This is a genomic window from Serratia sp. J2, assembly GCF_046269175.1.
Taxonomy (GTDB): Bacteria; Pseudomonadota; Gammaproteobacteria; order Enterobacterales; family Enterobacteriaceae; genus Chania; species Chania fonticola_C.
Genome location: NZ_JBKABN010000007.1, coordinates 170,960 through 224,604, shown reverse-complemented (window position 1 = coordinate 224,604; position 53,645 = coordinate 170,960). Strand labels below are relative to the sequence as shown.

The window sequence follows — 53,645 nt, the reverse complement described above, 5'->3', positions numbered from 1 at the left end:
ACCCTACGGGAACCGATCGAGTTCGTTGATTGTCTTGAGTAAAACCGTGCCTTTCTTGTTTTTATTCCCTACTTTCCGAAGCAGCACAACCTCATCAAAAAAGCCGTGCAGCTCCCTCGCCCTACGGGAGAGGGTTGGGGTGAGGGGCAATCGAGGACGGATTAGCCTGCAATTGCCCCGGTTCTTCAAATCCCCCCTAACCCGATAAACAGCCCGGCAATGGTGGCGCTCATCAGGTTGGACAGCGTCGCCGCCAACAGCGCCCGGAACCCTAACTGGGCAATTTCCGAGGCCCTTTCCGGCACCACCGCACTGAATGCCCCCACTACCACGGCAATCGAGCCAAAATTGGCAAAACCGCACAGTGCGAACGAAATCACCGCGATGGTTTTCGGATCGAGTAACATCGCGCTTTCTTTCAGGTAAGGAGAGAAGCTGAGGTAGGCAACAAACTCGTTAATTGCCAGTTTCTGGCCAATCAGCCCCCCTGCCAGATCGGCATGTTCCCAGCTCACGCCCATGATGTAGGCTAACGGAGCAAACAGATAGCCCAGCAGGCTTTGCAGGCTGACGCTTTCAACACCAAACAGGCCACCCACGCCGCCGATAATGCCGTTGATCAACGCGATCAGCGCGACGAAGGCCATCACTACCGTGGCAACCCCCACCGCAATTTTCAGCCCCAACATCGCACCGTTAGCCGCCGCTTCGATAATGCTGGCGGGCCGTTTATCACTGAATGACATTTCGCTGAACTCAACGCGGGAAGGCTCCGTCGCCGGGCTGAGCAAACGGGCAAACAGGATCCCCCCTGGGATAGCCATCAGCGAGGCCGCCAGCAGATACTCAATGGGGACGCCCAAACCGGCATAACCGACCAGCATCGAACCGGCAATCGAGGCCATGCCGCTACAGATCACCGTGAACAGTTCATTGCGGTTCATGTTTTTAACAAACGGCTTCAACACCGCAGGTAACTCATTTTGCCCCAGGAAAATGGTGGTGGCAGCGGCAAAGGACTCCACCTTGCTGATATTCATAAGCCGCTGGAAGACATAGCCAAGGATATTGATCACCCATTTCATTACCCCAAGATAATATAAAATAGAAATCAACGAGGTGATAAAGATGATGGCGGGTAGCACGTGAAAAGCGAACACAAAACCTGCACCATCGAAAAGCTCATTCATTTTCGGCCCTACCAGTCCGCCAAAAATAAATGCGCTCCCCGCATCGCTGTACGAAATCACGCGATTGACACCGCTGGCAATGGCGTTGATTAACCATTTACCTGCGGGGACATACAGCATAATAGCGCCAAGTAATACCTGAAGTAACAATGCCGCACCGACCGTGCGCACACTTATTTTTCTTTTATTGACGGAAAACACAAAACCGATTAATAACAGGATCGACATACCTGCAAGACTGCGCAACAACTCCATAAGGCCCCCTTCTATTTTGTTTATTTCCTTCTTTACTCGGCAAACGGCAATAGCCTGCCGCCTGCCGAGGCAGAAGTGATTTATCAAGGACAAACGTAGAGTGCTAATTTAAGCGTTAAGCGCAATTTAGCTGATAATGACCCGCGATCTTGGCTGCCAACTCGGCATTATTAAACACCAGCTGAATATTGGCCTGCAGGCTATCGCCACCGGTCAATTCAGCGACTCTGGCCAGCAGGAATGGCGTACTCTCCTTGCCGGACACACCCTGCTCCACGGACTCCTGAACAGCCTGCTCAATGGCCTGGTTGATCTTCTCTTCAGACATGGCGTACTGCTCTGGAATAGGGTTGGCGATCACCATCCCGCCCTGCAAGCCAGCAGCCCATTTGGCGGCCATTGCCCGCGCGATTTCCTGCGGCGTATCCAGGCGCACGCTAACGGAATAAGGGCTGGTACGGCTGAAGAATGCGGGCAGACTATCGGTGCCATACCCCACCAGAGGCACGCCATGGGTTTCCAGGTATTCGGTGGTCAAACCGAGATCCAGGATCGATTTGGCACCGGCACAAATCACCGCCACGTTGGTTTGTGCCAATTCCTGTAAATCAGCCGAAATATCAAACGTCTGCTGTGCACCGCGGTGCACACCGCCAATCCCGCCGGTGGCGAATACGCTGATCCCGGCCAGTTCGGCAATGATCATGGTAGAAGCCACGGTGGTTGCGCCGTTTTTGCCACTGGCAATCACAAACGGCAAATCGCGACGACTCACTTTGGCGACCCGGTGCCCTTCGCGGCCCAACGTTTCTATCTCATCATGGGATAGCCCCGCCTTCATCCGCCCATTGATCACCGCAATGGTCGCTGGCACCGCCCCGTTGGCACGGATCTTTTCCTCTACCTGTAAGGCAGTTTCAACGTTCTGCGGGTAAGGCATGCCGTGGGAAATAATCGTCGACTCCAACGCCACCACCGGCCGATTTTCGGCCAGTGCAAGCGCCACTTCAGGCGCGATATCCAGATATTGATGAGTGATTAGGCTATTTTGCATGATTGTAATTCCAGAAGTTTTTGAACGCTGCCTTGCGACAGATTCGGGTTGTTGGTGAACTCAGAGGCCAGGGTCATTGCCGAACAGCCCTGGGCAAAACGGATACTGTGATCGAGTGGGAAATCCTCCAGCCAGCAACTCACCAGCCCCGCCATCATGGCATCCCCGGCTCCAGTGACATTGACGACCTGAGTCGGCAGCGGTGCCGACCAACCGTACTGGCCGTCCACTTCGCTGAAATACACGCCGTGGCTACCCATACTCAGCGCTAAACGCTGCACGCCTTGCTGGTGGAACCATTGGGCGACTGCCGGTGCATCGCTCGCCTGGGATATTTTCATCCCACTGAGAATTTCTGCCTCAATCCGATTTGGCTTCAACGTATGGATATGCGAGAGCCAGTTTTTGATTTTTGGCGCTTTAAAAGCGGAAACCGTATCGACAAATACCGGTACATTACCGGCATTGCTAAATAACCAGGCCAGCGCGTCTTCGGTCAGGTTGCAGTCCAGCACCAAGACACCACTGTGCTGAATTAAATCCTTGGAATGAGATAACAGCGCCGGGGTCAATTTTTCCAGGATGCGCATATCGTTGATGGCGACCAGCATTTCGCCATTGCCATCCAGCAGCGAAACGTAGGTCGAAGTATTTTCACCATGCAACCGATGGCAATTATCCACGTTGACGCCCGCCAGTTTTGCCTGTTCCAGCAGCGTAGTGCCATAGAAATCGTCACCAACCACGGAAACCAGATGGCATTCGGCACCTAATAACGCAATATTCTGCGATATATTTCGGCCAACGCCTCCCGGGGTACACTTTATTTTCCCTGGGTTGGAGTCTTCATAAACCAGCTGCGTATTGGCATAACCACAAACGTCCATATTTACCGAGCCAACGGTGACCACATAGCGGTGTTCGGAGAGAATATAGCCTTTACCTTTAATATAGCCTTTATTCATTAAATTCATGATGTGGCCTGCCACACCAGAACGGCTAATACCTAGAATATCGGCGATTTCGTGTTGTTGAATCAACGGGTCCCGCCGAAGGAGTTGCAGTATCTGTTTTTCCCGGTTGGTCATAATTAACACTTGTTTGTTTTTGAACAGGTGTTTGTTTTAAATTGGAACCCGACAACAGTAAAGCGGCAACTATCGGAGTTGAGATTATGATCGTAACTTGTCGTCACGCCGTTTTCAGCGGTTAATCTGTGACATTAATCATATTAACCCAGTCTGAAAACGGCATTTCTTATGGTTTTTATACGAGGGGGAAATTTTGTGCTGAAGATAAACTCATTAAAACAATGGGATGGATTTTGGGATTATTTACACCAACACGTGTTGGTAACCCTGTTAATTACAAGGATTAATCTCACCACGGCTAATTTCGGTTACATAGAAAAACGATCGGCCTCACACAATTCTCTTTCTTGGCATTGTTATAACCCTCCGAGAGCAGTTCCTGCTCTCGGAGGGTGCTAAACAATAGTTACTTATCCTTCAGCCCGCGGTTGATCAACATTGGTTCAATGCTCGGCTCCTGCCCACGCCATTTAACGTACAGCTTTTCCAGATCCTGGCTGTTGCCCTGTGACAACACCTGCTCGCGGAAACGCTGGCCATTCTCTGCCGTTAACCCGCCGTTATCGCTGAACCACTGGAAGGCGTCATCTGCCAACATCTCCGTCCACAGATAGGCGTAATAACCGGCGGCATAGCCGTTGCCCCAGATATGCTGGAAATAGCTGGAGCGATAGCGCGGTGGCACATAGCTGAGGTCGATCTTGTCCTGGCGCAGTGATGCGGCCTCAAACTTGTCCACGTCCTGCTGCGGCTGATCGGCACCGAGCATGTGCCAATGCATATCCAGCAGCGCGGCGGCCAACAGTTCGGTCATGGCGTAGCCCTTGTTGAACTTGTCGGCCTTGTTGATTTTATCGACCAACACCTGCGGCATCGCCTCACCCGTTTGATAATGCTTGGCAAAGTGGGCAAATACCTGCGGATCGCTGACCCAGTGCTCGTTAAACTGCGACGGGAACTCAACAAAATCGCGGGCAGTGTTGGTGCCCGACAGGCTTGGGTATTGCTGATCGGCAAACATGCCGTGCAGCGCATGGCCAAACTCGTGGAACAGGGTGATCACGTCGTCATAAGAGAGCAATGCAGGTTGGCCCGCTGCGGGTTTGGTGAAGTTGGAGACGTTGTAAATCACCGGTTTGGTGCCGTTGAGTTTGGACTGTTCAACGAAGTTGCTCATCCAAGCGCCACCGCCCTTGTTATCACGCTTAAAGAAATCGGTGTAGAACAGCGCCAGAGACTGGCCGTCTTTATCAAATACCTCGTATACCCGCACGTCTGGATGATAAACCGGGATATCTTTACGTTCTTTAAAGCTGATGCCGTACAGCAAATTGGCGGCATAGAATACGCCGTTATGCAGCACGTTGCTCATCTCAAAGTAAGGCCTAATCTGTGACTCATCCAGATCGTACTTCTCTTTACGCACCTGCTCGGCATAGAACTGCCAATCCCAGGCGGCCAGCTTGAAACCGCCGTTTTGCCGATCGATCACTGCCTGAATATCTTTGGCCTCGCGCTCTGCCCGGGCCGTGGCGGCAGGCACGATATCACGCATAAACGCCAACGCCGCATCCGGGGTTTTCGCCATCTGATTTTGCAACTTCCAGGCGGCATAGTTCGGGAAGCCCAGCAGTTTGGCCTGCTCGGCACGCACTTTAGCTAACCGCGCCAGAGTTTGGCGGGTATCGTTAGAGTCATTTTTTTCTGCACGATTGATCGACGCTTCGAACAACTTTTGGCGAGTATCGCGATCTTGCAGGCTTTGCAAATCAGGCTGTTGCGTGGTGTTTTGCAACACCAACAGCCATTGCTTATCCAGCTTACGTTCGCTGGCTGCCTGCGCTGCTGCCGCCAACTCGCCCTCTGAAAACCCGACCAGCAGGGTTTTATCACCGATCGCCAACGCGCCATTCTTGCTGGCGGCCAATAATTTATTGGTGAACTGGGTGCTCAGCGTCGCCGCTTCCTGGTTCAACGCTTTCAGTTGGGTTTTATCCGCGTCAGAAAGATTGGCCCCGGCCAGCACATAGTTCTTGTAGGTAACCTCTACCAGCCGCAGGGACTCGGTGTCCAAGTTGAGGCTGTCACGCCGATCGTAAATCGCCTTGATGCGCGCAAACAGTTTGCTGTTCAGCATGATGGCATCATTTAACGCCGCCAGCTTCGGTGAGGTTTCTTCATCCAGCTTTTGCAGCGCGTCGCTGGTGTTGGCGGAGGTCATCGCGCCGAACACGTTCATGGTGCGCGTCAACAGTGCGCCACTTTTTTCCAGCGCCACGAAGGTATTGTCGAACGTAGGCTCAGCCGGGTTATTGGCGATTTTTTCGACTTCTGTCAGTTTCTGCTGGATACCGGCGGCAATGGCCGGGGCATAATCGCTTTCGCTGATGACATCAAAACGCGGGGCCTGGAATGGTAACTGACTGGCGGTAAAGAACGGGTTTTGTCCCTGCTTATCCTGTTTAACTTCTCCGGCCACTTTCGCCTCCTTTGTCTGGGTATTGGTTTCTGCCAGCGCGGGCGTACTTAATGCAACGCCGATCGCCAGTACCAGGGTGGATAAACGCATCAAATCGAAACTCCTCCATGTCTTAATGTAGGGACGCTGCGTCCAATTGGATAGAAGCTGTAAATTCAGCAACATAGCCTAGCTTAGGCTCAGATGGTCGTTTGAGCAAAAATAACTGGAAATTTCTCAACAGGCTAGCGGCTGTATACTGCGGGGGAGAACAAAGAAAAAACGCGGCCAGAAGGCCGCGTTATCGTGAGCTGACTTATTTCTCTGTCATCAGAACTGATAAACCAGACCGACAGCAACCACGTCGTCAGTATTAATACCGGCCGATTTGGTGAAGTCGTTTTCATCCAACAGGTTGATTTTATAATCCACATAGGTGGACATGTTTTTGTTGAGGTAATAGGTCGCACCCAAGTCAACAAACTTGACCAAGTTTTCACTGCCGTAGGTATGACCGTTAGCAGCCTGCCCCAGGTTCTTGCCGTTGGTTTGGTTATAACCCACAAATGGGCGCAGGCCGAAATCAAACAGATAATGTGCATAGGCCTCAAAGCTTTGCGCTTTATTAGCGTAGCCATACGCGTCGCTGTTTGAACTGCCGAAGCGCGCTGCATTATAGGACTGGGTAAACATGACGGCCACATAGGTATTGCTGTCGTCATATTTCAGGCCGCCTGAATAGCCTTCCGCATTGTCACCACGCCCCATGATACCACTATATGCACCACCGCCATTTTGCTCGCTGGTACGTTTGGAATTAAAGAAGGCTCCCGCTGCGCTAATACCGTAGCCAATATCATAGTTCACCGACATACCATAACCATCACCGTTCTGACCCAGAACGTTGCGACCATTGTTAGTCTCTTCAGGACTGCCGTTTTTACCCTGATACTGCAGAGCAAAATGCAGACCATCAACCAGGCCAAAGAAGTTATTGTTTCGATAGGTCGCCAAACCGTTTGAACGTTGGAACATGAACTGGTCGGCACCATAGGTGGAACCGTCAAATTCTGGCTGCATGTCGGTATAAGCCGCTACGTCATACAGGACACCGTTGTTACGGCCATAGTCGAATGAGCCATAATCAACGACTTTCAACCCTGCGAAACCATAACGTGTGAAGGCATTGTTTTCGCTTTCCGGAGTGTTAACGTTGACCTGGTATTCCCACGTACCATAGCCGGTAAGTTGGTCGTTAATCTGCGTTTCACCACGGAGCCCCATACGTATGTATGACTGGTCGCCATCAACGCTATTGTTATCAGAGAAATAGTGAAGACCATCGACTAAACCGTACAAATCCAGTTTATTACCGTCTTTGTTGTAGATTTCAGCGGCCCCTGCGGTGCCAGCCATCAGCAAAGCAGGAACCATCAGAGAGAGTACTCGAAGTTTCATCTTGATTGTCCTCTATTATTATGTCGTGCTATAGCCACTGCTGTTACGAGCATGATTAGCTCGTGGGTGTATTACCGTTTTAATGGCGGTAATGATATTAATTTATACCGGGATTACTTTAATGCAAGCTGGAGCGGTTGTTTTTTAATCGCGAGGGAGTGTTTCAAGCTGACATACGGGATAAAGGCCCCCTCATGCGGATTATGTCAGGATAAAAAACATAATTGATGCAATAGGTTGGGGTTATAGCAATTCATTACCCAAGCGCTTATGATAAATAATCAACCATTCACATTGATTTTCTATGAACCTATGCTACCCATTAAATGGTCATAATGAAATAATTTCAAAATATTGCCAATCATTTCTTTTGTGAATATATAGAGCGAAGCCCAGTGGCTCCATACTGGCCTCAGCCCCGATACTTTCTTTTCTTCTGAGGGAGCGACCATGATAAAAAGCATCATGTTGTTTCACTTTTTTCCACTGCCTGACTGTTTTCTTATCCAAACCTTAACCATTTATTTTAACCGCGCTCTGCGGCTTCATGCGGCCCATCAATATCGCATTTTTTACATACCGGCTGTGATTTAAACAATCCATTGATTTCAGTCAACAATGCCTTGCCGCCACTCTGTTGTTATTGGGAAACCGAAGCTTTAAATCAAAGGGACTTATGAACGCTATCGCTTGCAAGGCAGTGCTGTTTGACCTGGACGGTACCTTGGTGGACTCAGGAGCCTGTATAGAGAAATTGTGGTCTGAATGGGCAACCCGGCATCATCTGGATGTGGACTACGTTCTGGCAAATATTCACGGGCGTACTATCGAGGAAACGCTGCGGATCGTCTCTCCTTACTTTGACAACCCACAGTGCGTTGATGAAGTCAAAACGCTCGCCATCGAGGCTCTCAGTCAGGTTAGTGCCATTAGCGGTGCCGTTGAGCTGGTGCGCCAGTTGCCGCCACAATGCTGGGCAATTGTCACCTCCGGCGCCAAGAAAGTGTCGATGCAAAGCATGATCAGCGCAGGCATCCCACGGCCCCACATGATGATCACTTCGGAAGATATCGTGCACGGCAAACCCCATCCAGAACCCTATCTGATGGCGGCAGCCGGATTTGGCCTGCCGGTGCAGAAATGCGTGATTTTTGAAGATGCGATTTCTGGCGTGAACTCCGCCCTTGCCGCCGGTGGGCAAGTGATCGTCATCGGTAACGGCGTGCCGATTTCTTCCCCGCAAATCAAGGCCACCGTGGCCGACTTGAGTAGCTTTAAAGCCGAGTTGATCGACGACATCATCCATTTATCCTGGTGACTACAACACGCTAGCGGGCACATTTGCTGTGCCCGCTAATAATCACTCCATTAACTTCTTTTTAACCTCCCCGTGATGCGTTATGCTCAAAAATCCGACGTAGTGATTTTTGAAACGGGATTTCTGTTATGTCTGCCTATTTACCGTACTCCAGCCGGAGCCGTCCATGAGTTGGTTCTCGCGCGCTAGCGCGCTTCCTCTGCTGGTTGCCGGGGCATTCTTTATGGAAAACCTGGACGCTACGGTGATCGTCACCGCGATGCCGCAAATGGCGACAGCCTTTGGCGTACAGCCGGTAGATATGAACATCGGGGTTTCGGCCTATATTCTTACCCTGACGGTGTTTATCCCCGCCAGCGGTTGGATCGCCAACCGCTTTGGTGCCCGCAATATTTTCACCGCCGCCATCGTTATCTTTACCCTGGCCTCGGTGCTATGCGCCCTCAGTACCACCTTGCCACAGTTTACTGCGGCTCGTATCCTGCAAGGCTTTGGCGGCGCTTTGATGGTGCCAGTGGGCCGCCTGGTGGTGCTGCGTAATACCGCCAAACCCGATCTGATCAACGCCATTGCCACTATCACCTGGCCAGGATTAGCCGCCCCGGTCCTGGGGCCACCGGTTGGCGGTTTTATCACCACCTACGCTTCCTGGCACTGGATTTTCATCCTCAACGTGCCGCTTGGCCTGTTGGCACTGTTCTTCGCCTGGCGCTTGATCCCTCATGAGCCCGCGCAGAAAGGCGTTTCCTTTGATGGATTGGGTTTTGTGCTCACCGGAGTCGCCTGCTTTGGGCTGATGTTTGGGCTGGATCTGATCAACAGTCCGCAACTCTCGTGGCTAGTGCCTCTGTCATGTCTGGCCGCTAGCCTGGCGCTGGGAAGCCTGGCGATACGTCACGCCAAACGCCACGCCTATCCCTTGATAGATCTCTGGGCGATGCGGGTAAAAAGTTACGCTGTCACTATTAAGGGCGGCACTCTGTTCCGCATTGCTATCGGTGCCGTGCCGTTTCTGCTGCCCCTACTGTTTCAAATCGGCTTTGGGCTGAATGCCTTCGATGCGGGGTTGTTGGTGCTGGCGGTGTTTGCCGGTAATCTGGTAATGAAGCCGTTCACCTCAGCAATCCTCTACCGGTTCCGTTTTCGTACCACGCTGGTAGTCAACGGCTTACTTAATGCCGCTACCATTTTTGCCTGCGCGCTGCTAACCCCGCAGACCCCTACCTGGTTGATCCTGACGCTGCTGTTTGTCAGTGGCTTGACACGTTCGATGCAGTTCACCGCGCTGAATACGCTGGCGTTTTCCGAAGTGCCGCAACCCCGCATGAGCGGAGCTAATACCCTGTTCAATATGGCCCAGCAGATGGGCAGCGGCCTGGGTATCGCCATCGGTGCGCTGGCGCTGCGGTTGGCGGAGATGCTGATGCCGCAGCAACAGGGGGTAGTGCCGCTGGTCGACTTCCAACTGGCCTTTATTGTGATTGGCGTGATCGCCCTGGTGGCGGTGCTAGATAGCTTTACGCTGGGCGCAGAGGCGGGCAATGAAATCCGCCAGAGGAAAAGCGCCTCTAAGTCTGAAAAATCTATGGCAACCAAAGTAAGGAGTTAAACGATGCAATACCGTCAACTTGGCCGGTCCGGCCTTAAAGTTTCGGCTCTAAGTTTAGGCACCATGACCTTTGGAGGACAAGGCAAGTTCGCCAAAACCGGCGCGACAGACGTTAACGAGGCGCGCAATCAAATCGCCATGTGTATTGATGCGGGGATCAACCTGTTCGATACCGCCGACGTCTATTCCGCAGGCCAATCGGAGGAGATCCTCGGCCAGGCATTGGGCAGTAAACGCCACGAAGTGCTGGTCGCCAGCAAGGCCCGTTTCCCTATGGGCAGTGGCCCGAACGATGCCGGGTTATCACGCCACCACCTGATCCGCGCCTGCGAAGCCAGCCTGAAACGCCTGAATACCGACTATCTCGATCTCTATCAGTTGCACGAGTGGGACGGCATCACCCCAGTGGACGAAACGCTGCGGGCGCTGGAGGATCTGGTGAGCAGCGGCAAGGTGCGTTACACCGGTTTGTCCAACTTCTCCGGTTGGCACCTGATGAAACACCTGGGCAGCGCGGAACGGTTGGGATTGGTGCGCCCGGTCAGCCAACAAATCCATTACAGCCTGCAGGCGCGCGAAGCGGAATATGAACTGCTACCTGTTGCTCAGGATCAGGGGCTTGGAGTGTTGGTCTGGAGCCCATTGGCCGGTGGCCTGCTCTCGGGCAAATACCGCCGTAATCAACCCACACCGGAAGGCACGCGCCATCTGGCCAACTGGGGTGAGCCGCCGGTGCGTGATCAAGACGCGCTGTTTGATATTGTTGAGGTGCTGGTGGATATCGCTCATTCCCGCGGTATCTCTGCGGCACAAATCGCGCTGGCCTGGCTGTTGGCTCGCCCAACGATCACTTCGGTGGTCATCGGTGCCCGCAACGCAGAGCAGCTCAAAGATAACCTGCACGCGGCCAACCTGATCCTCAACGAAGAAGAGCTGCAGCGCTTGGAAGAAGTGAGCCGTCCGCCGCTGATTTATCCCTACTGGCACCAAGCCTCAACCGCGCCGGATCGTCTCTCTGCGGCCGACCTTTTGCTCCTTGCCCCTCACCTGGTAAAAAAATAAGTCGCATCTGCCGCTAATCAACGTAATATCGATGATCCGCCCCGTTTTAACGGGAGCGGATTTTTGCCGTTTTAGGCCTGAAAAGCGAGGTAATAATAATGATGCACAGTGACCTTACTCAGTGCCGTGTGGATACCGATCGGTTGTTGATTGCCCCCTTTACCGCAGCAGACGCCGACGATGTTTACCAGGCGATCACCCCTACGCTAACGCGTTTTATGACCTTTGAACCAGAAGAGTCTCCCGAGGCATTTGCCAACGTCTGGGAAGGCTGGTTACCGTTGATCCGTGAAGGTGAAGAAGTCATCTTTGTGGCACGACTGCGTGACAGCAAGCAGTTCGTTGGCATGGGTGGCGTGCATAATCTGCACCAGCAAAAACCGGAACTCGGGATCTGGGTGAAAGAGAGCCTGCACGGTAACGGCTATGGCCGCGAAATCGTCCATGCCATGGCGAAGTGGGCCAGCGAGCGCTACCACCCACCGTACTTCATCTACCCCGTCGCCGAGCAGAACACGCCAAGCCGCCGCATTGCCGAATCACTGGGTGGCACCGTGCAAGGCCGCCGCGAGAATATCAAATACGACTGTGTGGTTTACCACGTGCCGGCCATCACCGGTTAAAATTGCAGGGTTAACGCAACCGCGTTAGAGTGGATGCAGGCTAAAAACAGTTAAGGAACAGCAGCATGATTATTTTTGTCACGGGCGCTACCTCCGGTTTTGGTGAAGCAATTGCCCGCAAGTTTATCGGTGAAGGCCATCAGGTGATTGCCACTGGCCGTCGTGTAGAGCGCCTGGAGGCGCTGCAGACAGAACTCGGTGAAGCACTGCATATCGTGCGTTTGGATGTCCGCAACCGTGCGGCGATCCAGCAGGCCATCGAAGAGTTACCCGCTGCGCTGCGCAACGTCGATGTACTGGTGAATAACGCAGGTCTGGCGTTGGGCCTGGAACCTGCGCACAAAGCCAATGCGGACGATTGGGAAACCATGATCGATACCAACACCAAAGGGTTGGTCAATATGACCCGCGCGCTACTGCCAGCCATGGTGGAACGTAACGTTGGCCATGTGATCAACATCGGCTCCACCGCCGCCAACTGGCCTTATGCCGGTGGTAACGTTTACGGCGCTACCAAGGCCTTCGTTAAACAGTTTAGCCTGGGTCTACGCGCCGATCTGCACGGCACTCATATTCGCGTTACCGATATTGAGCCTGGCATGGTTGGCGGCACCGAGTTCTCCAACGTGCGTTTCAAAGGGGATGACGGCAAGGTAGATAAAACCTATCAAGGGGTAGATGCCCTGACGCCGGATGATGTTGCCGAAGCGGTATTCTGGGTGGCAACGCTGCCTGCCCGCGTCAATATCAATACCTTGGAAATGATGCCGGTCAGCCAGTCCTTTGCCGGGCTGAGCATTCATCGCGGTTAACAGTTCTACTCTGTGGCAGGGCACCCGCCCTGCTATTTCAACTCACGCCGTGCGCCAACCGGAAACGATAATCAACATCCCCAGCAGTGCCACCCCGGCCCCCAACCAATCCATAGTCGACAACTTCACACCATCAACCACTCGCAGCCAAAGCAGGGCCGTTGCTACATAGACGCCTCCATAGGCAGCATAGACTCTCCCACTGGCCGCAGGATGCAGCGTCAACAACCAGACAAACAGCATCAGGCTGAGGGCCGCAGGCAGCAACAGCCAGACGCTGGCGTTTTTCTTTAGCCACAGATACGGCAAGAAACAGCCAATGATTTCGGCCAATGCCGTGGCAAAAAACAGTAAAGTGGTTTTTAACATTGCTGCTCTTTCTCTCAGTAAATTAAACGAACTTGGCTACAGGCTGGTGCAATATAACAGCACAGTGATATATTTAACCCATGCTACAGCCAGTGTTGCTGGTGGATGCAACACTCACTTATAAGGATGAAACGATGAAATTACCTTCCCTTCCGCGCCTGATGTTACCGGTTGCCCTGTTATTGCTGGCCGGTGCCTGGCAAGCTCCTGCATTGGCAGCCACTTGCACCCAGGGCAGCACCTGCGTCACGGTTGACGGCAGCGGCGGCGCGGCCATGAGCAATGAACAGGCTCGCCAAAGCAAAGAGCAGTGGAACGAAACCAAATCGCTGCGCAGCAAGGTCAACACCCGTGTCGAGAAAGAGTTTGACAAGGTTGACCGTGCTATTGATGACGAAGATCGTTGTGATAACAGCTACAACGTCAATGCCTATTGGGAACCGTCAACCCGTAAGTGTCTGGATCGCACCACTGGACGCCCAGTCACGCAGTAATAGCGAGTAAGGGTAAACTATTCAACCAGATGCTGCTATCCTGACAAAGAACATTCGTCTCAAATAAGGATCCAATGATGAAAAAAGCGCTCGTAGTAGGTGTACTGCTGTTAGCCACCGCGCCGCTGGCTGCTTTTGCCTCATGTGAGAGCATAAAGGCGGATATTGCCCAGAAGATTGTCAATAACGGCGTGCCGGAATCCGGCTTTAAGCTGGAGATCGTACCTAACGATCAGGCTAACCTTGCCGGTGGACTGGTGGTTGGCCATTGTGGCCAAGATACGCAGAAAATCGTCTATACCCGCCTGAATAACGGCGACGACAGCGGTGACGCGGCGCAAACTGGCACCAGCCAGGATACCAAAGCCTCGCAGTAACCGGCTCCAGGGCGCAGTTCGTTACTGCGCCCCTCTTCCTTGTTACGCCTGTTTAACCTCTTCACCTTCGCCCTGTGGCCGATGACGCGCCGGGATCAGCATAGCCGCGCCCAAGGCAAACAGCGATATCAACGCCGAGACCAGGAATACCCAATGCATTGAGGCTGCGACATGCCCGGTGAGATCCGCCAGCGCCTCTGGGCGCATGGTGTTGCGTACTTCTGGCTCCATCAACTGCTGTACTGGATCAACCGTTTGTGGCAGACGCAGATGCAGGTTGATATTCAACGTAGCCCCCAGAATCGCGGTGCCAATGGCCGATCCGACCATCCTGGTGAATACTGTGCAGGCGGTTGCGATGCCACGAATGCTGTAATGTGCCGCATTCTGTACCGAGACCAGAAAAGTGGTATTGCACAAACCCATACCAACCCCGATGATAAACGCAGCAACCCGCCCCCACAGCAAACCACCGGAAGGCTGTAACAGCAGCAGGATAAAGCCGCCGGCCGACAACAGCAACGCGCCAAGCAGTGCCGTGGTGCGATAAGAAGTCAGCAACATCAAACGCCCGCTCAGCATACTGGCCAGCGGCCAGCCAATCGACATCAAGGCCAACGTAGTACCGGCTTCCAGCGGAGTTCCGCCCTTCACGCCCTGAATGAAGGTCGGCAAGAAGGCGCTAATACCCATCATGGCAGCACCGATCACCACGCCGCCAATATTGCCCGCCACAATCACGCGGTTTTGCCACAGGGCCAGCGGGAACAGCGGTTCAGGAGTAAGACGCTCCTGACGAATTAACAACTTCAGCGCCACTAACGCCAACGCCAGCAACGGTATCACCCACCATCCCAGCATTTCCGCCTGCAAGAGTGACAGCAGTAAGGCGGCGACAAAGATCGTCAGCCAAGCCGTTCCCGCCAGATCCAACGCATGTTTGCGCCCCTGTTTAAGGTCTGGCAGGTAACGCCCCAGGAAATACATCGCCAGCAGGCCAATGGGCAGGTTAACCCAAAATACCAGTGCCCAAGACGTGTGTTGCACGATAAACGCCCCCAGTAACGGACCAAGAATGGCCGAAACACCCCAGACGCTAGAGATATACCCCATCACTTTTGGCCGTTCGGTGGCGCTGTAAATATCACCGATCACGGTGGTGGCAATCGGCATGATCGCCCCGGCCCCCAGCCCTTGCAACAGGCGGAAGGCAATCAGCCAATACATATTCGATGAGAAACCGCACAGGATCGACCCCAACAGGAACAGCGTGGCGCCAAAGAAAAAGACCGGTTTCCGGCCGTATAAATCCGCCAACCGTCCGTAGATCGGGATAGTAATGGCCTGTGCCAGCAAATAGACCGAAAACACCCAGCCTAGCAACGAAAAACCACCCAGGTCGCCAATAATCGTCGGCATCGCGGTGGCGACAATGGTCGCTTCGATGGCAGACATGAACATCGCCAGCATGCAGGCAAACAGGATCAATGGCCGATGAGCTACTTGGACTGTGCTCGAAGAAGTGTTAGTGGTCATCAGTTTATCATGTGTCCCTATATCTTTTATTTTCCCGCAGTATAACAGCCGGGGGACGCTGTAGTTTGTCAGGGGGATGTTGTGCACCAAAAAACCGCAACAACGCACCAATTGAACACATTGTGACGGTATCATCCATAAATAAACACCCTATTGAATAATAAGGTATTTCTTAGAAGCGACCTGAAAGTCAAGCCACGCCTGCTTTATCGTTAAAACCTATCCGAACGATAGTGCAAACCAATGATAGTGATTGATTTTAATCAAGTTGCCAACCGTCCCAGGTCGTGACAATCTGACTTGCCCATTTTATTACCTCTTTATATGTAGGGCTATTTGGAAATCAACTCATTGGAGCGAGAACATGATTAAAAAAATCATTCTGGGATGTGCCGTTACCGCCGTCGTCGGCTATTTGGGGACCGTCGGTTATGTCTACCATTACGATCAACAGCGAAACCCCGTGGTTGCTGGCAATCAAATCGATACCCTGTTAACCCGCAACGGCTGCGACTATTGCCACTCCAACTCGGCTCAACTTCCCTTCTATGCTGAGTTGCCGATCGCCAAACAAATTATGGCGCAGGATATCCTCCGTGGAAATCAGCATTTCAACCTCGATGCGACCCGCTCCGCTCTGCAACAAAAAACCGCGGTGCCTGAGGTCGATCTGGCCAAGCTGGAAGCCGTGCTGCAAAACCAGGAGATGCCACCTCCACTGTATAAGATGGTCCACTGGGCCGGAAACGTCAGCGACGGCGATCGCAATGAACTACTGAGCTGGGTCCGTCAACAGCGCGAGCAGTTCTACACTTTGCCGGATACGCCAGCTGAACTGCTTGGTGCCGCCTTACAGCCGGTGCCTGCCTCTCTACCTACCGATCCGCAGAAAGTGGCACTGGGCTTCCGCCTGTTCCACGATCCGCGCCTGTCGAAAGATAACAGCATCTCATGTGCCCACTGCCATAAGCTGGGCGAAGGTGGCGTGGATGGCCGCGTCTCATCTTTGGGGGTTGGCGATCAGGTGGGGCCAATCAACGCCCCGACGGTGTTTAATGCGGCCTTCAATATGGCGCAATTCTGGGATGGCCGAGCGGCAGATTTACAGGCTCAGGCCGGTGGCCCGCCAATGAACCCGATCGAGATGGCCTCTGAGTCCTGGGATGAAATCATCGCTAAACTGGATCAGGACGCCTTGCTGAAGGCCGATTTCCGGCGCGTCTATGCTAACGGCTTCACCGGCGAAAACATTACCGACGCCATTGCCGAGTTCGAAAAGACACTGATCACGCCAGATAGCCCGTTTGATCGCTATCTTAAGGGCGATAGCAATGCCCTGACGGCGCAACAAAAACACGGCTACCAGTTGTTCCAGCAAAACAAATGCGGCACCTGCCATACAGGAGTCAACCTTGGCGGCCAATCGTATGAGGTGATGGGGCTGAAAGCGGATTACTTTGCCGCTCGCGGTAACCTCACCGAGGCCGACCTTGGCCGTTACAACGTCACTAAAAATGATGGCGATCGTCACCGCTTCAAAACCCCGACGTTACGTAACATCGCCCAAACCGCCCCTTACTTCCATGACGGCAGCGTGACTTCGCTACATCAGGCGGTCAAGGATATGCTGACCTATCAGGTCGGCGTTACCCTGCCGGACAACGATATCAAGGATCTGGTCGCGCTGCTGGAAAGCATGAGCGGTAAATATCAGCCTGCCACGCCTCCGGCCGGTTAATACTTTAGCCACAACGCCAGGGTTCTGATAAAGATTCTCTGGTTTTCAGGTGGGTAGACAAGCACAATGCCCACCTGAACCTCTTATTCTTCATCATCTGCCAACACATGAATCAACTGGTCCCTCTGCATCACTATCGCGCCCTGCTGCGCCATCTGTTGATTGCCATCCTACTCGGCATTTGTGCTGCGCTGGCCGTATGGTTATTTCACCGCGCCATGCTCGGGCTTGAATGGCTATTGCTGGATCACGACGAAGGCAGTTTGGTGGCCGCTGCTGCTGCACTGCCCGGATGGCGGAGAGCGTTAACGCCCGCGTTAGGTGGATTAGCCGCTGGCTTTTTGTTGTGGATTTACCAACGTTACCAGCATCAAAAACCCATCGCCCCAACGGATTATATGGAAGCGATTGAAGCCGGTGACGGACGATTGGCCGTTAACGCCAGCCTGATAAAATGCCTGGCCTCGCTGTTGGTGGTTTCCAGCGGTAGTGCCATTGGCCGCGAGGGGGCGATGATCCTGCTGGGGGCATTGGTGGGTTCGGTATTTGCTCAGCGCTTTACCCCGGCGAAAGAATGGAAATTGTGGGTGGCTTGCGCTGCCGCAGCCGGGATGGCTAGCGCCTATCATGCCCCGTTGGCGGGTAGCCTGTTTATCGCGGAAATCCTGTTTGGTTCACTGATGCTGGCCTCGCTTGGCCCAGTAGTGATCGCCGCCGTGAGTGCGCTGCTAATGACCAATCTGCTGAACGGTGGCCAGGCCCCGCTCTATATCGTGGAGCCGCTTGCTGCCCCCTGGCCGGTGCAGTATCTGTTAATGGCTTTGGTGGGCATACTGGCAGGCGTTTGTGGCCCGCTGTTTCTGTGGGCGATGGCGGCCAGCGGCCGGGCATTTCGCTCACTTAACCTCATACCGCCATTACAGCTGGCGCTTGGCGGGCTGATCGTCGGGTTGCTTTCCTTGTTGTATCCCGAAGTCTGGGGAAATGGCTATAGCGTGGTGCAATCTTTACTCTCGGCCCCACCGGGGATACTGCTGGTCAGTGCGATCCTGATTTGCAAACTGTTAGCCCTGTTGGCCAGCAGTGGCTCAGGTGCACCTGGTGGCGTGTTTACGCCGACATTATTCGTGGGGGCTGCATTGGGCTCGGTAGTGGGCCAGATGCTTGGTCTATGGCCAGAGTTGGGTATTGCAGTGCCCATTCTGCTAGCACTGACTGGTATGGCGACATTGCTGGCTGCCACCACTCATGCGCCAATTATGGCGGCATTAATGGTGTTTGAGATGACCGGGGAATACACCCTGCTGCCAGGCATTCTGTTGGCTTGCGTTATCGCCACCACCATTGCTCGCGGGCTACGCCCACTGTCGGTTTATCACAACACGTAGCGGTCAACCAACTGCGAAACATCCAGATACTGTGCCAACTCACGTTGTTCCGCACGCGGCAGATAAGGGATCTCACCCAGCAACGGAGCCGGAATACGCTGCTGCATCGCATCAATAGTTTCTGCGTAGTGCGCTAAACCGGGGTTGATACGATTAGCCACCCAGCCCAGCAATGGTAAGCCATCGTTAATAATTGCCTGTGCGGTCAATAGCGCATGGCTGACACAGCCCAGTTTGATCCCGACCACCAGGATAACAGGCAGTTGTTCCTGTACCACCCATTCAGCATAAGGACGGAGATCGTTCATCAATACCCGCCAGCCGCCGCTGCCCTCTACCACGACTGTATCTGCCTTGGCGGCGAGATGGTGCAAACCACGGCTCATCAGCCCGTAATCAATATCCTGGGTCGCATGAGCATGAAACACCTCATCCAGACAGGTGATCGGATTGATTTCGTCATAGGACAGCGGCACAGAGGAAGAGGCCTGTAAAACTAAAGCGTCTCTATTGCGGATGCCTTCACTGGTTTCCTGGCAGCGAGCCGCAATGGGCTTATAACCCGCCACTGAACGACCTTGCGCAGCGAAAGCCTGCAATAAACCGCGAGAAACCACAGTCTTGCCTACGTCGGTATCCGTGCCTGTAACAAATAAACGCTTTAACATGAATAGATTGCCTTGAAATGCCTCGTTAACCTAAAAAATCGCCGTAAATCACGGCGAGAGTCGTCCTACGGCAAAAGTCTAGGGGATGCAACTCAACGGGGGCTTGAGGTAGCTCAATCTTTTGGCGGTAAAGAATAAGAAACTCTGATAAGGGGCATCAAAGCCAATGGAACGAAAACGTACCTCCTGTCCCCAACACCCCGCATGAGTTGACGCAGCACAGGTGCATAAATCAACGGATGGTCAGGTCTGGAGGGTTGTCTATCTGGGATTTTGATCAAGATGAGGGGGATCTTAATGTCCGCGTCAGCGGACAGCTCATTTTCAATAGCTCTGAACATATTGTTGCTGCGGCGCTCGCAGGACACGGGATTGCTTTTTTGCCAGAAGAAGAATTTGGAGCACATATTAAAGACGGTAATCTGGTTCGTGTGCTGGAGCAATGGTGCAAACCCTTCCCTGGCTACTACCTGTATTATCCCAGTCGCAAACAGCCTTTTCCTGCGTTCTCTTTGGTCCTTTAAGCTCTTAGGATCGGCCAAAAACGCATCCCGCCAAGGAGACGCTGGAAGTGTAGCTTTTGGATCCAATTCCCGGGCAGTTTACGCCACAGCGTGAAAGACGACAGCTAAATCAACCTTGTAGCAACTTCACCAACAAAGAGCCGTTATACATGGCTTCTTTCACCAGTGCAGCACCCGGCATGGTGCCTTGGTTGAAGAATTGGGTGGATTCAACTTGCACATGTTCGCTGTACGCAGGCAAGGATTGCTGACGGATGCAGGAAGCAATCGCCGGATGCAGAATTTCTGCGGCACGGTTCAACGGTGAACCCACCAGGATTTTTTCCGGGTTGAACAGGTTGACCATGATCGCCACGATGCGCCCGACGCTGTGTCCGACGCCAAGAATAATATCTTTGGCTAACTGATCGCCAGCCAAAGCCGCATCGCACAGTGATTCCACGGTCAATGGTGCGCCATGCAGCATGGAAGACATCGAGCCTCCCAGACGTTGCTGGGCAATTTCCAGCATGTTTTCAATGCTGGCGACCGTTTCCAGGCAACCGTGGTTGCCGCAATAGCAGCGCTTACCGTAAGGATCGACCTGTGTGTGACCGATCTCCACCACGCTGCTGCTGCCCGCATGCAGTACGCGTCCGTTAGTAATCACCCCTGCGCCGACGTTATGATCGATAACGACCTGAATGACGTTATGGCTACCACGGGATGCGCCATACAGCGCTTCTGCCATCGTCCAGGCGCAGATATCATGCTGAACATAAACCGGTAGGCCCGTCAGTGCTTCTAACGCTGGCCCCAATGCCATTTCATTGACGTCATAAAACGGCATGCGGTGAACAATACCCGCAGCGGTATCAATCATGCCGGGCAGCGTGATGGCAATGGCGGTTAAACGCTCGAGTTTGCTTTGGTGGCGGATAAAGAACTGGTCTACTTCGCTGACAATGCGCTGTAATAACGGCTCGGCATGTTCGGCTTTTAACGGCAGCAGTTCTTCAACCACCATCTTGCTGCTGAGATCGCGCAGCGCCAAGGTAATGGTGCCACGGCTGATACGTGCAGAGAGGTAATGCCAGGCTTCGGTGTCCAGCACCAGGCCAACGGCCGGTCGGCCACGGCTGCCCACTTCCTGATATTCGGTTTCTTTAACCAGATGCGCTTCGAGCAGTTCACGCACTATCTTGGTGATACTGGCAGGTGCCAGCTGTGCCCGCTTGGATAATTCGATGCGCGAAATCGGCCCCAGCCGATCTATCAGCCGGTAAACTGCCCCTGCATTGGTTTGCTTGATCTGATCAATATGCCCAGGCTGCCCATCAGCAATCACACACCCGCTCCTACTATTTTTCGCGCTTCTAAATAAAGATTAGAGGCTATGGTGGGGCTTTTGGAATACAGCGTCAACTATTTGATTCGTTATGTGATTAACAGCACAAATTCACCGAGCTTTCCGTCAAAAACGCCTCTTATTTACACAGCTTTGGGCTTGAGCATCAGCGCCATTAACGCCTTGGCCGCTGCCGTTAACGGCCTGCTACGATGGTGCACCAACCAGACCTCGGTCATCGCCTCCGGCTCGGCCAAAGGGAGATAGGTCACCCCATCGATCTTCACTCTGCCAAATGACATCGGCAAAATGGAAATCCCTAACCCGGCAGCGACCAGACCGATAATAGTCATCGCTTCCCCCACTTCTTGCGTGATGTAAGGGGCGATACCAGCATTGGCCAGCAAAGCCAGAATTTCGTCGTACAGCGCAGTGCCCACTTCACGGGAAAAGAACACGAAGGGTTCCTGGGCCAAATCGCTGAAACGCAGCGTGCCTGGAGCCTTAAGGGTTAACGGGTGACCATTCGGCACCACGGCAAGCAAGGGCTCGCGTAATAACAGCTGATGTTGCAGCGCATCCGGCAGGCGGGTATTGCGCATCACGCCCAGATCCAGTTCTCCGTTGAGCAGCGGCTCAAGCTGTTGCTTGGTGTTCACCTCGCGCATTTTGATATGCACATCCGGTGATAACTGGCGAAAGGCCCGCAAGCTACGGGAAACCACGCTGATAAAAGGAGCCGAGGAGGTAAAGCCAATCGTCAGCTCACCCAGTTCGCCACGCTCCAGGCGGGCTGCCTTCTCTGCAGCCCGGTTGACCTGGGCAAGCACCTGATAGGCTTCTTTCAAGAACATCTCACCCGCCTGGGTCAGGCTGACGTTACGGTTATTGCGCGCCAGCAAACGCGCACCCACCATATCCTCCAGTGCTTGGATCTGTTGGCTTAGGGGCGGCTGGGAAATCCGTAGCCGCTCCGCCGCCCGGCCAAAATGCAGCTCTTCGGCGACGGCGACAAAGTAACGCAAATGTCTGAGTTCGATATTCATACTTTAAACATCTTAATTAGGATGATTAATATATTAGACAAAAAACTGGCCGCTCCCTATGATTTTGTGACTCAAGACGTATTTTTTATCTCCCGAACCCGGTAAGGAACCGCTGTGACAACCGCTTCGCGTTCTGCGGCCAGTATGCCAAAAACGCTGCCTGCCCCTGACAGTGCCCCAACAACCAAACGCACCACGTTGAATAAACTCCCCTACATCGAACGCGGTACACCGCAGTTTATGCGCGTGACCTTGGCGCTGTTCTCTGCCGGGCTGGCTACCTTTGCGTTGCTGTACTGTGTGCAACCGATCTTGCCGGTGCTTTCGCAAGATTTTGGCATCTCCCCAGCCGAGAGCAGCCTTTCCCTCTCCTTTTCCACTGGGCTGTTGGCCATCGGTCTGATGTTTACCGGCCCGCTGTCCGATGCTATCGGCCGCAAGTCGGTGATGGTGGTGGCCCTGCTGTTGGCGGCGATCTGTACGCTGATCTGTGCCTTTATGACCAGTTGGCACGGCATCTTGCTGATGCGGGCGCTGATTGGGCTTTCGCTGAGCGGGGTTGCGGCAGTCGGTATGACCTACCTGAGCGAAGAGATCCACCCCAGCTTCGTGGCCTTTTCTATGGGCCTCTATATCAGCGGCAACTCGATCGGTGGGATGAGTGGCCGCCTGGTAACCGGGGTGCTCACCGATTTCTTTTCCTGGCGGATCTCGCTGGCGGTGATTGGGGTGTTTGCCCTGGCAGCAGCCTGCATGTTCTGGCGCATTCTGCCAGCGTCCAAGCACTTCCGCGCCAGTTCATTGCGGCCTAGAACGTTGCTGATTAACTTTAAGCTGCATTGGCACGACAAAGGGCTGCCGCTGCTGTTTGCCGAAGGTTTCCTGCTGATGGGCAGCTTTGTGACGATGTTCAACTACATTGGCTACCGCCTGCTGAGCGATCCTTATCATCTTAGCCAGGCCATTGTGGGCCTGTTGTCAGTGGTGTATCTCACCGGTTCATACAGTTCACCCAAAGCGGGTGCCCTGACCTCCAAATTTGGCCGCGGCCCGGTACTGCTGGCGTCCATTATCATTATGCTGATCGGGATACTGATCACCGCCCTGGCCCCTGTCACAGTGATCTTTATTGGCATGATGCTGTTCACCGCCGGTTTCTTTGCCGCCCACTCGGTTGCCAGCAGTTGGATTGGCCGCCGCGCACGCCGCGCCAAAGGCCAGGCTTCTTCGCTCTATCTGTTCTGTTATTACGTTGGTTCCAGCGTTGCCGGGACGTTGGGCGGCGTGTTCTGGCATAACTTTGGCTGGAGCGGCGTAGTCGCTTTTATCAGCGTGATGCTGTTGCTGGCCCTGCTGGTTGGCCATTACCTGAAGAAATTGCCGGAAGCTGCGCGTAGCTAGCCTCCAGACCCCTTCCGCTCTGGGAGGGGTCACATTACTTCCCTGCTTAGCTTGGTTCACTCGTGGTTAATGATGATGATGTGGCCGAAGTTGCCACCTTGGTTACACTGCCCTATAATGTATGTTGTAACTAAAATGCGAGGTAATGATGGATAAGTACAGCCTGATCGGCAGAATGAATGCGCGTTTTAGCGAGCTGGAACAGGCGCTGGCGCAACTCCACCAGCAAATCCAGCCGTTGAGGTTGCTGGCAGCAAGGGTGTTCAGCCTGCCAGAAATTGAAAAAGGTAAGGAGCATACCGCTATCGAACAGATCAGCGTTGAGCAGCATGTAGGCCAGGCTGCACGTGACCTTGCCCTGGAACACTACCAACGGCTGTTTATCCACCACAACCGCCAGCATATCAGCAGCAAGGCGGCGGTAAGATTACCCGGTGTCATTTGCCTTGAGACCGAAAGAGCCGAGTATCTGGCGCTACAACAGCAGATCGCACTGATCAACCGGCTTAAGGCAGAACTGGAACATATCATTACCGTGGAATCTGGCCTGGCACCTGAGCAACGCTTTGAGTTTGTGCATACCCACCTGCATGGTTTGATCACCCTCAGCGCCTATCGCTCCATTACCCTGCTCACCAACCCGGACTCGGTGCGTTTTGGCTGGGCCAACAAGCACATCATCAAGAAGGTGAAGCGCGATGATATCTTGGTGCAGTTGGAGAAAAGCCTGAAAGCCGGGCGCGCCGTTCCGCCCTTCAACCGCGAACAATGGGCGGAACTGGTCAGCCGTGAAATAGATGACGTCAGCCGCCTGCCGCAGAACGCGACGCTAAAAATAAAACGGCCAGTGAAAGTGCAACCCATAGCGCGCGTATGGTATCAACCGCAGCAAAAGCAGGTGCAACACCCCTGCCCGCTACCGCTGATAGCCTTGTGCCAACCAGAGATGGGTGCACAGGTGCCAAAGATCGGTGAACTGCTCAATTACGACGTGGCAGCGGTAAAACACAAATATAAGCCGGAGGCTAAACCCTTGCGCCTGCTGGTAAAACGCCTGCATCTGTATACCGATATTGAGGGATAATTAACGGACGTAAATCGGTTTATCAGGGTATTTGGTTGAACGGGCACAGTATGTGTGCCCCTGCACGTCAAATCGAGCTGCGAAAGTAATTACTCGTCGTTAAGCTTGTAAACACGCAGCCGATGACCATCGGGATCGGCGGCAACAAAGGTGTAGCCGAAGTCCAGCTCGACCGGAGATTGCACGATAGTTAATCCTTTATCCCGCCACTGTTGATAGAGCGCATCGACCTGTTGCGGTTGTTCGCACATAAAACAGATCTCTGTACCGCCACCGGTCGCCGTTGCAGCAGGCTCTACGGTATGTTTTGACCACATGCCCAGCTTGAAACCATTACTCAAGATAAATAAGGCAAAGGTGGGAGACTGCTCGACAGGTTCGGCTCCCAACAACTGGCGATAAAATTCGGCGCTTTTTGCTGGGCTATCGACATAAATCATGGTCATGCTTGGGGTAGTCATTACGTTATCCTCTGGATGGGAACCGGCTGGCTCCTGATAACGTCACTCTAGTGCACCCTACTGTCAGTTTATGGCAGTAGGGTCATTGGGCAATGCCCTCACTTTCCCGCCACAGCTTCATCAATGCCCGGCGGCCACGCGGGTAACGTAGCTCCAACAGCGTTAAGCGGCCAATACGGTCAAGGCGGAAATGGCGTATCGAGCCACGCAATTCGCACCAGGCCATCAGGATCTGCACCTGTTCAAAGTAGCCCATGGCAAACGGCCACAAGATACGCTCGCTGCCATTACCGGCATAATCCCGATACTCCACCTTGATTTTACGCTCTAAACGGATGGCTTCACGGATCGTCACCAGGGTCTCATCCGCCACATAGGCAGTAGGCACCGGGCCGATCAGCAGCGTATTGGCATCCAGCTCTTCACGCAGTTCCGCAGGCAACACGGCGGCAATTTTTGCCAACGCATTGGTCGCCGCCCCGGCAAGTTGGCTATCACCCCGGCGTTCCACCCAGCGCATCCCCAGAACCAGCGCCTCGATCTCAGTTTGCGAGAACATCAGCGGCGGCAGCATAAATCCCGGCCGTAATACATAACCGATCCCCACTTCACCAACAATATCCGCCCCCTGCTGCTGCAAGGTGGCGATATCACGGTATAACGTGCGCATGCTGATCCCCAGTTCTTCGGCCAGGGAATGCCCGGCGACCGGGTAACGATGGCGGCGCAGGATCTGCATCAGATCGAGCAGGCGTTGAGTGCGGGACATGGGTTACTCTCGTTGCAGCAGTTGTTGAATAAAGTCGGCAAAGGCACGGGCCTTGGCCGAGATGAAGTGCCCACTGGGAAACACCGCCCACAGCGCCAACGGTGGTAACTGCCATTGCGGCAAGACGGCAACCACCTTGCCCTCACGCAATTCACTACGAAACAGCCCTTCACAGGCTACCGTCGCACCAAAACCAGCCACCACCATTTCACGTAAGCATTCGGTAGCACTCACGCGCACCCGGCCCTGCAATCGGACCTGTTGCTGCTGTTGTTCATGGGTGAACAGCCACTCCTCAGCGCCACCAGCACGGTGATGGATCACCATATCATGCTGTAGCAATTCCCGGGGCATTTGGGGCATCCCTGCTCTGGCAAAATACGCCGGGGCCCCGATAACGCGTTGCGTTGCTGAACCCAATTTGCGGGCGGTAAAAGCAGAGTCGGGTAAATCACCAACACGCAAAGCGATATCGATCCCCTCGGCGATCAATCCCAGCTCGCCCTCATCAAGCAGCAGATCCATTGCCAACTCCGGGTTGTCGTGTAGAAACTGGCTCAAGTCCGGCAGTTCAATCAGGCGGGAAAACACCGCAGACGAAGCGACCCGCAGCCGACCGGTTAATACCTCGGCCACGCCTGACACGGCCGATTCGGTTTCCGCGACCTCATGCAAGATATGCTTGGCCCGCAGATAGAGCTGTTTCCCAGCTTCCGTCGGCCTTAAACCGTGAGTAGAGCGGAGTAGCAAGCGTGTATTCAGCTGTTGTTCCAACCGGACAATCGCCTTGGATACCGCCGGTTGACCAACGTTAAGCCGCCGGGCCGCAACGGAAAACGATCCCGCCTCAAACACGCTGATATAGGTAGCATAGTCGCCTAGCTTGTCCATCCTGCCATTCCCCGTTGGAATAACCATTAGTGATCACCGCACTCTACCCCCATACAACGACAATAGGCAAACTGGTTGCTGTCCATTCGTTATCTTAAGGAACAACATGAAACTTCAGGATCAGCTCGACGCATTCAAGGCCGCTTTTGAAGCAGGCCAACTGCCCTTCAAGCTTGCGCCCTCGGATCATGAACTCTTGCGTCAGGGTATCGACGAGCTTATCAGTACAGAAATGGCCAACAACGCCTTGTCGGTCGGTGATCGCGCCCCTGAGTTTACTTTGCCGGATACCCAGGGTAACCCAGTCTCTTCCCAGCAATTGCTGGCACAAGGGCCGCTGGTCGTCAGTTTCTATCGGGGAGGATGGTGCCCATACTGCAATATGGACCTCCAGGCACTGCAGGCCGTTCTGCCTGAGTTGCGTGACCGTGCCAACCTGGTGGCCATCTCGCCACAGTTGCCGGTTAACGGCCAGCAAATGCAGCAAGCGCATGGCTTAACGTTTCCTTTACTGACGGATAGCGGCAATAGCCTGGCAGCACAGTTTGGTTTACGTTTCTCGTTGACGGATGATCTTGTCGAGCTGTACATCAACAGCTTGGGTATCGACCTGACCAAGCTTAACGACGAAAGTGGTTGGACATTGCCGATGCCTGCCCGCTTCGTTATCGCGCCTGGCGGTGACATCATTTATGCAGAAGTTAACCCGGATTATACCCAGCGTGCGGATCCGTGGGCGTTGGTTTCATTGCTGAAGGGGTGAGCCGCATTGCCAGGCGCTATCACAGCGCCTGGCCTTTGGCGTTATTTCCTCATGCTGCCGACCATCTCCTCTGGCCGCACCCATTCGTCAAACTGCTGCTCGGTCAGATAGCCCAACTTCAGCGCCGAGGCTTTCAGCGTCAATCCTTCCTTGTGGGCCTTTTTGGCGATTTCCGCCGCCTTGTCATAACCGATATGGGTATTCAAGGCGGTAACCAACATCAGCGACTCGTTAAGCAACTGGCCGATGCGTTCGCGGTTTGGTTCAATCCCCACCGCACAGTGCTCATTGAAGCCGCTCATCCCATCTGCCAGCAAACGAATAGATTGCAGATAGTTGTGAATAACCATCGGGCGGAATACGTTCAGCTCAAAGTTACCGGACGCGCCGCCAATATTCACCGCCACGTCGTTGCCCATCACCTGCGCACAGAGCATGGTCATGGCTTCACACTGCGTTGGGTTGACCTTCCCCGGCATGATTGAGCTGCCCGGCTCGTTTTCTGGGATAGAAATTTCACCGATGCCGCAGCGTGGGCCAGAGGCCAGCCAGCGCACATCGTTGGCGATCTTCATCAACGAGGCGGCCAATCCCTTCAAGGCACCGTGGCCATGTACCAGCGCATCGCAGGTTGCCAGGGCTTCAAACTTGTTCGGCGCGGTGACAAAAGGCTGCCCGGTCAGTTCTGCCAGCGCCTTCGCCACACGCACCGCGTATTCGGGATGAGTATTCAGCCCGGTCCCCACCGCCGTCCCCCCCAAGGCCAACTCACTGAGATGTGGGATGCTGGCTTCGATATGTTTGAGGTTATATTCCAACATCGCCGCCCAGCCGGAGATTTCCTGGCCTAGCGTCAGCGGTGTAGCATCTTGCAGATGGGTGCGGCCGATTTTAACGATATCGTGGAAAGCTTCCGCCTTGGCATGCAGAGTGCGGTGCAGCGCCTTCAGCTCAGGGATCAGATGCTCACGTACCGCGATCACCGCTGCCACATGCATTGCGGTAGGGAAAACGTCGTTGGAACTCTGGCTTTTGTTGACGTCGTCGTTGGGATGCACTCGCCGCGCTTCACCGCGTTCGCCCCCCAGCAACTCGCTGGCACGGTTGGCCAGCACTTCGTTCATGTTCATGTTGGTCTGGGTGCCGGAACCGGTTTGCCAGATCGACAATGGGAATTCATTGGGGTGCCTATCCGCCAGCACTTCATCGGCAGCCTGGATAATCGCCTTGCCCCGCTCTGCTGGCAGCAACCCCAGATCCATATTGACGCTGGCTGCCGCACGCTTGGTCATCGCCAACGCATGGATCAGCGCCGGGGGCATTTTTTCTGACGAGATACGGAAATGTTCCAACGAACGCTGAGTCTGCGCGCCCCATAGTTGGTCGGCGGGTACTTCGATGGGGCCCATTGAGTCTTTTTCAATCCGAACGCCTGCCATCACTGTCTCCTTAGCACAATTCCTAAAATGAAGGGGAAATGCCAACGAGTGACAACCCGTTGGCGAGCCACCTCAGTATAGACAGATAATAACTATTCGCATTAACGTCCAGAGCAAAGAGCATTTTTAGCCATCTTGGCTTGCATGCGCCTGCGCCACATTGTTTACTTAGCGCAATTTTCTTGAGAAAGCAGGGATACGATCATGCAAAAAATGACAAATGCCATCCAAAACTACGCCTGGGGCAGCGTTGATGCGTTAACCAAGCTATATGGCATTGCCAACCCGACAGGCAAGCCAATGGCGGAACTGTGGATGGGTGCCCACCCTAAAAGCAGCTCACAGGTCGCCGATCAGGCGGGGAACCTGCGCTCTCTGCGTGAGGTGATTGATACCGACCAACCGAAACAGCTGGGTGCCGAAGTGGCACAACGCTTTGGTGAATTGCCGTTCCTGTTTAAGGTGCTGTGTGCCGACCAGCCGCTCTCCATCCAGGTCCACCCGAGCAAGAGTGCCGCAGAGGTGGGCTTTGCCAAAGAAAATGCCGCTGGTATTCCGTTTGATGCCGCTGAGCGCAACTATAAGGATCCGAATCACAAGCCGGAGCTGGTGTTTGCCCTGACGCCGTTCCTGGCAATGAATGGCTTTCGCGAACTGGACGATATCGTTGCGCTGTTACACCCTCTTTCTGGCGCACATCACGATATCGCCGCCTTCCTGCAGCAGCCGGATACCCCCCATCTGGCGACCCTGTTTGCCAGCCTGCTGGGAATGAGCGGTGAGCAAAAAACGCTGGCGCTTGGCGTGCTGAAGGCCGCCTTGAACAACCAGCAGGGTGAGCCTTGGGACACTATCCGCTTTATCGCTCGTTTCTATGCCGACGACAGCGGCCTGTTCTCTCCGCTGCTGTTGAACGTGGTCAAACTGGCACCAGGTGAAGCCATGTTCCTGTATGCCGAGACCCCACATGCCTATCTGAACGGCGTCGCGCTGGAAGTGATGGCAAACTCGGATAACGTGCTGCGCGCGGGTCTGACACCAAAATTCATCGATATTCCTGAACTGTTGGCCAACCTGCAGTTCCGTCCGCAACCGGCATCTGGCCTGCTGACTCAGCCAGAGCAACGTGGCAAAGAGCTTTTCTTCCCGATCCCCGTTGAGGACTTTGCCTTCTCGTTACACGATCTCGATGCCACACCGCAGCCACTGGCGCAAAACAGCGCGGCGATCGTGTTCTGCGTAGAAGGTGAAGCTGCGCTGGAGAAACAGGGCCAGCAGGTCATCTTGCAGCCAGGTGAATCCTGCTTTATTGCTGCCTTCGAATCCCCGGTTAACGTCACCGGGAGCGGCCGTATCGCCCGCGTTTATAATCAGTTGTCCTAATTGACGGTAAAATATAGGTAAATAAGTTGCTAAGATGATTAGTTTACCTACACAATAAAACGCCTTCGGGCGTTTTTTTGCAGGCCCAATTGGTTGCCCTGCCCTCTACCGGCTTAACAAAGGAATAACAGAACTATGAAAAAATCGTTAGTCGCTGTCAGCGTCATTGTAGTGCTCGGCGCAGCATGGACTGGAGCCTCTTGGTACACCGGCAAGCTTATCGAGCAACGGATGGGGGAAATGGTCGACACCGCCAATAGCCAGCTGAAAAGCATACTGCCGAAGGCTGGGGTCAAGATGAGTTATGAAAACTACCAACGCGGGATTTTCAGCAGCCAAGCCCGTTTTGTGCTGCGTGCCGATGGTAGCATCACCACCGACGATGCCCTGCTGAAGTCCGGCGAAGAAGTGGCCTTCATTGAAACCGTCGATCACGGCCCATTCCCGCTGGCCCAGTTGAAAAAATTTAACCTGATCCCAAGCATGGCTTCGGTCCATACCGAGCTGGAAAACACGCCAAAAGTCAAAACACTGTTTGAAATCACCAAAGGTAAGTCGCTGTTCAGCGCCGATTCACGCATTGCCTACAGCGGCGATGTCGCCAGCTCTATCGATGTGATCCCGGTGGAGTACCAGAAAGACAAGTCCTCACTGAAATTCAGCGGTGCAAAAATTGACGCGGATGTCGGCAAGGATATGCAAACCGCTGTCCTGGATGCCAGCAGTGACAGCCTGGTGATCAGCGGCCCAAATCAGTCCGGCCAGAACGAACAGATGACGATGCAAGGGCTGACGCTCAAAAGCAACACCCACCTGGGCCAGTACAGTCTGAGCCTGGGTGAGCAAGCGCTGGGCATGAAGCAACTGACCGTGGCTGTCGACGGTAAAGACGCAGTGACGATGGAAGGCTTCAACCTGGCCAGCCAGTTCGGCGAGAAAGGCAACAGCCTCGCAGGCCAGCTGGATTACACCATGGCGGCGTTGAAAATTCAGGGTACCGATTTTGGTGCAGGAAAACTGCTGCTGAAAATCGACAACCTGGACGGTAAAGGGCTGAAAGAGTTTGCCGATCGTTACAATCAGCAGGCCATGGCCTTGCTGCAGCAGGCCGAAACGTTGTCGCCAGAAGCCTACCAGCAGCAAACGGCTGAGATGCTGGTGCAAAACCTGCCACTGTTGCTGAAAGGCAACCCAACCATCAGCATCGCACCGCTGAGCTGGAAAAACACCAAGGGTGAAAGCGCCTTTACCCTTAACCTCGACCTGCTGGATCCCGCACAGGCTGGCGCTGCTGCCGAATCCCCGGATCAGCAGCTTGCCCGTTCGGTCAAGAAAATCGACGCGCAGTTGACTATTCCGGTCGCTATGGCGCAGGAAACCATGGCTCAGGCGGCACAGCTGCAAGGTGCCAGTGCGCAACAAGCACAGCAGCAGGCCGAACAGCAGGTGAAAAGCCTGGCGGCGATGGGCGAGATGTTCAAGATCACCACGCTGAAAGATAACGTGATTGGCAGCAGCTTCAAGTATGCCGATAATCAGATTGAGCTGAACGGCAGCAAAATGTCGCTGCAGGAGTTCGTAGGTATGTTCGGGATGCTGGGCGGCGGTTCCGCACCAGAAGAAGATAGTGCTCCGGAGCCCGCTCAGCAGGATGCCGCTCCGGCACCAGAGCAACCCACTCTGCAAGGGCAATAAAAACCTTCTGGGGTCAGGTGATATCTGGCCCCTTTTTTATTAACCATAAACCGCATCGCGGATCTGCACGGGATATAAACCGCTCATTCCCTCAATCGCGGTGTTGGTCAATGCCACCACGCTCAACTCTGCGACCGGATCGTAAAACCAGCTGTGCCCATACACGCCGCCCCACTGCATAGTGCCATTATGCTGCGGCGTTGCTGCCAATGCGGCATCCACCAGCACCGCGCCACCAAAACCAAAGCCCCAACCCGGCCCCTGAATTTCTTCCTGTGCTCCGACATGGGGTTGACGCATCAATGCGACGGTTTCTGGCTGCAAAACTCCGTCGCCACCATTACGCAGCGTCTCCACCAGGCGCAACACATCATCAGCATCACCAACCATCCCCGCACCAGCCGAAGGATAAGCGTGGCGGTCAAGCGCTCGCGAAGGCGAAAACTCCACGTCAAAACCAAACTCCTCAGGAAGCCTCAGCAGAAAACCGTCATACATCGCTGCCGGTTGCGGTTCAGCATTGTAATAGGCCGTTGCCAGCTTATCGGCGTTCAACGTATAAAAACCGGTATTCCCCAGCCCTAGCGGTTGGCCAATCCAACGCTCGAATAGCTGTGGCAAAGGCATACCAGCCACCTGCTCCAGTACCGCTCCCAATACGTCAATTGCCAATGAGTAACTGAATTCGCTACCCGGTTCTGCCTGCAACGGCGCCTGCGCCAGCCGATGGAGATTTTGCTCCAGCGTTAACGAGGATATCTCCATGCCGTCGTGGATCCCCAACCGCTGGTAGATCCCGCCTTCTGGCTGCTTGAACCGGTAATCCAACCCGGCAGTGTGGGTTAACAGGTGGCGAATAGCGATCGCTGGCCGTCGTCCATCCGGCAACGCCGGAGTAAACCACGGTAGCCAACGGCTAACGGCATCATCCAGACTTAGCAGTTGCTGCTCTATCATGCGCATCGCTGCCAGCGTGATGTAGGGTTTAGAGACCGAAGATAGCCGGAATTGGCTATTACGCTGCATGAGTTTCCGCTGCTCGCGATCGGCATAGCCGCTGGCACCTGCGTAAATCACCGTCCCCTGTTGAGCCACCAGCACCACGCTACCCACGATCCGCCCTTCGGCGATCGCCTGCTGATTGACTGCCTCTATCCGTTGTGTCAATGCCTGAGCCATAACTGTGATCCTCTTAAGGTAATCAGGCCAGTCTACGGTTTTGATCATTAAATTAAATAGGCTAAAATTTAATGAATCATTAAGTTGGGATTATCGATAGATGAGCTCACTGCTGCAATTACTGCCGTTTTTCGACGCCGTTGCCAAATTGGGCAGTTTTACCCAGGCGGCCAATCATCTTGGCGTCACACCGCCTGCGGTTTCACAAAATATCCGCGCGCTAGAGGCCCTTCTGGGAGTACGCCTGTTCAATCGCACCAGCCGTTCAGTCAGGTTAAGCGATGAAGGGCTGGCATTTTATGAAAAAATCGCTCCCGCTATGGGCCAGATTGAGGTCGCGGCAGAAAATGCCAGCAGTCAACGTGGTGAGCCAAGCGGCTTATTACGTATTACCTTGCCGCAGTTGGCCGCGTCGATGCTGGTCATGCCCTATCTGCCGGAGTTCCATGCGCGCTATCCTGAACTTAAGCTGGAGCTGTTTACCGACGATCGTTTTGCCGATCTGGTGCTGGATAATTTTGATGCGGGCATCCGCATGCAGCGCATGTTGCAAAAAGACATGGTGGCCGTCCCTATCGACCAAGGCCAACAACATGTGATCGTGGCTTCTCCGGGCTATCTGGCACAACACGGTCAGCCCGAAACGCCACAGGAGTTACAGCAGCATGACTGCATGCGCTACCGCTTTCCCGGCAGTGGCAAACTGGAACCCTGGTATTTCAGCAACGGGACTGAGCAGTTGACGCTGGAGGTCAACGGGCGGCTGATCTTCAATGAAAACCAGCTGCTTAAAGACGCGGCGATAGCGGGATTAGGGCTCACTCAACGCTTTCGAGCTGCCGTACACCAAGAGTTGCAGAGCGGACAACTGCGAGAGGTTCTGCAGGATTTTAGCAACGTCGCGCCGGGGTTCTTTATCTACTTTCCAGCGGGCCGCCATATGCCGCTCAAGCTGCGCGCCTTTATCGATTTTATGCGGGAAAAACGCGAGCGGCAGATCAAGCCGATCCGCGCTTGAGCTTCTGGGTATTGAACGCCTCGGAGGCTGCGAAAGCCGGGCCAAAGTCTTTCATTTTTTTGTTTTCAGCGTGGCTTCAGAATGCGGTTCACTCATGACATTGCTGACTAAGTATCCAGTCTGAAATAGCCCTTAGTGAACCCGGCGAGTAAGCATGCTGCCCAGACAACAGAAATCCACCTTGCTTCCACCAAGGCCACTGCGAGGATAGCTGGTAGTCAAACCATTCGCTCCGCAAAAGCCCATGGGTAGCATCAGCGATCAGTCTGATGCAGCGAGGTGTTTTGGCCGGGAGTTCTTCGCTCCAGACAGCGGTCGTTTCGTGAGGATCGACATTGCGATCATCCGCCCCCATCAGGATCATTACCGGCGTTTGCATCGCTGAAATATCTTTCCTTGCATCGGCCTGTGAGTTTCGACGCTCAAAGTCCTGCCGGGTACAACGAGAAATACAGGGAGATGCGGCTTCCTCCTGCGTAAACTGACTGTCAAAAGCGGCAGCTTCGTGTGCTTGCGCCTTCACGATATTTTCAGCTGACAGGCCCTCAGATTTCAGACGTTGCCCCGTATAATAAATCCCCTGAGCTCGCCAATTTATCGCCGCGCCCACCAGAATAACAAAGTCGGTTTTTACCTGTTGGCTGGCCTTTGGCACGACCCAACCCGCCTGAGAAAAGCCAAGAAAGCCTATATTACTGTGCTTAAACTCCGGTTCCTGTTTCAGTTTTATCAGAGCCGATGCCGCTTCATCTGCGCGGTCCGGCAGGGTTTGTGCCAGCCAGTTACCACTACTTGCCCCAACGCCGGGTTTATCCCATGAATAAACCGCGATCCCCTGGGCAACCAGGAACTTCACCAACGGAATATAGCCGCCTTCAGACCAACGATCTTGAGCGCCATCACCATGTACCAGCAGGATAAGCGGTGGCGATATCTTCCCAGGAGGAAGGATTAATGTACCTTCCAGAACGTCCTGATGATGCTCAAATCTGATAGTTCGTTGGTGATCATCATCGGAAAGTTCAAATTCAGATAACCGAATCAGCGAAAAAACGATCAGGAAGCTCACCATACAGCAACCAAATATCCCATATCTGTTCACAGCAGCTCCCAAATTAAATCTCATATCGTGTCGGTTATATCAAAAATTTCGCTTTAATTTAATCGGCATCAGAGCAAGGCTGTTTAGAGACACCTGAGAATTTATAATATTGGAACAACGGCAAGATTAGAGATTTAGCTACGGATCAGGCCGATCCGCGCTTGATCAGCTCTGGGGACAGGATCACATTCTGCGGCGCCAATGAATCATCGCCAATACGTTGCAACAACCGCAGGGCAGCACTGCGTCCAACCTCACGAGCCGAGCTGGAGATAAAGGTCAGCGGGGGTTCAGTCAGTTCGGCCTCCGGCACATCGCCAAAACCGATCAGCGCCACCTGTTGACCATAAAAGCTGTCCATCCCTTCCGAGCCAATACTACGGCCACTGCGCACGATACCAAAATAGGCACCCAACGCCACCGAGGCCTTATGGCACACCAACGCACTGATATTGGGATGCTGACGCAACAGATTTTCGGCAGCTTCAGCCGCCGCCCGTTGATGACAATCGCATTCGACGATCCATTCTGAGCGGAATGGCAGGCCGTATTGCACCAGGGTGGCACAGAATCCCCCCAGACGTTCGGCCCGCGTGAGCGAATCGCTTTGTCCACCAAGGTAGGCAATCTGGCTATGCCCCCGTTTGATCAGAAATTCGGTGGCCATTTTCGCGGCCTGCATATTATCGGGCCGCACCACGTCTACACCTTCCAGCCCATTGGAGCGCGCAGCACACACCAGCGGCACCCCCTGAGCTTCGGCTTTCTCTTTCAGCCCTTTCGCGGTACGTACCCCACCCGCTAACACCATGCCGTCAACGCCATGCTCCAGAAGCATATCAAAACAGCGCATCAGCCCTTTGCCTTCGCGCCCGCTTTGGGTCAGAAACAGCACTTTGCCATTGGCTTCCAGTACCTCACTCACCCCGGCGGTCATCTCGGCATAAAACGGTTCGCAGATATCACGCAGGATCAGCCCTACCACCCCCGATTCGCCACCGCGCAGCGTAGCGGCCTGGCGGTTACGCACATAGCCAAGCTGCTCGATCGCCTGATTCACACGGGTCATGGTGGTGGGTGAAATACGCCCTTTACCGCTCAGCACCAGAGAAACGGTGGTCACGGATACGCCTGCCAACTGTGCGACGTCAGTGATAGTGATCTTTTTGATGGTAATAACCTCTGCAATGCCCTATCAGGGCGAGTTTCACCCTGATAGCAAATGGTATACCGAATCTCTCAATGCAGTAAAACGATTTACCCACATAAGCATTGTCACCGCAAAGCACCGTTCATAATTGTGATTAGGGACGCATTTTTACTAGGTAAAACGTTTTATCTTATTTTTACCTAATCGGGTACACACAACATTGCATGCTTTTTCGCCAGGAGTCGTCGGTTATGCCAGCGTCTAAAAAACAAAAAATTACGCTTTGGGAGTTTTTCCAAAGCCTGGGCAAGACATTTATGCTGCCCGTCGCACTGCTTTCATTCTGCGGCATCATGCTGGGGATCGGTAGCTCACTAAGCAGCCGTGACGTGATCACGTTGCTGCCTTTCATTGGTCATCCGGCTTTCCAGCTGCTGTTCACCTGGATGAGCAAGATCGGCTCCTTTGCTTTCAGCTTCCTACCGGTGATGTTCGCCATTGCCATTCCTTTGGGCATGGCGCGTGAGAACAAAGGCGTGGCCGCCTTCTCTGGGTTTGTCGGCTTTGCCGTGCTGAACCTGGCGACCAACTTCTACCTGACCACGTCAGGCGTGCTGCCTACCGTCGATCCGCTGGTGCTGAAAGCCAATAACATCCAGAACATCCTGGGCATTCAGTCTATCGATACCGGTATCCTCGGCGCGGTGATCGTCGGGATCATCGTTTATCTGCTGCACGAGCGTTTCAACACCATCCGCCTGCCGGATGCGCTGGCGTTCTTCGGCGGTACTCGTTTTGTCCCAATCGTCACCACCGTGGTACTGGGCCTGTGCGGTCTGATTATCCCGCTGATCTGGCCTTGGTTCGCTGCCGGTATTAACGGGTTGGGCCGTATGATTAACGGTGCAGGCATGTTTGGACCGATGATTTTCGGCTCCGGCGAACGTCTGCTGCTGCCATTCGGGCTGCACCACATTCTGGTAGCTCTGATCCGCTTTACCGAAGCGGGCGGTACGCTGGACGTTTGTGGCCGTGAAGTCAGCGGTGCATTGACCATCTTCCAGGCGCAGCTCTCTTGCCCAACCACTCACGGCTTTGCCGAAAGCGCTACCCGCTTCCTGTCCCAGGGTAAAATGCCTGCCTTCCTAGGCGGCCTGCCGGGTGCGGCGTTAGCCATGTACCACTGTGCCAAGCCGGAGAACCGCCACAAGATCAAAGGGCTGCTGATTTCCGGTGTAGTGGCATGTGTCGTCGGCGGTACCACCGAGCCGATCGAATTCCTGTTCCTGTTTGTCGCTCCGTTCCTGTACCTAATCCACGCGATCCTGACCGGTCTTGGCTTCACCGTGATGGCCTTGCTGGGTGTCACTATCGGTAACACCGACGGCAACATTATCGACTTCGTGGTGTTTGGCATCCTGCACGGCACCGCAACCAAGTGGTATCTGGTGCCGTTGGTAGCCGCCATCTGGTTCGTTGCCTACTATGCGATCTTCCGCTTCGCCATCCAGCGCTGGAACATTAAAACGCCGGGCCGTGAGACGGAAACCACCGCTACACAGAGCGCCCCTGTCGGTGCCGTGGGTAAATCCGGCTATAACGTGCCTGCTATCCTGGCGGCGTTGGGCGGTAAAGAGAATATCGTTTCGCTGGATAACTGCATTACCCGCCTGCGTATGTCGGTTAACGATATGAGCAAGGTGGATGATGCAGTGCTGAAAGCCAACCGGGCTATCGGCGTGGTGCACCTTAATGACCACAACCTGCAAGTGGTCATTGGCCCGCAGGTGCAATCGGTGAAAGATGAGTTAGAATCACTGATGGCCAACGCATAACCTTCCCCCCGGGCGCAGCCTGCTGCGCCCTTGTTCGGAGTTTCACATGTTTGATTTTTCTACCCCGGTAGATCGTCACGGTACCTGGTGCACCCAGTGGGACTACATCGCCGACCGGTTTGGCACCGCAGATCTGCTGCCTTTCACCATCTCCGATATGGATTTCGCCACCGCCCCCTGCATTCTTGAAGCCCTGCAAAAGCGCCTGCAACACGGCGTGTTGGGCTACAGCCGCTGGCAGCATGAAGACTTTCTTGGCGCGGTGCGGCATTGGTATCAACAACGCTTCAATGCCCCCATCGATACGACCAAGGCGGTCTATGGCCCTTCGGTGATTTACATGGTGGCACAGCTGGTGCGTATCTGGTCGGCTCCGGGGGAATATGTGGTCACCCATACGCCAGCCTATGATGCGTTCTATAAGGTGATCCTGGGTAATCAGCGCCAGGTGTTACCTTGCCCGCTGCACAAAGTGGATAATGATTGGCAATGCGACATGGCGCATCTGGAAGCCCTGCTGGCCCGGCCGCAAACCAAGATCCTGCTGTTGTGCAGCCCGCAAAACCCCACCGGCAAGGTGTGGACACAGCAAGAGCTGGAGCAGATGGCAGAGCTGTGCGAACGCCATGACGTGAAGGTGATCAGCGATGAGATCCATATGGATATGGTTTGGGGGGAACATCGTCATACGCCATGGAGCCAGGTGGCTACAACCCCGTGGGCATTGCTGACTTCCGGCTCTAAAACCTTCAACATTCCGGCGCTCACTGGAGCCTATGGCTTTATCAGCGATGATAGCGCGCGGGATAGCTACGTTCAGGCACTAAAAAGCCGCGATGGATTATCCTCACCTGCGGTGCTGGCGGTGGCAGCCCATATTGCCGCCTATCGCCACGGCGAGCCTTGGCTAGACGCGCTGCGCGACTATCTGCAAGATAACCTGACCTACGTGGCCGAACGGCTCAACCAGGCATTGCCACAGCTAAACTGGCAGCCACCGCAGGCCACCTATCTGGCGTGGATCGATATACGCCCGTTGGGCATTGACGACCGCGAATTGCAGCAGGTGCTGATCGAACGTGAGAAAGTCGCCATCATGCCCGGCTTTACCTATGGCGAAGAGGGCCGTGGTTTCCTGCGCTTGAACGTCGGCTGCCCACGCAGCAAGGTTGAAGCTGGGATGGATAAGCTGATCGCCGCGTTACAATTTGTCCTGGACGCAAAATAGGCTATATCGCCAGGGGCCGAGTGCCCCTGGTTTATGGTCTGACTGCACTTCTCCAAAACACACCTAGCCCAAGGTGACTTAGCTTTGCCCTAAACTGCGATCGGTATCGCAGTTTAATGTGATTTGAGTCACTTTTTCATGCAACGATATGGCTATTTTCATTCGTTTGTTTTTATACTGATCTGCACTTTACCTATACAAAAATAATGAGTGCCGCCATGATTGACTCCCGCTTGCCCCTTACCGATATTCACCGTCATCTGGACGGTAACATCCGCGCGCAAACCATTCTTGAGCTGGGGCGCCAGTTCAATCTAGCCCTGCCCGCCAACGAGCTGGCTGCCCTGCTTCCCCATGTGCAAATCACCCATACCGAACCCGATCTGATGAGCTTTTTGCAAAAGCTGGACTGGGGTGTGGCGGTACTGGGCGATCTGGACGCCTGCCGTCGCGTGGCCTATGAAAACGTGGAAGATGCGGCAAACGCTGGGTTGCACTACGCCGAGCTGCGTTTCTCCCCTTACTACATGGCGATGAAGCACCAGCTACCGGTGGCTGGCGTGGTGGAAGCGGTAATTGACGGCATTCGCTCTGGTTGCCGCGACCGCGATCTTGACGTGCGCCTGATTGGTATCATGAGCCGTACCTTCGGCGAAGCCGCCTGCCTGCAAGAGCTAGACGCTTTGCTGGCCCACCGCGACGGCATTACCGCGTTGGATCTGGCTGGTGATGAGCTGGGCTTCCCTGGCAGCCTGTTCCTCAGCCATTTCAACCGTGCTCGTGACGCAGGCCTGCGCATTACCGTTCATGCCGGTGAAGCCGCTGGCCCAGAAAGCATCTGGCAGGCGATCCGTGAGTTGGGTGCAGAGCGCATCGGCCATGGGGTTAAAGCAGTGGAAGATCCGGCACTGATGGATTACCTGGCGCAGCATGCCATCGGGGTTGAATCGTGCCTGACCTCGAATATACAAACCAGCACCGTGTCTTCACTGGCACAGCACCCGCTGGCCACCTTCCTACGCCACGGCGTGCTGGCCTCAATCAATACCGACGATCCGGCCGTGCAAGGCATCGAGATTGAGCATGAATACCGCGTGGCGGCTCCACAAGCCGGATTAACCCCGCAGGAAATCCGCACCGCGCAGGAAAACGGCCTGAAAATGGCGTTCCTCAGCGAGCAGGAAAAACAGGCGCTACGCGCTAAAGTGCTTGGCTAAGGCAATATCCAGGCTCAGCCACTGTTAAGGCTGAGCCTGTTTTTCAAGATTGATATGGCAGTACCACCCGGTGACTCTCATCAATCAGGGTCACAATCTCGGTTCGAGGCCCCTCCAACCAGGCTTGGCTGCGGTAGAAGGCCTGCAATACCTGTTCCATTTCCACCATGCCGTCAAACCGCCGCAGTAGGTAATAGGCATCGGGATCGTGTAGTGAAACACCGTACTCAAGCACGGTGATCCCTGCGGCCTGATGCAGCGGCACGCTATCATGCTGCATGATGTGGTGAAAACGCTCGCCACTGCCCGCTTGTAAACGATATTGCAAAATTTCGACTACCTTGGTCATGCTGCATCCCTGTTTTTTATTTAGTTACGGCAACTTCGCGCTGCTGGGCTGTTTTACGCGCATAGCGCTGTGCCAGCACCGCACATACCATCAACTGTACCTGATGGAAGATCATCAAGGGTAATACCATTGCCCCAACGGCAGCGGCTGGAAATAGCACGTTGGCCATCGGAATGCCGTTGGCCAGGCTCTTTTTCGAACCGCAAAATACGATAGTGATCTCATCGGCTGTATCAAAACCCAGCCAACGTGCGGCATAGGTGTTGATAATCAGTACCACCGCCAACAGCACCAGCGACATCACCAGGATCGTCAGCAACGACCAGCCATCAATGGTGTGCCAAATCCCCTCAACCACCGCCGCGCTGAACGCGGTATAGACCACTAGCAAGATCGAGGAACGATCGGTGAGGTTAATCAGTTTGCGATGGCGATCGATCCATTTGCCAATCAGCGGACGTGCCAGATGGCCAATAACAAAAGGCACCATCAGCTGCAGAATAATCGAGCCGATGGCATGCAATACGTCAGTATTACCTCCTTGTGTATGCATCAATGCCCCCACCAGCAGCGGAGACAGGAATACCCCAAGAATGCTGGATGCCGAAGCGCTGCAGATCGCCGCCGCCACGTTCCCGCCTGCTGCGGAGGTGAAAGCGATTGCCGATTGAACCGTGGCAGGCAAAGCACAAAGATAGAGGAAACCCAGATAAACGGTGGGCGTCATTATGCCCGGCACCAGCAGGTTCATCGACAACCCTAGTAGCGGGAAGAGCGCAAAGGTACTGAGAAACACCACCAGGTGCAGTTTCCAGTGGCTCATGCCGGCAACGATCGCCTCACGGGAGAGTTTCGCCCCATGCATGAAGAACAACAGGGCTATCGCGGCGGTGGTTAAATGTTCAAAGAAGGTCTGCCAAATCCCTTCACAGGGTAGCAATGAGGCCAACAGCACCACCATCAGCAGTACCAGTAAAAACTTGTCGATACGTAGACGTTGTAACCAGGACATCCTGCACAATTCCTTGCTATTTAATGCGTAAAAAAGGGTTCAGAAGCGCTCTAAACCCTACTGTTATTATTGCTATTAGCTGACAGGTAGCGCTTTTTGCTGTTTCGCCGACTCAATGCCCAGCTCGATCATTTCCATGACCTGTATCGCCTCGCTTGCCGGAACAGGGTTGGTACCTGCACCGGAAATCGCGTCGCGAATGGCGCCGTAATAGGCTGGGTAATTGCCCGGAATGGTCAACAGCGGCTGTTCCACCAGCATGCCGTCACGTGACAACGTCACTACTCCGTCGCGCATATCGTAACCCCAGTCGGCCTGCGGCAAACGCTCACCGGCTTTCAGGCGATCTTCCTGCGGATCCAGACCATACTTGATAAAGCTACCCTGTGTACCGTGCACAATGTAACGTGCAGTTTCTGCCGCGGCCAGCACCGTGCCATGCAGCACCACACGCCGATGGCCGTAATTGAGCACCGCATGGAAATAATCTACCGATTGTGAACCCGGGCGTAGCTCGCCCAGATCGACAAACAGCGTTTGTGGCTTGCCAAACAGCTGCAACGCCTGGTCAATCAGATGCGGCCCCAAATCGTACCAAATACCACTGCCAGCCCCACCTTGCTCACGCCAGCGCTGGCGGACTTCCGGGCGGAAACGATCGAAATGGGATTCAAAATAGACCACTTCCCCTAAAGCGCCGTCTTTCAGCAAGGCTTTTAAGGTCAGGAAATCGCTGTCCCAGCGGCGGTTGTGGAATACCGAAAGCAGTTGTCCACTCTGCTCTGCCTGCTGTTGTAGCTGCTGCGCCTGTGACAGTGTCACGGTAAATGGTTTGTCCACCACCACATGCTTGCCTGCCGCCATCGCCTGTTGTGCCAATGGGAAGTGGGTATCGTTCGGTGTTGGAATGACAATCAGGTCAATCGAGGGGTCGTTGAACAGCGCCTGCGGGTCGCTGACCACCGTCATCATCGGCCAGTCGGCGTGGACTTTACCGGCGTCACTGCTGGAAACTGCGGCCAACGCCATGCCAGGGGTTCCTGCGATCAGCGGAGCATGAAAAGTCTTGCTGGCGTAACCATAGCCCACCAGGCCAACGCGGATTGTTTCAGACATCTTGTTTCCTCATACAGGGCGATATATGCATCAATTCCAGGCAGTTGAAATGCCACATCCTTGTAAGTTGCGGCGAGAAACCCGCTCCTGAGTGTTGCCGCTAGAAAAAGATGAAGTAGCGATTGATTCGATTTGACACCATGCCGGGGGATGGAACAAGAGCTAAATGCAGATTGATAACAAACTGGCAGTATGGCTAAGCGGGCATGACATGCGGTAAATCGGGCGCAGCATGTGGCGCCCCTAACAACGGTCGTATCCGCAGGCCGATTAACGGGCGGTGGCAACCAATGGCCGATCACGTGAATGGCTCACCGGGTAGTTTATCTCCAGGCTGCGGCGGCGAAAATCGCTGGGGCTGACGCCAACCCGCTTGCGAAACACCCGCGAAAAATAGAGCTGATCGTCGTAGCCAACCACCCGGCCAATAGTGGCAATCGATTCCTGGGTAGTTTGCAGCAGGAGTTTGGCGCGGATCACCCGCTGATCTTCACGCCAGCGCAGGATATTAATCCCTACCTGATCACGGAACAGATGCGCCAGCCGCGAAGGGGAAAGACAAACGTGGCGTGCCACTTCATCAATACGCAGCTCCCCCGCCAGATTGCCGGTAATGAACTGGCAAGCCTCAATCACCCGTGGGTCCATAATCTTCTGCGGGCTGAGGGGATCCTCCTCCATCGCGCGCAGCAACAGCCGTTCCAGCAGGTTCATGCCAATCTCTTCGGCAAAACGTCGGCCGGAACGTTGGGTCTGCTCAATGTTGGCAAACAGCCGGTCAAACTCCGTCAGCAACTGGTTGTTGGGCAACGTCAGACGCCCCACCTGATGCGCCTTGCTGTGCCATTCCAGCCAGTCTGCCCAATAGGCACGCGGGCGGAAATAGACCCAGCGGTGATACCAGCAGTCACTATCCGGTGATCGGCCATAGTTATGCGCCGCCTTGGGCGGGAACAGCAGTAGATCGCCAGGATTACAGTAAAGCGTCTCCTCACCGTCAAACACCTTGCCCTGGCCTTTAATGGTCAGATTGAGGATGTAACCCTTCATGCCGCCGGGACGATCGATAAAGAAATCCAGCGGCCCGTCCGCCATAATCGGCGTCAGCCCGGCAACCAGGTAGGCGTTAAAGGTGTAACCCGGCAACAACGGGTTCGGTTGGGGTTCCTGAACCATGCGATGATACATCTGGCCTCCAAATGTGTCGTTTCTTTATCCCAAAACTTGGCAAGATGAGTGGTCTGTTCCCCTCACCCTAACCCTCTCCCACAGGGAGAGGGAACCGATCGAGTTCGTTGATTTTTCTGTGTAATACCTGCCTTTCCTCTTACTACCTACTTACCGAAGCTGCACGGGCCAACCACGCGCTCCGTGCAGCTCCCTCTCCTTTGGGGAGAGGGTTGGGGTGAGGGGAAAATAGAGATTGCTCAATAAACGACAACACACTATCCACCTATAGCAAGTTTACCCATTTGGCAAAATGCTGCTCGCGGCAATAGCAAAATTGTGATGGGTCTTCACGCCCTGCTCTTCGCTTGTTGCTTGTAGCGGTCAAAAATCACCGCGGCCAGCAGGATCACGCCGCGCACCACATACTGCGAGAACGGCGAGATATTCAGCAGGTTCATGGCGTTCTCCACCGTGCCCAGGATCAGGATCCCAGCGATAACGTAGGAAATTTTGCCTATGCCCCCTTTGAGCGAAACGCCCCCCAGCACGCAGGCAGAGATCACGATCAGCTCATAGCCGATTGAAGTCATCGGCTGGCCGCTGGTCATACGCGAAGCCAAAATAATGCCCGCAGCGGCGGATACCAGCCCGGAAAGCACAAAGATGATGATCTTGGTGCGCACTACTGGCACCCCGGCCAGCCGAGCTGCCTCCTCGTTGCCACCAATAGCCAGTGTATTGCGGCCAAAGGTGGTTTTATTGAGCAGGAAACCAAACAGGATCAGGCAGCCTATGGTGATCCAAATCGGGGCGGGCAGCCCCAACCAGTTGGCATAACCGAGCGCAAAGAAACGCTCATCTTCGATCCCCACCGCTTTCCCATCGGAAATAATATAGGCCAGACCGCGGAAGATCTGCATGGTAGCCAAGGTGGTGATCAGCGCGTTAATCTTCAGCCGGGCGATCACAAAACCATTGATCAGCCCAGAAAGCACGCCCAACAACAAACCGGCAGCCACGCCGATCCACAGGCTCTCGGTCATGTTGATGACCACCGCCGCGGTGACACCTGCACAGGCGATAACCGACGCCACCGACAGGTCAAAATCACCTGAGGCGAGACAAAACAGCATGCCGCACGCCACCATCCCGGACATGGAGATCGCCAGACCCAGGCCCTTCATATTGATAAAGCTGCCGAAATTCGGCACAAACACGACGCAGGCAACAAACAGCACGGCGAATACCACCAGCATGCCATAGCTGTCCCAGATACGCGCCAACCCAAGGCCACCGCGGTTTTTCACAGAATTGGTTGTCATGCTCGACATCTCTTGCTCCTTCGCAATCAGGCCATCGCCGCTGCAATATCGGGGGTACGTAACATCGCCAGGCTGAGAGCTTTTTCCTCAGTGGCCTCGCTATGGGTCAACTCGCCAGAAATCGCCCCTTCACGCATCACGATGATGCGATCCGCCAGCCCCAGCACTTCGGGCAAATCGCTGGAAGCGAACAGCACCGCAATGCCCTGCTGCGCCAGTTGATAAATCACGTGGTAGATTTCGTGTTTTGCGCCAACGTCAATGCCGCGTGTCGGCTCATCCAGCAGGATCACCTTCATCTCTTCCGACAGCCAGCGGCCCAGGATCGCCTTCTGTTGGTTGCCACCGGAGAGATTCATGATCAATTGTTCTGCCGTTGGGGTTTTGATATTCAGCGCGCGGATATGGTGATCGGCATTGCTGGTTTCCCAGGCGTTATCGATCAGGCAGCCCGCCTTGATGCTTTTGCGGCGAGCGCTGATGTTGATATTGTCACGTACCGAGTGCACCGGAATGATGCCGTCGGCCTTACGATCTTCCGGGCACAACATCACGCCCGCACGAATAGCATCGATCGGTGAACGAACATTGAGCCGCTTGCCATCAAGCATCAATTGGCCCGCAGTTACCCGCGTAGCGCCAAAAATCCCTTTCATCAGTTCGCTGCGCCCTGCGCCCACCAGACCAAACAGGCCAACAATTTCGCCAGCGCGAACGTTAAAGCTGATAGGCGTTTTCACCCCGGCGGCCTGCAAATCGGTAAGCTGCAACCGCACTTCTCCCAGCTCGCGTGGCTGATAGCCATAAACATCGCCAAGATCGCGCCCCACCATCGCTTGCACCAGCACTTCATTGTTTACCTGCTGCATATCGTCGAAGGTGCGCACATAGCGGCCATCCTTAAACACGGTGATGGCATCACTCAGCGCAAAGATTTCCTCCATCCGGTGCGAGACATACAGGATCACCCTGCCTTCGGCGCGCAGCTCGCGGATCACTCGGAACAGTTGCTCAATTTCACGTGCCGACAGCGAACTGGTCGGCTCATCAAACGCAATCACTTTGGCGTTACGCGCCAGAGCCTTGGCAATCTCCACCATCTGCCACTGGCCAATCGACAGGTACTTCAACGGAGTATCCGGATCGATGTCCAACCCGAGGTGTTCCAGCTGTAAGCGGGACTCATAACGCAGCAGTTTGCGATCCACCAGGCCATGTTTGGTCGGCAACTGCCCCAGGTAGATGTTCTCTGCCACGGTCATTTCCGGTACCAGATGCAGTTCCTGGTAGATAATCGCCACCCCGGCGTTCAACGCGTCGGTGGTATTGGCAAACTGCACCGCTTTCCCCTGGAGGTGGATCTCCCCTTTGCTTGGGGCATAATTGCCGCTGAGAATTTTCAGCAGCGTCGATTTCCCGGCGCCGTTTTCCCCCATCAGCGCGTGGATCTGCCCGGCCTGACAGCTGAAACTGATATCATCCAGCGCTTTGACGCCAGGGAAGCTTTTACCGATGCCTTTGAAAGCCAGATAGGGCGTGACGGCAGTCATAGTGCTTTCCTCAATGCTGTGCGATAAATGGCCGCCCACTTGATGCAGGCGGCACACCCTTACATCAAACCTTTTTTCTGCAGTTCCACCTGGAAGTTGTCGCGGGTGATCAGCACCACGTCGGTCACTTCGGTAAATTTCTCTGGTTCTACGCCTTTCTCTACCCAGTCATGCAGCATCTGAATGCTCTTGTAGCCATGAATATCCGGGCTTGGCAGCAGTGAGCCGTAGAAGCCGGTAGCCTGTTTCTTGGAAAGCTCGCTTACTGCGTCGACACCGTTGATGCCAATGCCGATCACGTTAGGCGCTTTAAAACCCTGGCCTTCAGTGGCACGCACGCCCCCCAGCACGGTGTTATCGTTCATCCCGACGATCAGCCAGTTTTTCACTTCCGGATGCTGCACCAGCATCGAGTTGGCGGCATCGAATGCCCCTGGGATATCGTTGGATTTGGTCGGTACCTTGTAGATTTGCTGTTGTGGGAAACCGGCAGTTTTCAATGCGTCCATAGAGCCACCGGTACGGCGGCGCGCGGTGTCCAGTTCATCGGAGGTGATCGCCATTACGCCGGTCTCTGCCACTTTCCAGCCACGCTTGTTCATCTCTTTCCACAGCTCTTCGCCTTGGCGCTCACCTATCTTGGTGGCCGCCATCATCACTAGCGGTACGCTCTCCATCGGTTTGCCTTTGGCATTAACAAACTGGTCGTCAACCGCGATCACTTTCAGGTCGTAGCTGCGTGCCTTGGCGACAATCGCCGAGCCGAGCTTCGGGTCTGGGGTGCAGATGACAAACCCCTTGGCCCCGCTGGCCGCCAGGCTGTCGATGGCATTGAGGGTTTTCTCGCCGTCCGGCACGGCAATCTTGATCACTTCAAACCCCAGGTCCTTACCCGCCTTGTCGGCAAATTTCCATTCGGTCTGGAACCAGGGCTCTTCTGGCTGTTTAACCAAAAAACCCAGTTTCATGGTCTCTGCGACAGCCGAATGTGACATAACCGCCGTCAGACCGATAACTGCCAACGCCTTAGTGAATTTATGCATGGTACTCTCCGCTGTTTTGCTTTCATCGGCAGAAAAACCGGGTCACCGTGAAAACGTTATCATTATGAGATCCTGTCACGGCAATGGCCTTATATCTCGCTTCTTGCCGTCGACTCAGGTAAGACGCAAACAGTTTTAGCCGGTATTTGTTAGCTAAATGTAGAGCGCTATCACATCCCGAGATAACAGCAGATATGTGCATACATTTAGCAAATTTAACCAAGTGATAACTTTTGACCCCCATCACAAAATCACTGTAGCAAGCAGAAAAGTGCATACTTCCAGCCAATGCTTCCTCACCTGCCTCCCCGTCCCGCTCCTATCGTTAACCTCAACCTAACAAGTAAGGAGTCCGCATCATGACGGCAGGTGCTATTGCCCTGGGATTAGACTTCGGCAGCGATTCAGTGCGGGTATTGGCTGTCGACTGTCAAAACGGCAACGAACTGGATACCGAGGTGGTCTACTACCCTCGCTGGCAGCGTGGTGACTTTTGTAACGCCGCGCAGAACCAGTTCCGCCACCATCCACTCGACTATATCGAAGCCATGGAGCAAGCCGTCGTCGCCGTGGTACAGCGCATGAGCCAGGAACAGCGGCAGGCCGTGGTCGGGATTGGGGTTGATTCCACCGGCTCCACTCCCGCACCGATTGATGAACAGGGCGACGTATTGGCGTTGCGGCCGGAGTTTGCCAGCAATCCCAACGCCATGTTTGTACTGTGGAAAGACCACACCGCCATCGAGGAGGCGGAGGAGATTAACCAACTGTGCCGCCGCGGAGATTTCCCCGACTATTCACGCTATATCGGCGGCGTTTACTCCTCTGAGTGGTTCTGGGCCAAGATCTTGCACGTTTCACGCCAGGATGAGGCGGTACGCCATGCCGCCGCCTCTTGGGTAGAACTGTGCGACTGGGTGCCAGCACTGCTTTCTGGCACTACCGCACCGGATCGGTTAAAGCGCGGGCGTTGCAGCGTAGGGCATAAAACGTTATGGCATCCCGACTGGGACGGTCTGCCACCTAAAGCCTTCTTTGCGGCCTTGGATCCGTTGCTGGTGGAAGATCTGCCCTATCCACTGTTCAACGATTCCTACACTGCCGATTTGCCGGTGGGGACGCTGAGCAAAGAGTGGGCCACACGGCTTGGGCTGTCAGAAAGCGTGGTGCTTTCTGGTGGTGCCTTTGACTGTCACATGGGGGCCGTGGGGGCCGGAGCGCAGCCTTATACGCTGGTGAAAGTAATTGGCACGTCGACCTGCGACATTCTGATCGCCGATCGTGAGCGCGTGGGCGATCGTGCCATCAGCGGCATCTGCGGCCAGGTGGACGGCAGCGTAGTGCCGCAAACCATCGGCATGGAGGCCGGGCAATCTGCTTTTGGTGATATGTACGCCTGGTTCAGCCGCCTGCTGAGCTGGCCACTGCGTGAAGCCGCCAGGACGCAACCGCAACTCCAGACACAGCTGCAACAAATCGAGCATGACATGCTGGCCGCCCTGACCGCCGCCTGGGCCAAAAACCCGTCGCTAGACCATCTGCCCGTCGTCTTGGACTGGTTCAATGGCCGCCGCACCCCCTACGCTAACCAGCGTCTTAAAGGAGTGATCACCGATCTCAACCTTGGTACCGATGCGCCCACGCTGTTTGGTGGCTTTATTGCCGCAACCGCTTTTGGCGCTCGTGCCATCATGGAGTGCTTCGAACAGCAAGACATTCCCGTCGATAACGTGCTGGCTTTAGGCGGCATTGCCCGCAAGTCACCGGTAATTATGCAGGTTTGCGCTGATGTGATGGATCGCCCGCTACAGATTGTCGCCTCCGACCAATGCTGCGCGCTGGGTGCGGCCATCTTCGCTGCCGTGGCCGCCGGGCATTTCAGTGACGTTCCGCAAGCTCAGCAGCATATGGCTTGCAGCATTGAACGCACTTTGCAGCCCGATCCTGCTAACGTCGTTCGCTACCAACAACTTTATGAACGCTATCAACAGTGGTGCCAGGCCGCAGAGCCGCGCTTTGCCGCAACCACCAAAAATTAATACGCCGGGGCAGATCCCCTCGGCTCAATAAAACCTCTAGATCCAGGAGTTTTTGATGAACATCTTTAAGCAACGTGAAGTGTGGTTCGTGATCGGCAGCCAGCATCTTTATGGCCCAAAAACCTTGCAACAGGTGATGGAAAATGCCGAGCAGGTCGTGAACAGCCTGAACCGTGACGCAGGTTTACCGGTGAAGATGGTGCTGAAACCGCTGGTCACCACGCCGGACGAAATCACCACCGTCTGCCGTGATGCCAACTATCACCAGGACTGCGTCGGCATCATCACCTGGCTGCACACCTTCTCACCGGCCAAAATGTGGATTGCTGGCCTGTCGATCCTCGATAAACCGCTGCTCCAGTTCCATACCCAATTTAATGCCGAAGTTCCGTGGGACAGCATGGATATGGACTTTATGAACCTGAACCAGACCGCCCACGGTGGCCGTGAATTCGGGTTTATCGGTGCTCGTATGCGCCAGCAGCACAGCGTGATCGCGGGCCACTGGCAAGACAAAAATGCCCAGGAGCGTATCGCTCAATGGATGCGTGTTGCCTGCGCCAAACAGGAAAGCCAGCAGCTTAAGGTGGCGCGTTTTGGTGACAACATGCGCCAGGTCGCCGTGACCGATGGCGATAAAGTGGCCGCGCAGATCCAGTTTGGTTATTCCGTGGATGCTTATGGCATCGGTGATTTGGTCAGCGTGATCGATGAAGTGAGCAAGGGCGATATCGATGCGCTGATCGAAGAGTACGAAGCCAGCTATGAGCTGAGTGACGTGGCTAAAGTTAACGGTGCCAAACGGCAGAACCTGATCGATGCTGCCGCTATCGAACTGGGTATGAAGCGTTTCCTCGAACAGGGCAAGTTCCACGCTTTCACCACCAACTTTGAAACGCTGCACGGCATGAAGCAGTTGCCAGGTTTAGCGGTACAGCGCCTGATGCAGCAAGGCTACGGTTTTGCCGGTGAGGGCGACTGGAAAACCGCGGCGCTGCTGCGCATTATGAAAGTGATGGGCAACGGCTTAAACGGCGGCACCTCGTTTATGGAGGATTACACCTACAACTTCCAGCCGGGCAACGATCTGGTGGTGGGGTCCCATATGCTGGAAGTCTGCCCTTCCATCGCCAAAGAACACAAGCCACTGCTGGATATTCAATATCTGGGCATCGGTGGCAAGGCCGATCCGGCCCGCCTGATCTTCTCTACCCCGGCAGGCCCGGCGGTGAACGCCAGCCTGATCGATATGGGCGATCGTTTCCGCCTGCTGGTCAATCAGGTGGATACCATTGAGCAGCCTGAACCGTTACCTAAACTGCCGGTGGCTCGGGCGATCTGGCGTGCTCAACCTTCCCTGGCTACAGCGGCGGAAGCCTGGATCCTGGCGGGCGGCGCACACCACACGGTGTTCTCGCAGTCACTGAACGCCGACTACCTGCGCCTGTATGCCGAGATGCACAACATCGAATTCCTGCTGATCGATAACGACACCACCCTGCCAGCGTTCAAGAACGAAATCCGCTGGAATGAAACCTACTACCAAATCAACCGCCGCTAAACGCGCCCGCAAAAACTGCAACCGGTTTCAGAAACCGGTTGCAAACTCATTTCAACTCGACCTAAACTAGACTCAATATTTAACGTATAGAGAGAATAGTTATGTCTGCTTTCCCGAAAGAGTTCCTCTGGGGCGCGGCTAGCGCGGCGTATCAGGTTGAAGGCGCACACGATGCCGACGGCAAAGGCCCATCCATCTGGGATACCTTCTCCCACCTGCCAGGTACCACTTACCAAGGCACTAACGGCGACGTTGCCGTCGATCACTATCACCGCTTCCGTGAGGACGTGGCGCTGATGGCCGAAATGGGGATGCAGAGCTACCGGTTCTCAATCTCCTGGCCGCGCCTGCTGCCACAGGGCCGAGGCACCATCAATGAGGCCGGGGTCAAATTCTACAGCGATCTGATCGATGCCCTGTTGGAACACAATATTGAGCCGATGATCACCCTATACCACTGGGATCTGCCGCAGGCATTGCAAGATGAAGGTGGTTGGGAAGCTCGCAGCACTGCTGAGGCTTTTGAAGAGTATGCACGCCTGTGTTACCAGCGTTACGGCGATCGCGTCAAACTGTGGTCTACCTTCAATGAAACCGTGTGCTTTATCGGCTTCGGTTACATCACCGGCGGCCACCCACCGGGCGTACAGAACCCGGCGCGCGCTATCCAGGCCTGCCACCACGTCTTTGTGGCCCACGCCAAAGCGGTGGCTGCATTCCGCACCAGCGGCATTGCCGGTCAAATCGGCTTCGTCAACGTGTTGCAAACCCATACCCCGCTCAGCCAGTCTGCGGAAGATCTGGCGGCCTATCAGTTGGCCGAAGGGATCTTTACCCACTGGCTGTACGATCCGGTGCTGAAAGGGGAATATCCGGCTGAACTGCTGGCGCAGACTCAGGCGCTGTGGGGCGTACCGCAATTCGCACCAGGTGATGAGCAACTGCTGCGCGACAATATCTGTGACTTTATTGGCCTGAACTATTACAAGCGTGAAACCATCGCGGCCAATAATCAAGAGTCACATCTGACCATCAACACCACCGGTGAGAAAGGCAGCGGCCACCAGCAAGGTAACGAATTCGGCTTTAAGGGGCTGTTCAAGTTCGTCCGCAATCCGAACGGCGTGTATACCGATTGGGACTGGGAGATTTATCCGCAGGGCCTTACCGAAGGCATCATGAATATCAAGGCGCGTTACGGTGATATTCCTATCTACATCACCGAGAACGGTCTCGGAGCCAAAGATCCGATTATCGATGGTGAGGTGGTGGATGACGATCGTATCGACTATCTGCGCCAGCACATTGGTGCCATTGAAGACGCCATCAAACAGGGCGCCGACGTGCGCGGCTATTACCCATGGTCGTTTATCGATCTGCTGAGCTGGCTCAACGGCTTCCAGAAGCAGTACGGCTTTATCTACGTTGACCACAACAAGGATCTGGCGCGCCAGCGTAAGAAGAGCTTCTT

General features: G+C 54.5%; 46 protein-coding genes and 1 pseudogene (1 of these 47 cut by a window edge). 22 read left to right on the top strand and 25 right to left on the bottom strand.

Annotation, left to right across the window (positions count from 1 at the left end; translation table 11 throughout):
- Positions 1 to 185: 185 nt before the first annotated feature.
- The 6 genes from ACKWMY_RS10310 to ACKWMY_RS10285 form a co-directional block, all read right to left on the bottom strand.
- Positions 186 to 1,445: a NupC/NupG family nucleoside CNT transporter gene (locus tag ACKWMY_RS10310; protein ID WP_409486262.1), complete on the bottom strand. Its 1,260-nt coding sequence runs from the start codon at positions 1,443 to 1,445 to the stop codon at positions 186 to 188.
- A gap of 115 nt (positions 1,446 to 1,560) precedes the next feature.
- Positions 1,561 to 2,499, bottom strand: a complete 939-nt coding sequence (locus ACKWMY_RS10305; protein ID WP_024531291.1) for a pseudouridine-5'-phosphate glycosidase — start codon at positions 2,497 to 2,499, stop codon at positions 1,561 to 1,563.
- The gene (locus ACKWMY_RS10300) at positions 2,484 to 3,587 is read right to left on the bottom strand and encodes a PfkB family carbohydrate kinase (RefSeq protein ID WP_409486261.1); all 1,104 of its coding nucleotides are present in this window, start codon (positions 3,585 to 3,587) and stop codon (positions 2,484 to 2,486) included. The genes ACKWMY_RS10305 and ACKWMY_RS10300 overlap by 16 nt, the downstream gene beginning before the upstream one ends.
- A gap of 409 nt (positions 3,588 to 3,996) precedes the next feature.
- Entirely contained in the window at positions 3,997 to 6,159 is a 2,163-nt protein-coding gene (gene dcp / locus ACKWMY_RS10295) for a peptidyl-dipeptidase Dcp (RefSeq protein WP_409486260.1), read from the bottom strand.
- 219 nt (positions 6,160 to 6,378) lie between these two features.
- Positions 6,379 to 7,506, bottom strand: coding sequence for a porin OmpC (gene ompC / locus ACKWMY_RS10290; RefSeq protein ID WP_024530490.1), 1,128 nt, complete (start codon positions 7,504 to 7,506; stop codon positions 6,379 to 6,381).
- Positions 7,507 to 7,836: 330 nt separating this feature from the next.
- Positions 7,837 to 8,016, bottom strand: coding sequence for a hypothetical protein (locus ACKWMY_RS10285; RefSeq protein ID WP_409486259.1), 180 nt, complete (start codon positions 8,014 to 8,016; stop codon positions 7,837 to 7,839).
- A 166-nt stretch (positions 8,017 to 8,182) separates the two neighbouring features.
- Between ACKWMY_RS10285 and ACKWMY_RS10280 the strand changes: the two genes are divergently transcribed.
- The 5 genes from ACKWMY_RS10280 to ydfG all read left to right on the top strand — a co-directional run bounded on the left by ACKWMY_RS10280 (position 8,183) and on the right by ydfG (position 12,930).
- Positions 8,183 to 8,824 (top strand): HAD-IA family hydrolase, encoded by a 642-nt coding sequence (locus ACKWMY_RS10280; protein WP_024530491.1) that lies wholly within the window; start codon positions 8,183 to 8,185, stop codon positions 8,822 to 8,824.
- 166 nt (positions 8,825 to 8,990) lie between these two features.
- Positions 8,991 to 10,433 carry an MFS transporter gene (locus ACKWMY_RS10275; RefSeq protein WP_409486258.1) on the top strand — a complete coding sequence of 481 codons (1,443 nt, stop codon included), beginning with the start codon at positions 8,991 to 8,993 and terminating at the stop codon, positions 10,431 to 10,433.
- A gap of 3 nt (positions 10,434 to 10,436) precedes the next feature.
- Entirely contained in the window at positions 10,437 to 11,495 is a 1,059-nt protein-coding gene (locus ACKWMY_RS10270) for an aldo/keto reductase (RefSeq protein WP_024530493.1), read from the top strand.
- A gap of 98 nt (positions 11,496 to 11,593) precedes the next feature.
- Complete coding sequence (locus ACKWMY_RS10265; protein WP_024530494.1) at positions 11,594 to 12,118, top strand: GNAT family N-acetyltransferase; 525 nt, start codon at positions 11,594 to 11,596, stop codon at positions 12,116 to 12,118.
- A 65-nt stretch (positions 12,119 to 12,183) separates the two neighbouring features.
- Entirely contained in the window at positions 12,184 to 12,930 is a 747-nt protein-coding gene (gene ydfG, locus ACKWMY_RS10260) for a bifunctional NADP-dependent 3-hydroxy acid dehydrogenase/3-hydroxypropionate dehydrogenase YdfG (protein ID WP_024530495.1), read from the top strand.
- Positions 12,931 to 12,972: 42 nt separating this feature from the next.
- On the opposite strand, the gene ACKWMY_RS10255 is transcribed toward ydfG, so the two are convergent.
- A complete protein-coding gene (locus ACKWMY_RS10255) occupies positions 12,973 to 13,299 on the bottom strand; it encodes a YnfA family protein (RefSeq protein WP_024530496.1) in 327 nt (108 codons plus the stop codon).
- A gap of 134 nt (positions 13,300 to 13,433) precedes the next feature.
- On the opposite strand from ACKWMY_RS10255, the gene ACKWMY_RS10250 reads away from it, so the two are divergent.
- Both ACKWMY_RS10250 and ACKWMY_RS10245 read left to right on the top strand, forming a co-directional pair.
- Positions 13,434 to 13,793, top strand: a complete 360-nt coding sequence (locus tag ACKWMY_RS10250; protein ID WP_024530497.1) for a DUF1283 family protein — start codon at positions 13,434 to 13,436, stop codon at positions 13,791 to 13,793.
- A gap of 77 nt (positions 13,794 to 13,870) precedes the next feature.
- Positions 13,871 to 14,170 (top strand): DUF1161 domain-containing protein, encoded by a 300-nt coding sequence (locus tag ACKWMY_RS10245; RefSeq protein ID WP_024530498.1) that lies wholly within the window; start codon positions 13,871 to 13,873, stop codon positions 14,168 to 14,170.
- Between the two features lie 42 nt (positions 14,171 to 14,212).
- On the opposite strand, the gene ACKWMY_RS10240 is transcribed toward ACKWMY_RS10245, so the two are convergent.
- A complete protein-coding gene (locus tag ACKWMY_RS10240) occupies positions 14,213 to 15,706 on the bottom strand; it encodes an MDR family MFS transporter (RefSeq protein WP_024530499.1) in 1,494 nt (497 codons plus the stop codon).
- A gap of 367 nt (positions 15,707 to 16,073) precedes the next feature.
- Between ACKWMY_RS10240 and ACKWMY_RS10235 the strand changes: the two genes are divergently transcribed.
- Entirely contained in the window at positions 16,074 to 17,444 is a 1,371-nt protein-coding gene (locus ACKWMY_RS10235; protein ID WP_409486263.1) for a cytochrome c peroxidase, read from the top strand.
- 107 nt (positions 17,445 to 17,551) lie between these two features.
- Positions 17,552 to 18,832 (top strand): voltage-gated ClC-type chloride channel ClcB, encoded by a 1,281-nt coding sequence (gene clcB / locus ACKWMY_RS10230; protein ID WP_029711745.1) that lies wholly within the window; start codon positions 17,552 to 17,554, stop codon positions 18,830 to 18,832.
- Here clcB and bioD read toward each other — a convergent pair.
- Entirely contained in the window at positions 18,820 to 19,500 is a 681-nt protein-coding gene (gene bioD, locus ACKWMY_RS10225; protein WP_024530502.1) for a dethiobiotin synthase, read from the bottom strand. The genes clcB and bioD overlap by 13 nt on opposite strands.
- A 185-nt stretch (positions 19,501 to 19,685) precedes the next feature.
- On the opposite strand from bioD, the pseudogene ACKWMY_RS10220 reads away from it, so the two are divergent.
- Positions 19,686 to 20,024: pseudogene (locus ACKWMY_RS10220) on the top strand (LysR substrate-binding domain-containing protein); the annotation flags it as partial.
- Positions 20,025 to 20,133: 109 nt separating this feature from the next.
- Here the strand turns inward: ACKWMY_RS10220 and ACKWMY_RS10215 are convergent.
- Both ACKWMY_RS10215 and ACKWMY_RS10210 read right to left on the bottom strand, forming a co-directional pair.
- Complete coding sequence (locus ACKWMY_RS10215; protein WP_024530504.1) at positions 20,134 to 21,351, bottom strand: ROK family transcriptional regulator; 1,218 nt, start codon at positions 21,349 to 21,351, stop codon at positions 20,134 to 20,136.
- Between the two features lie 143 nt (positions 21,352 to 21,494).
- Positions 21,495 to 22,397: a LysR family transcriptional regulator gene (locus tag ACKWMY_RS10210; protein ID WP_199063097.1), complete on the bottom strand. Its 903-nt coding sequence runs from the start codon at positions 22,395 to 22,397 to the stop codon at positions 21,495 to 21,497.
- A gap of 144 nt (positions 22,398 to 22,541) precedes the next feature.
- On the opposite strand from ACKWMY_RS10210, the gene ACKWMY_RS10205 reads away from it, so the two are divergent.
- Together ACKWMY_RS10205 and tus are read left to right on the top strand one after the other, a co-directional pair.
- Positions 22,542 to 23,798 (top strand): MFS transporter, encoded by a 1,257-nt coding sequence (locus tag ACKWMY_RS10205; RefSeq protein WP_178380943.1) that lies wholly within the window; start codon positions 22,542 to 22,544, stop codon positions 23,796 to 23,798.
- Positions 23,799 to 23,946: 148 nt separating this feature from the next.
- Positions 23,947 to 24,882, top strand: coding sequence for a DNA replication terminus site-binding protein (gene tus / locus ACKWMY_RS10200; RefSeq protein ID WP_074031432.1), 936 nt, complete (start codon positions 23,947 to 23,949; stop codon positions 24,880 to 24,882).
- A gap of 89 nt (positions 24,883 to 24,971) precedes the next feature.
- Here tus and ACKWMY_RS10195 read toward each other — a convergent pair whose 3' ends face one another.
- The 3 genes from ACKWMY_RS10195 to ACKWMY_RS10185 all read right to left on the bottom strand — a co-directional run bounded on the left by ACKWMY_RS10195 (position 24,972) and on the right by ACKWMY_RS10185 (position 27,003).
- Positions 24,972 to 25,343, bottom strand: a complete 372-nt coding sequence (locus ACKWMY_RS10195; protein WP_024530508.1) for a VOC family protein — start codon at positions 25,341 to 25,343, stop codon at positions 24,972 to 24,974.
- Positions 25,344 to 25,425: 82 nt separating this feature from the next.
- Positions 25,426 to 26,112 (bottom strand): helix-turn-helix transcriptional regulator, encoded by a 687-nt coding sequence (locus ACKWMY_RS10190; RefSeq protein WP_024530509.1) that lies wholly within the window; start codon positions 26,110 to 26,112, stop codon positions 25,426 to 25,428.
- A 3-nt stretch (positions 26,113 to 26,115) separates the two neighbouring features.
- Positions 26,116 to 27,003, bottom strand: a complete 888-nt coding sequence (locus ACKWMY_RS10185) for a LysR substrate-binding domain-containing protein (protein WP_409486257.1) — start codon at positions 27,001 to 27,003, stop codon at positions 26,116 to 26,118.
- 106 nt (positions 27,004 to 27,109) lie between these two features.
- Here ACKWMY_RS10185 and ACKWMY_RS10180 point away from each other — a divergent pair, with 106 nt between their 5' ends.
- Positions 27,110 to 27,766, top strand: a complete 657-nt coding sequence (locus ACKWMY_RS10180) for a peroxiredoxin-like family protein (RefSeq protein ID WP_409486256.1) — start codon at positions 27,110 to 27,112, stop codon at positions 27,764 to 27,766.
- 41 nt (positions 27,767 to 27,807) lie between these two features.
- On the opposite strand, the gene fumC is transcribed toward ACKWMY_RS10180, so the two are convergent.
- Positions 27,808 to 29,205, bottom strand: coding sequence for a class II fumarate hydratase (gene fumC, locus ACKWMY_RS10175; RefSeq protein ID WP_024530512.1), 1,398 nt, complete (start codon positions 29,203 to 29,205; stop codon positions 27,808 to 27,810).
- A 204-nt stretch (positions 29,206 to 29,409) separates the two neighbouring features.
- Between fumC and manA the strand changes: the two genes are divergently transcribed.
- Together manA and ACKWMY_RS10165 are read left to right on the top strand one after the other, a co-directional pair.
- Positions 29,410 to 30,588, top strand: a complete 1,179-nt coding sequence (manA, locus tag ACKWMY_RS10170; protein ID WP_409486255.1) for a mannose-6-phosphate isomerase — start codon at positions 29,410 to 29,412, stop codon at positions 30,586 to 30,588.
- 135 nt (positions 30,589 to 30,723) lie between these two features.
- Entirely contained in the window at positions 30,724 to 32,283 is a 1,560-nt protein-coding gene (locus ACKWMY_RS10165; protein WP_409486254.1) for a YdgA family protein, read from the top strand.
- 39 nt (positions 32,284 to 32,322) lie between these two features.
- Here ACKWMY_RS10165 and ACKWMY_RS10160 read toward each other — a convergent pair whose 3' ends face one another.
- Positions 32,323 to 33,462 carry a serine hydrolase domain-containing protein gene (locus ACKWMY_RS10160; protein WP_409486253.1) on the bottom strand — a complete coding sequence of 380 codons (1,140 nt, stop codon included), beginning with the start codon at positions 33,460 to 33,462 and terminating at the stop codon, positions 32,323 to 32,325.
- Positions 33,463 to 33,562: 100 nt separating this feature from the next.
- Here ACKWMY_RS10160 and ACKWMY_RS10155 point away from each other — a divergent pair, with 100 nt between their 5' ends.
- Positions 33,563 to 34,480 carry a LysR family transcriptional regulator gene (locus tag ACKWMY_RS10155; protein ID WP_024530515.1) on the top strand — a complete coding sequence of 306 codons (918 nt, stop codon included), beginning with the start codon at positions 33,563 to 33,565 and terminating at the stop codon, positions 34,478 to 34,480.
- 88 nt (positions 34,481 to 34,568) lie between these two features.
- Here ACKWMY_RS10155 and ACKWMY_RS10150 read toward each other — a convergent pair whose 3' ends face one another.
- Positions 34,569 to 35,552, bottom strand: a complete 984-nt coding sequence (locus ACKWMY_RS10150) for an alpha/beta hydrolase family protein (protein WP_409486252.1) — start codon at positions 35,550 to 35,552, stop codon at positions 34,569 to 34,571.
- A gap of 175 nt (positions 35,553 to 35,727) precedes the next feature.
- Positions 35,728 to 36,759, bottom strand: coding sequence for a Mal regulon transcriptional regulator MalI (locus ACKWMY_RS10145; RefSeq protein WP_024530517.1), 1,032 nt, complete (start codon positions 36,757 to 36,759; stop codon positions 35,728 to 35,730).
- Between the two features lie 224 nt (positions 36,760 to 36,983).
- On the opposite strand from ACKWMY_RS10145, the gene malX reads away from it, so the two are divergent.
- The 3 genes from malX to add all read left to right on the top strand — a co-directional run bounded on the left by malX (position 36,984) and on the right by add (position 41,012).
- Positions 36,984 to 38,567 (top strand): maltose/glucose-specific PTS transporter subunit IIBC, encoded by a 1,584-nt coding sequence (gene malX, locus ACKWMY_RS10140; protein WP_029711750.1) that lies wholly within the window; start codon positions 36,984 to 36,986, stop codon positions 38,565 to 38,567.
- A gap of 46 nt (positions 38,568 to 38,613) precedes the next feature.
- Complete coding sequence (locus ACKWMY_RS10135; RefSeq protein WP_186579652.1) at positions 38,614 to 39,795, top strand: MalY/PatB family protein; 1,182 nt, start codon at positions 38,614 to 38,616, stop codon at positions 39,793 to 39,795.
- Between the two features lie 218 nt (positions 39,796 to 40,013).
- The gene (gene add, locus ACKWMY_RS10130; RefSeq protein WP_261160446.1) at positions 40,014 to 41,012 is read left to right on the top strand and encodes an adenosine deaminase; all 999 of its coding nucleotides are present in this window, start codon (positions 40,014 to 40,016) and stop codon (positions 41,010 to 41,012) included.
- 43 nt (positions 41,013 to 41,055) lie between these two features.
- Here the strand turns inward: add and ACKWMY_RS10125 are convergent, their stop codons facing one another.
- From ACKWMY_RS10125 to ACKWMY_RS10095, 7 genes are all read right to left on the bottom strand, one after another.
- Complete coding sequence (locus ACKWMY_RS10125; protein ID WP_409486251.1) at positions 41,056 to 41,361, bottom strand: NIPSNAP family protein; 306 nt, start codon at positions 41,359 to 41,361, stop codon at positions 41,056 to 41,058.
- Between the two features lie 16 nt (positions 41,362 to 41,377).
- A complete protein-coding gene (locus ACKWMY_RS10120) occupies positions 41,378 to 42,373 on the bottom strand; it encodes a bile acid:sodium symporter family protein (RefSeq protein WP_065686141.1) in 996 nt (331 codons plus the stop codon).
- Positions 42,374 to 42,448: 75 nt separating this feature from the next.
- Positions 42,449 to 43,489, bottom strand: a complete 1,041-nt coding sequence (locus tag ACKWMY_RS10115) for an oxidoreductase (protein ID WP_199062336.1) — start codon at positions 43,487 to 43,489, stop codon at positions 42,449 to 42,451.
- Between the two features lie 270 nt (positions 43,490 to 43,759).
- Entirely contained in the window at positions 43,760 to 44,677 is a 918-nt protein-coding gene (gene araC, locus ACKWMY_RS10110) for an arabinose operon transcriptional regulator AraC (RefSeq protein ID WP_024530524.1), read from the bottom strand.
- Between the two features lie 329 nt (positions 44,678 to 45,006).
- Positions 45,007 to 45,990: an L-arabinose ABC transporter permease AraH gene (gene araH / locus ACKWMY_RS10105; RefSeq protein WP_024529939.1), complete on the bottom strand. Its 984-nt coding sequence runs from the start codon at positions 45,988 to 45,990 to the stop codon at positions 45,007 to 45,009.
- 17 nt (positions 45,991 to 46,007) lie between these two features.
- A complete protein-coding gene (gene araG / locus ACKWMY_RS10100; RefSeq protein WP_309046402.1) occupies positions 46,008 to 47,531 on the bottom strand; it encodes an L-arabinose ABC transporter ATP-binding protein AraG in 1,524 nt (507 codons plus the stop codon).
- Between the two features lie 59 nt (positions 47,532 to 47,590).
- A complete protein-coding gene (locus ACKWMY_RS10095; protein WP_024529937.1) occupies positions 47,591 to 48,574 on the bottom strand; it encodes an arabinose ABC transporter substrate-binding protein in 984 nt (327 codons plus the stop codon).
- Positions 48,575 to 48,933: 359 nt separating this feature from the next.
- On the opposite strand from ACKWMY_RS10095, the gene ACKWMY_RS10090 reads away from it, so the two are divergent.
- The 3 genes from ACKWMY_RS10090 to ACKWMY_RS10080 form a co-directional block, all read left to right on the top strand.
- The gene (locus ACKWMY_RS10090; protein WP_409486250.1) at positions 48,934 to 50,613 is read left to right on the top strand and encodes a ribulokinase; all 1,680 of its coding nucleotides are present in this window, start codon (positions 48,934 to 48,936) and stop codon (positions 50,611 to 50,613) included.
- A gap of 55 nt (positions 50,614 to 50,668) precedes the next feature.
- Complete coding sequence (araA, locus tag ACKWMY_RS10085; protein ID WP_409486249.1) at positions 50,669 to 52,174, top strand: L-arabinose isomerase; 1,506 nt, start codon at positions 50,669 to 50,671, stop codon at positions 52,172 to 52,174.
- Positions 52,175 to 52,275: 101 nt separating this feature from the next.
- Positions 52,276 to 53,645 carry the 5' portion of a glycoside hydrolase family 1 protein gene (locus ACKWMY_RS10080; protein ID WP_024529934.1) on the top strand. 43 nt of this gene lie beyond the right edge of the window, so only the first 1,370 of its 1,413 coding nucleotides appear in the window; its start codon is at positions 52,276 to 52,278; its stop codon lies beyond the right edge, outside the window.

Bases quoted from the DNA above. Each gene is read 5' to 3' on its own strand.
- ACKWMY_RS10115 (WP_199062336.1), bottom strand. From the start codon at position 43,489: ATGTCTGAAACAATCCGCGTTGGCCTGGTGGGCTATGGTTACGCCAGC.
- ompC (WP_024530490.1), bottom strand. From the start codon at position 7,506: ATGAAACTTCGAGTACTCTCTCTGATGGTTCCTGCTTTGCTGATGGCT.
- ACKWMY_RS10280 (WP_024530491.1), top strand. From the start codon at position 8,183: ATGAACGCTATCGCTTGCAAGGCAGTGCTGTTTGACCTGGACGGTACC.
- ACKWMY_RS10195 (WP_024530508.1), bottom strand. From the start codon at position 25,343: ATGACTACCCCAAGCATGACCATGATTTATGTCGATAGCCCAGCAAAA.
- ACKWMY_RS10120 (WP_065686141.1), bottom strand. From the start codon at position 42,373: ATGTCCTGGTTACAACGTCTACGTATCGACAAGTTTTTACTGGTACTG.
- ACKWMY_RS10155 (WP_024530515.1), top strand. From the start codon at position 33,563: ATGAGCTCACTGCTGCAATTACTGCCGTTTTTCGACGCCGTTGCCAAA.
- clcB (WP_029711745.1), top strand. From the start codon at position 17,552: ATGAATCAACTGGTCCCTCTGCATCACTATCGCGCCCTGCTGCGCCAT.
- araC (WP_024530524.1), bottom strand. From the start codon at position 44,677: ATGTATCATCGCATGGTTCAGGAACCCCAACCGAACCCGTTGTTGCCG.
- ACKWMY_RS10305 (WP_024531291.1), bottom strand. From the start codon at position 2,499: ATGCAAAATAGCCTAATCACTCATCAATATCTGGATATCGCGCCTGAA.
- ACKWMY_RS10250 (WP_024530497.1), top strand. From the start codon at position 13,434: ATGAAATTACCTTCCCTTCCGCGCCTGATGTTACCGGTTGCCCTGTTA.
- ACKWMY_RS10270 (WP_024530493.1), top strand. From the start codon at position 10,437: ATGCAATACCGTCAACTTGGCCGGTCCGGCCTTAAAGTTTCGGCTCTA.
- ACKWMY_RS10245 (WP_024530498.1), top strand. From the start codon at position 13,871: ATGAAAAAAGCGCTCGTAGTAGGTGTACTGCTGTTAGCCACCGCGCCG.
- ACKWMY_RS10135 (WP_186579652.1), top strand. From the start codon at position 38,614: ATGTTTGATTTTTCTACCCCGGTAGATCGTCACGGTACCTGGTGCACC.
- ACKWMY_RS10150 (WP_409486252.1), bottom strand. From the start codon at position 35,552: ATGGTGAGCTTCCTGATCGTTTTTTCGCTGATTCGGTTATCTGAATTT.
- ACKWMY_RS10090 (WP_409486250.1), top strand. From the start codon at position 48,934: ATGACGGCAGGTGCTATTGCCCTGGGATTAGACTTCGGCAGCGATTCA.
- ACKWMY_RS10180 (WP_409486256.1), top strand. From the start codon at position 27,110: ATGAAACTTCAGGATCAGCTCGACGCATTCAAGGCCGCTTTTGAAGCA.
- ACKWMY_RS10310 (WP_409486262.1), bottom strand. From the start codon at position 1,445: ATGGAGTTGTTGCGCAGTCTTGCAGGTATGTCGATCCTGTTATTAATC.
- ACKWMY_RS10275 (WP_409486258.1), top strand. From the start codon at position 8,991: ATGAGTTGGTTCTCGCGCGCTAGCGCGCTTCCTCTGCTGGTTGCCGGG.
- ACKWMY_RS10190 (WP_024530509.1), bottom strand. From the start codon at position 26,112: ATGTCCCGCACTCAACGCCTGCTCGATCTGATGCAGATCCTGCGCCGC.
- ACKWMY_RS10165 (WP_409486254.1), top strand. From the start codon at position 30,724: ATGAAAAAATCGTTAGTCGCTGTCAGCGTCATTGTAGTGCTCGGCGCA.
- ACKWMY_RS10095 (WP_024529937.1), bottom strand. From the start codon at position 48,574: ATGCATAAATTCACTAAGGCGTTGGCAGTTATCGGTCTGACGGCGGTT.
- tus (WP_074031432.1), top strand. From the start codon at position 23,947: ATGGATAAGTACAGCCTGATCGGCAGAATGAATGCGCGTTTTAGCGAG.
- manA (WP_409486255.1), top strand. From the start codon at position 29,410: ATGCAAAAAATGACAAATGCCATCCAAAACTACGCCTGGGGCAGCGTT.
- araG (WP_309046402.1), bottom strand. From the start codon at position 47,531: ATGACTGCCGTCACGCCCTATCTGGCTTTCAAAGGCATCGGTAAAAGC.
- ACKWMY_RS10125 (WP_409486251.1), bottom strand. From the start codon at position 41,361: ATGACCAAGGTAGTCGAAATTTTGCAATATCGTTTACAAGCGGGCAGT.
- ydfG (WP_024530495.1), top strand. From the start codon at position 12,184: ATGATTATTTTTGTCACGGGCGCTACCTCCGGTTTTGGTGAAGCAATT.
- araA (WP_409486249.1), top strand. From the start codon at position 50,669: ATGAACATCTTTAAGCAACGTGAAGTGTGGTTCGTGATCGGCAGCCAG.
- ACKWMY_RS10160 (WP_409486253.1), bottom strand. From the start codon at position 33,462: ATGGCTCAGGCATTGACACAACGGATAGAGGCAGTCAATCAGCAGGCG.
- ACKWMY_RS10255 (WP_024530496.1), bottom strand. From the start codon at position 13,299: ATGTTAAAAACCACTTTACTGTTTTTTGCCACGGCATTGGCCGAAATC.
- ACKWMY_RS10210 (WP_199063097.1), bottom strand. From the start codon at position 22,397: ATGAATATCGAACTCAGACATTTGCGTTACTTTGTCGCCGTCGCCGAA.
- malX (WP_029711750.1), top strand. From the start codon at position 36,984: ATGCCAGCGTCTAAAAAACAAAAAATTACGCTTTGGGAGTTTTTCCAA.
- dcp (WP_409486260.1), bottom strand. From the start codon at position 6,159: ATGCGTTTATCCACCCTGGTACTGGCGATCGGCGTTGCATTAAGTACG.
- add (WP_261160446.1), top strand. From the start codon at position 40,014: ATGATTGACTCCCGCTTGCCCCTTACCGATATTCACCGTCATCTGGAC.
- ACKWMY_RS10185 (WP_409486257.1), bottom strand. From the start codon at position 27,003: ATGGACAAGCTAGGCGACTATGCTACCTATATCAGCGTGTTTGAGGCG.
- ACKWMY_RS10240 (WP_024530499.1), bottom strand. From the start codon at position 15,706: ATGACCACTAACACTTCTTCGAGCACAGTCCAAGTAGCTCATCGGCCA.
- bioD (WP_024530502.1), bottom strand. From the start codon at position 19,500: ATGTTAAAGCGTTTATTTGTTACAGGCACGGATACCGACGTAGGCAAG.
- ACKWMY_RS10205 (WP_178380943.1), top strand. From the start codon at position 22,542: ATGCCAAAAACGCTGCCTGCCCCTGACAGTGCCCCAACAACCAAACGC.
- fumC (WP_024530512.1), bottom strand. From the start codon at position 29,205: ATGGCAGGCGTTCGGATTGAAAAAGACTCAATGGGCCCCATCGAAGTA.
- ACKWMY_RS10300 (WP_409486261.1), bottom strand. From the start codon at position 3,587: ATGACCAACCGGGAAAAACAGATACTGCAACTCCTTCGGCGGGACCCG.
- araH (WP_024529939.1), bottom strand. From the start codon at position 45,990: ATGTCGAGCATGACAACCAATTCTGTGAAAAACCGCGGTGGCCTTGGG.
- ACKWMY_RS10265 (WP_024530494.1), top strand. From the start codon at position 11,594: ATGATGCACAGTGACCTTACTCAGTGCCGTGTGGATACCGATCGGTTG.